We start from the raw sequence: 56,510 nt of genomic DNA on the forward strand, positions 1-56,510 counted from the left end.
CCCGCGCAGCGCGCGGGCGGCCGCGGCCACCAGCACCCGCGCGGTGCTGCCGGCCGTGACGACCCGGTCGCCGGCCAGTCCGGCGCCCCGGGCCGTCGGCCCGGCCGGTGCCGTCCGCACCGGCTCCATCCCGCCTCGTTCGCTCACCACGCGGCCCGGCTTCCCGCCCCTTCGGGGTCTAAACGGGGCATCGCGTCCCGACGGGGGCGATCCCCGCCCGCCCTACCGGTACGCCCCTACCGGTGCGCGCCGGTCGGTGACCGCCCAGCCCGGCCGGGGCGGGCCGGTGCGGGTTTCGCCGGGACCGGGCGGGGCACATCCGGACGATGAGCGCCGAGCCCGAACAGACCGCCGACGCGGCGGCCACCATCACCGCCTACCCGGACGGCCCGCTGCTGGTCCGGGGCGACTTCGCGCTGGTGACCCCCGACGGGCGGGCCATCGAGACCCGCCGGGGCGCGGTGGCGCTATGCCGCTGCGGGCGTTCGGGCCGCAAACCGTTCTGCGACGGCACCCACCGGGCCGTCGGTTTCCGCTCCCAGCCGTAACGAGGACGTGCCGGCGGCCCAGCTGTCCAGCAGATGGGCGGCGAAGAGCCGGTCGGTGGCCAGCGCGGCGGCGGCCCCGAACAGGACGTCGCCGGCGAGGGCCGGCTCGGTGCGGACCAGGCCGCCGCACAGGTCGTGCGCGGCGATCTGCTCGTGCACCGCGTCGGCCTCCACGTGCTCGTCGTAGAAGCGGATGGCCGCCTCGTCCAGACCCAACCGGCGCAGCCCGTTGCCGTACCGGCGGTTGGGCAGCGAGGAGGTCATCTCGTAGGCGGCCAGGTGACCCAGCAGCGCGCCGCGCAGCCGTCGGTGCAGGCCGAACAGCGAGATCAGGTTGTTGACGGCCAGCGTGACCGCCGGCACCCGGTCCAGGTGGGCGGCGTAGTCGGTGTCCAGGCCGAGCCGTCCCATGGTCACCCGGAACAGTTCGGCGTGCATCCGGTCGCACCGGCCGTTGCCGTACTCGTCCATCTGGATCTCGACCAGGGCGGCCTTGGCCGGGCCGCCGAGGCGGGGCAGCGCCCAGCTGTGCGGGTCGGCCTCGCGCAGGTGGTAGAGCGAACGGTGGGTGACGAACTCGCGGAACTGGGCCAGGCTGGCCCGCCGGTGCAGGGTCCGGGCCAGCGGCGGTGCGTCGTCGGCGGCGACCAGTGCGGCGAGCGCGGCGGGCACACCGGCCGGCAGCACCGTCGGCAGCGGGCCGGCCAGGCGGCGCACCGCCGCCTCGAACGGCCGCTCGACCGCGGCGCGCAGCGCCAGCAGGGACGGCTGCCACTCCCAGTCCTCGTCGACCCCGGCCCAGCCCCGGTAGTGCAGTTCATAGCAGAGGAAGAGGGTGAGCTGCCGGTCCTCGTCGGTCAGCGGGTCCGGGTGGCCGGGCCCGTCACCGACGTCGCCGGCCAGCGCCCCGGCGAGCCCGACCGGCAGGTCGTGCGGCGGCCGGCGCAGCGCCGCCACCAGCGCGCCGGAGACCGGCCCGCGTGGTGTCGGCAGCGACGCCGGACCGTAACGGCGGTCGGTGGGTACGGACATCGTGCCTCCCCCGGTGGCTGGTGGGGTCAGGGATGCCCGGGGGCCGGGAGGCTAAACGAGATCCTCCGCCTCGACGATCTGCCGCTCGGCCGCCATCATCCGGTCCCGGATGCGCCGGGTGGCGTCCCCGTCGGCGAAGAGACTCCGCAGGTCGGCCAGGGCCGGCTCCGGCGCCGTCGGGGCCACCGCCGGGTCCACCACCGCCTCCAGCACGCACGGCCGGTCGGCGGCGAGCGCCTCGTCCCAGGCGGCACCGACCAGCTCCGGCCGGTCCACCCGGACGCCGTGCAGGCCGAGCAGCCGGGCCCAGCCGGCGTACGGCACGTCGGCGCGCCGACCGGGCACGCCCGGCATCCAGCGGCCGTCGCCGAGCCCGGAGTGGTCCCGGTTGTTGAGCACCAGCACCACCAGCCGGGGATCGGCCCAGTCCTGCCAGCGGTGGGCCACGGTGATCAGCTCGGCGAGGCCGTTGAGCTGCATCGCGGCGTCGCCGAGCAGGGCGAGCACCGGGACGTCCGGGCGGGCGAGCTTCGCGGCGAGCGCGTACGGCAGGGCGCAGCCGAGCGAGCCGAGGGCACCGCAGAGCTGCGCGTCGACCCCGGGCGGCAGTTGCAGGTGGCGGGCGTACCAGGAGAGCACCGAACCGACGTCGACGGCGACCGACCCGGCGTGCGGCAGCCGGGCGGACAGTTCCCGCAGGACCAGTTGCGGGTTGACCGGTTCGGCCGGCGCGGCGGCGTGCGCGGCGGCCTCCGTACGCCACCTGTCGACGGCGCCCTCGACGGTGGCCCGCCACTGCCGGTCGGGGCGGTCGGCGACCTGGCCCAGCAGGGCGCGTAGCGTCTCGGTGGCGTCGCCGACCAGCGGCACCTCCACCGGGTACCGGGTGCCGATGCGTCGCCCGTCGATGTCGATCTGGATGGTGCGGGCCTGGCCGGGCATCGGGAAGTAGTCGGTCCACGGGTCGTTCGTGCCCACCAGCAGCAGGGTGTCCGCGCCGCCCATGAGCTGCGCGGCGGCCGTGGAGCCGACCTCACCGAGCACCCCGGTGTGGAACGGCAGCCGCTCGTCGAGCACCGGCTTGCCCAGCAGCGAGACGGCCACCCCGGCACCCAGCCGGTCGGCCAGCGCCACGATCTGCTCCGCCGCGCCCCGGCCGCCCTGCCCGACCAGGATCGCCACCCGCTGGCCGACGGTGAGCAGCGCCGCGGCGGCGTCCAGGTCCGCCTGGTGCGGCAGTACCCGGGCCAGCGGCTCGCCCGGCGTCGCGGTGAGCACCCCGGCCGTGTGCGGTTGCAGCTGCGGCACGGTGGCCTCCTGCAACGCCCGGGGCAGCACCACGCAGGTCGGGCTGCGGGTCGCCGCGGCGGTCCGGAACGCCTGGTCGAGCAGGGCCGGCACCTGCTCCGGGGTACGTCCGTAGCGGACGAACTGGTGGCACACGTCGCCGAAGAGCCGGGTCAGCCCGATCTCCTCGTGCACCTCGCCGAGCGGACCGGTGACGTCCTCGCCGACGATCGCCACCACCGGTTTGCTGTCCAGCTTCGCGTCGTACAGGCCGTTGAGCAGGTGCACCGCGCTGGGGCCCTGGGTGGCCAGGCAGACCCCGAGGCCGCCGGTGAACTTGGCGTGCCCGGTCGCCATGAAGGCGGCGCTCTCCTCGTGCCGGGCGGGGACGAACTCCGGGTCCCCGCCCGCGGCGTCCAGCGCCCCGACCACGGGGGCGATCGCCTCCCCCGGGCAGCCGAAGGCGCGGGGCACCCGCCAGGCCCGCAGCCGGTCCACCACCAGGTGCGCGACGGTGCGGTCAGCCATGGTCACGTCCCGGGGTGGCCGGGTCGACGTAGCGCAGCACCGCGCCGACGCCGTCGGCCAGCCCGGGGGCCTCGTCCGGGCCGAGGACGGTCAGGTCGGCGTCGGTGCCGACCAGCGCCCGGACCAGGGCCGCGTCGGCCCGGACCCGTTGCGGGTCGGCCACGGCGGCGAGCTGGTCGGGTGCGGTGGCGATGTCGGTGGCCCGGGGTCCGATCCACAGCTCGCCGACGGCCGACGGGTCGTCGACCAGCAGCATGGTGTCGACCTGGTTGCGTTGCAGGGCGGCCACCACGGCGTCCAGCCCGGCGCCCACGTCCTCCTGGGTGCCGAACCGGTCCAGCGTGGCGGTGACGTGCTGGTCGGCGACCTCGGCGATGGTCTGCACGGTGACGTCGTCCATCGCCGCCGGGTCGGCGCCGCCGGCCCGGGAGCCGGCGTCGGTGCGGACCACCACGTCCTGCCAGCGGGCCGGTAGCTGGGCGGCGATCATCCCGGTGGCCCGGACGTCCCCGGCGACCACGACCACGTCCGCGCCGACCCGGTCGGCCAGTTCGGCGGTGGCCGCGGCGGCGTCCCCGGCGTTGTGGTGCCAGGCCTCCATCGCGGCCCGCTGGTAGCGGGACTGGGACCAGCCGCCGGGTTGCACCCGGCGCAGCGGGTAGCTCTGCCGGCCGGTGACGTGGGCCCGTCGGGGCACCCCGCCGGCGCTGACCGCGACCGCGTCCGCGCCGGTCCGGTCGGCGAGCACCCGGACCCAGGCGACCTGTTCCCCGCGCTGGGCGAGCAACGGCATGACGTGCGGCAGCGGGGCGTACGCGGCCAGGTCGCGCAGGGGTGGCGCGGCGAGGTACTCGGAGAGCGCCACCCGGCCCCGGTTGGCGAACGCGGCGAGGCCGTAGTCGCCCGGCAGCGGGTCGTGGCCGCGGACCACCCGGTCCAGCGCCGCGATGGTCGGCTCGTCCGCGCCGCCGGCGGCGAGTTGCCCGGCCAGGGCCCGCCAGCGCAGGTCCAGCGCCGGGCGCGCGTCCTGGGTGTCCCGGGAGGCGTCCAGGTAGACCGAGCACCACGGCCCGGGACGGTCGTAGAGCTGGTGCAGGAAGGACAGCTGCATGCTCGACCCCTTTCCGGCTCGGCCGCCCGCTTACCCGCGCCGCCCGGGATGTCACCTCGACCGGGCCGGGTGACGTGACCCCGGTTCATTCATGTCATTCGACCCGCAAGACGGATACCATCAGTGAACGGAACCGGACTCTCGGTGGTGAACATGGACAGCGATCTCCGTAATCGGGTGATCCGCCCGACGCAGCGGATATTCACCGGGCGGGTGGTCCGGTTCATGGACGGCTACACCCGCGAGGTCAGGATCGGCCAGCCGGTGCTGGTGGCGGTGCTGACCGCGGCGAGCGTGGCGGGGCTGCTGGTGATACTGGTGCGCACGGCGCTCTCGCAGGCCGGCGGCGGCAGCCGCCGCAAGTGGAAGGACCTGAAGAAGGGGCCGGAGTTCCTGGTCACCCCGGTCCGGCTGCGCGATGACAAGGGCCAGCTCTACGAGGTGGAGCTGCACGGGCACCTGGCGCAGAGCGCGGTGCACCCGTCCGACTGGGTGCAGCTCACGCTGAGCCCGCAGGACGTCGACCTGCCGCCGCGCATCGAGCGGATCGTCAACCTGACCACCGGGCAGTTGCTCACCCCGCGTACCGCAACGGTGTGGAGCCACCTCGGCCCGCCGCTGCTGATCCAGGCGGTGCTGGGTGCGGTGCTGGTGCTGCTGGTCGCCGCCGCCGTGGTCCTCACCTGACACCACCCGACCGGCCCGACGCTCCGGGGCCCGACGCTCCGGGGCCGGGGCGGCGGTCGGTCGTGGGTCGCCCGGGGTGGTCAGCCGACCGGGGTCAGCGGGCGCTGCGGCGCGGTGGTCCTCAGCAGACCGCGGCGGGCGGCCCAGCGTTCGAAGAGCAGGGTGGCGAACGGCGGGACCGCGCAGACCAGCGCCACGAGGGTGACCCCGGGCGACCACCGGTGCAGCCGGGCCACGGCGAGCACCAGCAGGCCGTACGCGACGAAGAGCGCGCCGTGGATCGGCCCGAAGACCTGCACGCCGATCTCGTTGCCCGGCGGGCCGTACTTGACCGCCATGCCGACCAGCAGGGCCAGCCAGGAGCAGGCCTCGGCGATCGCCGCCGCTACGAACAGCCGGGTCGTCTTCTCGCGCATCGCGCCATGCTATCCAGCCGCCCCGGCCGCACGACCCGCGACGGGCGGTGGGCGACGGGGATCACCCGGGTCGCCGGTGGGTACGTAAGGGGTCCTTCGGGTCTTCCCGGTTCGCCCGGGACGTGCGAGGTTTGTCGGGACCAACGGTGACAGGGCGGTGACCATGGGCGAGGAAGTCGGAGCGCGCACGTTCAGTCGGGAGGACCGGGCCCGCTACCGGGAGAAGGTCCGCCGGTGTCTGGACGTCTTCGCCGAGATGCTGCGGGAGTCCCGGTTCGACGTGGAGCGGCCGATGACCGGCCTGGAGATCGAGCTGAACCTGGTCGACGACGACTCCCGGCCGACGATGCGCAACGCCGACGTGCTCGCCGCCGTCGCCGATCCCAGTTTCCAGACCGAGCTGGGCCAGTTCAACGTGGAGATCAACGTCGCGCCCCGGCGGCTCGTCGGCACCGGCACGGCCGAGTTCGAGTCCCACGTGCGGGCCAGCCTGAACGCCGCGGAGGAGAAGGCCCGCACGGTCGACGCCCACATGGTGATGATCGGCATCCTGCCCACCCTGGAGCCGGGGCACCTGACCGCGGGGGCGCTGTCGTCGAATCCGCGCTACGCGCTGCTCAACGAGCAGATCTTCGCCGCCCGGGGCGAGGACCTGCGGATCGCGATCAGCGGGGTGGAGCGGCTGGCGACCACGGCCGACACCATCACCCCGGAGGCGGCCTGCACCAGCACCCAGTTCCACCTCCAGGTCAGCCCGGCCGACTTCGCCGGCTACTGGAACGCCGCCCAGGCCGTCGCCGGGGTCCAGGTGGCGCTGGGCGCGAACTCGCCGCTGTTCTTCGGCCGGGAGCTGTGGCGCGAGACCCGGGTGCCGCTGTTCCAGCAGGCCACCGACACCCGCTCCGAGGAGATCAAGGCCCAGGGGGTACGCCCGCGGGTCTGGTTCGGGGAGCGTTGGATCACCAGCGTGTTCGACCTGTTCGAGGAGAACGTGCGCTACTTCCCGGCGCTGCTGCCGGTGTGCGACCCGGAGGACCCGGCCGAGACGCTGGCCGCCGGTGGCGTGCCGAGGCTGGCCGAGCTGCGGTTGCACAACGGCACCATCTACCGCTGGAACCGCCCGGTGTACGACGTGTGGAAGGGCCGCCCGCACCTGCGGGTGGAGAACCGGGTGCTGCCGGCCGGGCCGACGGTGGTGGACACCATCGCCAACGGCGCGTTCTATTTCGGGCTGGTCCGGGCGCTTGCCGAGTCGGACCGGCCACTGTGGTCGCAGATGTCGTTCAGCGCGGCGGAGGAGAACTTCACCAGCGGCGCCCGGCACGGCATCGACGCGCAGGTGTACTGGCCGGGGCTGGGCTACCTGCCGGCGACGGAGCTGGTGCTGCGCCGGTTGCTGCCGTTGGCCCACCAGGGGTTGGACCGGTGGGGTGTGGACCCGGCCGAACGTGACCGGCTGCTGGGCATCATCGAGCAACGCTGCCTGACCGGGCGCAACGGCGCGAGCTGGCAGGTGGCGACGTTGCACCGGCTGGAGTCGGCCGACCACCTCGACCGGCCGGAGGCGTTGCGCGAGGTGGTCCGCCAGTACGTCGAGCTGATGCACAGCAACCTGCCGGTCCACGAGTGGCCGGTGACCGATTGACTTTCGATAGGTTGCGAGCGATAGTCGATACATGACGACGGCGCGCTGGGCGGTCACCGCCCTCAGAGTCTTTCTCGTGGTCCTGTTCGCGGTGCTGGTGCTGTTCCAGACCATGTCGCTGCCCGGCCAGTTCGCCCACCTGGCCCGGGAGTCGCCCGAGCAGGCGTACCTGCGCTGGCCGGCCACCGCCGTGACGGTGTTCTGGGTGCTCTGCGTCCAGGTGGTGATCGTCGCCACCTGGCGGCTGCTCACCCTGGTCCGCGACGACCGGATCTTCAGCGAACCCGCGCTGGTCTGGGTGGACGCCATCGTCTGGGCGATCGCCGCCGGCTGGCTGACGCTGGTGGGCGTGTTCGGCTATGTCGGGTTCCACGCCGACGACCCCGGCCTGCCGATGCTGCTGTTCCTGCTGTCCGTCGGGGCCACCGTGCTCGGGCTGCTGATGGTGGTGATGCGGGCGCTGCTGCGCCAGGCCACCGCGCTGCGCTCCGACATGGAAGCGGTGATCTGATGCCCATCGTCGTACGCATCGACGTCGAGCTGGCCAAGCGCAAGATGAGCGTCGGTGAGTTCGCCGAGCGGGTCGGCCTGACCCCGGCGAACGTGGCCGTGCTGAAGAACGGCCGGGCCAAGGCGGTGCGGTTCAGCACCCTGGAGGCGATCTGCCGGGTGCTCGACTGCCAGCCGGGCGACCTGCTCGAATTCGTCGACGACGGGGAGCCGACGCCGTGAGGTACCTGCTCGCCTCCGCCGCCGTCGTGCTCCTGGTCGCCGGGCTGGCCGGCGTCGTGCTCGGCGAGTCCGACGACTCCCCCGGGCTCCAACTGCTGGGCGGCCTGCTGGTCATCGGCGGGGTCGCCATCGGCGTACGGGTCTTGCGGGTGCCGCGGTAGCGCCCGGGTTCAGGACGCCGGCCAGTGGCGCAGCAGGGCGTCGAGGGCGTCGAGGACCCGGGGCCAGGTCTGCGCGGTGTCGGGGGCGCTGTGGTCGAAGCTGCCGCCCAGTTCGAGGTTGACGTAGCCGTTGAAGACGCTGCCGAGCAGCCGGACCGCGTGGGTCTGGTCGGGTTCGGGCAGGTCGTAGCCGCGCAGGATGGCCCGGGTCAGCTCGGCGTGCCGCCTGCCGGCGCTGGCGGCGGCCGTGGCCGGGTCGAGCCTGACCTGGGCGGCGGCCCACCGGCCCGGGTGCTCGCGGGCGTAGTCGCGGTAGACGCCGCCGAGGGCGGCCAGCGCGTCCCGGCCGGCCCGGCCGGCGAGCGCGTCGGCGGCCCGGACGGCCAGCTCGTCGAGGGCGAGCAGGGCGATCCGGGTGCGCAGGTCCCCGGAGTTGCGCACGTGCGCGTAGAGGCTCGCGACCTGAACGTCGAAGCGCCGGGCGAGCGCGGAGAGGGTCACCCGGTCGAACCCGACCTCGTCGGCCAGCTCCGCGCCGGCCCGGGTGAGACGCTCGGTGGTCAAGCCCGCACGTGCCATAACTCATTATGCGTTTGCCTAAAGGTTTTAGGCAAATTACCGTTGCCGTCATGGAGCCACTGACCGAGCAGGAGATCCGTTCCGCCTTCGTCAACTGCACCAAGGGCGAGAGCAAGCGGCTGTACGTCCCCCGCGACCTGGCCGACCGCCCCTGGCCCGAGCTGGACTACCTCGGCTGGCGCGACCCCCGCGCCCCCGACCGCGCCTACCTGGTCACCGAGGTGGAAGGCCGGCGGACCGCCCTGGTGCTGCGCTGCCCCACCCCGACCACCCGGCAGCCGCCGCGCGGCCTGTGCGCCATCTGCCTGACCTCCCCCGCCGGCGGCGTCAGCCTGATGGTCGCACCGAGGGCCGGCAAGGCGGGACAGCAGGGCAACTCGGTGGGCACTTACCTCTGCACCGACCTCGCCTGCCCGCTCTACGTCCGCGGACGCAAGGACCCCGGCCCCGGCACCCGGATGCAGGAGTCGCTCACCACGGCGGAGAAGGTCCAGCGGCTGACGGCGAACGTCGCCGCGTTCGTCGCCCGGGTCACCGGCTGACCGTGCCCGGCCGGACGACGCGGCCGGTGGCGGGACCACGCGACACCCGCCCGACGCGCACCGGGCCGCGCGCCGGTGCTCACCCCGGGGGTGACACCGCCTCGTCGAGCACCACCCCGGCATGACCCGCCACCTCGCCGAGGACCTCACGCACACCGCGCCGGCGGTCGAGCCGCGCCCCGGCGAAGCTGACCGGCCCGTGGAACGACGCCCGCCCGTCGCCGCCGCCGAGCCGGAAGGCCGCCCCGGCGAAGACACTCCCCGCGAACCCGGTGTCGCCGTGGAACTGGACGCCGGTGAAATCGGCGTGGCCGATGTGACAACCGCCGAGGTCGAGGTCGACCAGGGTGGCCCCGCAGAGCATCAGGTCCGTCCCCGACCAGTGCGGCGGCCCGCCCGGGGCGTCCGTCGACGGACGCAGCCGCGCCGCCAGCAGCCGCTGCGCGGTGCGCCGCAGCTCCAGCTCGGCGGCCTGCCCGTCGGTGCGGGCGTCGGCCAGGTCGAACGGCAGCGGCATCCGCAGGTAGCCGCAGACCGTGTCCACCACCCGCTGCCGCAGCTCCGGCCGGGCGTCGCCGAGGTCGACGAGGACCGCCAGCCCGGCCCGGCGCACGTCCGGGTCGGCGTCGGCGAGCTGGCCCGCGTACGGCCGGACGGAGTCGTCGGGCACCAGCTGCGCCCCGTCCGGCCCGGCCGGTGCCGGCGTCCAGCCCAGCGGCCAGCACACCGGCCCGTCGTCGGCCGTGTCGGCCCAGGTCGCGCCAGCGAGATCCACGGTGGGCTGGTCGAGGTGGACCGGACCGGCGAACCGCGCCTGCCGGAACGACGCGGCGGAGGCGAACCGCGCCTTGAAGAACCAGGCCGGACCGGCGAACCGGGCCTGCCGGAACGACACCGGCCCGACGAACCGGGCACCGTCGCCACCCTCGCTCCACTCCTGGTAGTCGCCCATCAGCACGGCGACCGGCCAGTGCGGGTCGTCCTCGTTCGGCTCGTCCCAGGGGGCGGGGGAGGTCTCCTCGATGGTCTCCCAGGCCGGGTCGTCCTCCCACAGCTCGTCCTCGCCTCGACCGAACCAGGCGAACGCGGCGAACCGGACCCCGGTGAAGTCGGCGTCGGCGCGGAACCGGGCCCGACCGAACGCGGCATGGTCGAGGAACCCGGCCCGGCTGAACCGGGCCGGACCGTGCCAGACGGTACGGGCGAAGTCGGCGACACCGGTGAACCGGGCGTCGGCGAACGAGGTGGCCCCGAGGAACCTGGCGTCGGCGAACCGGGCCGCACCCAGCACCGCGCCTGCGAGGTCGAGGTCCACCAGGGTGGCCGCCCGCAGGTCGAGGTCGACGGCGGGCGGTGGCTCCGGGTCGGCGTCCGGGTCCACCGACCGGGCCGGGGCCTGCGCCGCCGGGCGCAGCAGCGCGGCCAGCACCCGGCCCGCCTCCCGCCGGGCGTCGGCGTCCCACCCGTCGGCCCCCACCGGTGCCCGCAGCCCGTCGGCGAGCGCCGCGACCGCCCGGGACCGCAGCCCGGGACGCCCGGCCACCAGCTCACCGAGGCCGCGCAGGGCGGCGGTCCGGCCCGCGCCCGTCTCCTGCGTCACCGCGCGGACGGCGGCCTGAAACGCCACCGGGTCCGACTCCCCGACCGTCACCCGACCTCCCACCCGTACCACCCCGCCGGGCACGCCCCGGCGTCGCGCAGGATAGCCGGGCCGACCGACACCGCACTGGGCGGGCGGCGCGGTCGGCCCTCGGGTGCGCGCGGTCAGCCGCCCCGGGCGAACAGCGCCAGGCGTACCCGGTTCGGGCTGTCCGTCTTGGTCATCAGGCTGGTGATGTGGGTCTTGACCGTGGTCACGCCGATGTGCAACCGGTCGGCGATCTCGGTGTTCGACAGCCCCTCGGCCACCAGGGCGAGCACGTCCTGTTCCCGGGCGGTCAGCCCGGCCACCGGCCGGGGCGGCTCGGCGCGGGCGTGCACCGCCCGCCGGACCAGCCGTTGCAGCACCTCCTCGCTGAACGGGCTGCCCCCGGCGGCGGCCCGCCGCACCCCGTCGACCAGGTCGCCGGGCGGGGCGTCCTTGAGCAGGAAACCGCAGGCCCCGGCCGTGAGCGCGGGGTAGAGGTGGTCGTCGTCGCCGAACGTGGTCAGCACCAGCACCCGCGTCGCCGGCCGGTCGGCGAGGATGCGGCCGGTCGCGGTGATCCCGTCGACGCCGGGCATCCGCAGGTCCATCACCACCACGTCGGGGACGAGCTGGGCGGCCAGGGTGACGGCGTCGCGGCCGTTGTCGGCCTCCCCGACCACCTCGATGTCCGGCTGCGCGTCGCAGAGCATGCGCAGGCCCGCGCGGATGAGATGCTGGTCGTCGACCAGCAGCACCCGGATCACGACCGCCGCGCCCGGTACGGGCCACCCGAACCGGGCGGCGGGGTCGGCGTACCGTCCGGGGGTGGGCCGGCGGCCGGGTACGGGCCGGCGGCGGCGGACACCACGGCGGGCAGCACCGTGCGGACCCGCCACCCGGTGCCGAAGGGGCCGGCGTCCAGCCGCCCGCCGAGCACCTCGACCCGTTCCCGCATGCCGGTGAGGCCGTGTCCCCCACCGGGCGGCACCGCCGTCGGCGTCCAGCCGCGCCCGTCGTCGGCCACCTCCCAGTGCACGGCGTCGTCGACCACCGCCACGGTCAGCCGCGCCCGCGCGGACGGTCCGGCGTGTTTCACCACGTTGGTCAGCGCCTCCTGGGTCAACCGCAGCACCGCCAGCCCGCGTACCGCGTCGAGGGTGCCCACCGCCGGGGCGACGTCCGCCTCGACCGTGACCCCGGCCTGCCGGGCCCGGTCGACCGCCGCCCCGAGCGCGGCCGGCAGCGCCGACGGCTCGATCGCGGTCAACGTCGCGTCGCCGTGCGCCACGTCGGGATCGCGCAGCACCGCGACCAGGCCGCGCAGGTCCGCCAGCGCCGCCGTCCCGGTGGCGTGCACGTCGTCGAAGACGGCGCCCACCCGGGGGTCGAGGTCGGTGAGGACGTGCCGGGCGACCCCGACGCGCAGCACCATCGAGGCCACGTGGTGAGCCACCACGTCGTGCAGCTCGCGGGCGATGGCGCTGCGTTCGTCGGCGCGCGCCGCGCGCTGCTCCGACTCGCGGTGCAGGTGCTCGGCCCGGGCCCGTTCCTCGGCCTGCCGGCCGAGTTCCCGGTTGGTCCGCACCACGGTGCCGATCAGCAGCGGCAGCCCGACGTCCACCAGCAGCCCGAACACCGTGCCGACGACGCCCCGGCCGGTGTGCCCGGACGGGTCGAACGCCGCGACCACGGTCAACCCCGCGGCCGCCCACCAGCCGGTGCGGGGACGCCGGGAGCGCATGGTCACCTCGAGCAGCAGCCAACTCGCCCCGACCTGGTTGATCGTGGTGTCGTCGAGCACGACGATCGCCGCCGCCAGCAGCGCGGTCTGCGCCGTCAGGTTGAGCAGGGGCCGGCGGTGAGCCAGCAGCGCGACGGCGAAGGCGGCCACCGCGAGCGCCCACTGCCGGCCCGTCGGCGGCTGACCGGTCTTGGTGCCGAAGAGGAGGTAGCACAGGCCGCTGGCGTCGAGCAGGACCATCCGCACCAGCGTGTCCCGCGTGTCGAACAGCCGTCCCAGCCAGCCCACGCCGATCAGCCTACGGACCGCGGGGCCGGCGCAGGACCCGCCGGGTGGGTGGAGGTCACGCGGCCAGCGCCAGTTCCGGGCGACGCCGCCGGGACGCCACCACCGCCGTCACGGCGAGCACGGTCGCGGCCACCAGGGCGGCAAGCGCGGCGAGCGTGGTCAGGTCCGGCCGCAGCAGCGGCTGCCCGCGCAGCGCCTGCCAGGTCAACAGCAGCGTGAGTACGCCGTACCCGGTGCCCGCGACGGCCAGCAGCCGGACCAGGTCCCGCTCGTCGAGCCAGCCGCCCAGGTAGCGGCGCAGCAGGAAGGCCAGGACCGGCAGCGCCTGCAGGGCGTGCAGCCCGACGAAGTGCCCGATCCGCAGGTCGCCCCCGGTGGTGCTCCAGCCGAGGATCGGCAGCCCCGGGCCGCCGTCGGGCACCCCGACGCTGTGCGCCCCGGTGATCCCCTCGGCGTCGGCCGGCGTCTGGCCGGGCTGGGTCATCGGCACCGCCACCAGCATGCCCAGGGCGGACAGGCCGAGCCCGAACCCCATCGCCCACCGGGTGGCCCGGTCCCCGGCCCGTCGCACCAGCAGGGTGACGGCGACGACGACGTGTGCGACGAACAGCAGCATGACGGCCGCGCCCATCACCTGCCAGAGCGCGGCGTTGAGCGGGCTGGTCTCGTTGTAGTGGCTGGTCGTGCCGCGCAGCACCTGCCCGACGATCACCACCATCTCGATCAGGGACGTCGCCACCACCACGCTTGCCGCCCACTCCCCGATCCGGCTGCGGCGGGGCAACTGGGCCAGCATCCAGGTGAGGGTGGCCGCGTAGAGCGCGAAGGACACCGAGAACTTGAACGGCTTGAGCCAGATCGGCACGCCGGTGAGCACCCTCGGGTCGGCGGCCACGCCGACGGCCGCCACCACGGCGAGCACCGCCATCGCGGCGGTGAGCAGAACGAGGGGGCGGTGCCGTCCGGCCGCCCGGGACATCAGGTCAGTCATGCCTGTAGACGTTCGTCGGCCGGCGGCCCCGACCGCGTCCGACCGGGAGCCCCGGTCGCGGCCCCCGGTCGGAGATCGCCTCCTCCCCTGGGTGGAGGTGGGCCGTCGCCCGATTGACGGCATCGAGAACGGTCAGTACCGTGGGGAAGAAAGCGCTTACCTGCTCGAACTGACTGGTCAGCGCGTCGGGAACGGCCCCGGTCGTCAACGGCCCCGGTCGTCCCGCCGGCAACACCTCGCGTCTGGCGATCCGGGCTGATCCGGCGCGAGCGATTCCTCCCGTGACGGGCCGCCAGGGCGGGCCCGCCCGCCCCGCCCCCGCCGGGCACCGGTGTCGCCGACCCCGCGCGCGGGCTCCCTCACCACATCCACAGGAGAGAACCATGATCCTTCGCCAGCGCCGTACGGCGTGGTGGATCTCCGCGGTCGCCGCGACGGCGCTCACCACCGCCGGCGCGGTGGTCACCGCGAACGCGGCCCAGGCCGCCGCCGGCTGCCGGGTCGACTACACGGTGGCCAGCCAGTGGTCCGGCGGCTTCACCGCGAACGTCACGCTCACCAACCTCGGTGACCCGATCAGCTCCTGGGCGGCCACCTGGTCGTTCACCGCCGGGCAGCGCGTCGACCAGGGCTGGAACGCCACGTTCAGCCAGAGCGGCAGCACCGTCAACGCGGCGAACGCCGACTACAACGGCGCCGTCGGCACCAACGGCACGGTCACGTTCGGCTTCAACGGCACCTGGACCGGCAGCAACCCGACCCCGACGGGCTTCGCGGTCAACGGGGTGGCCTGCGGCGGCACCACCCCCACCACCGCTCCCCCGACCACGGCACCGCCCACCACTCCGCCCCCGACCACCGCACCACCGACCACCCCGCCACCCACCACGCCCCCGCCGACCACCCCGCCACCCACGACCCCGCCGCCGAGCGGCAGCACCCTGTACGTGGCGACCAACGGCAGCGCCGGTGCGGCCGGCACCCAGGCGAACCCGACCACCCTCGCCTCTGCCGTCACCCGCATCCCCGCCGGCGGGACGATCTACGTGCGGGCCGGGACCTACCAGCTCGCCCAGACCGTCAGCATCGAGCCGGGCAACAACGGCACCGCGAGCGCCCGCAAGAAGCTGTTCGCCTACCCGGGCGAGAAACCGGTGCTGAACTTCTCGGCGATGAGCGAGGACCCGGCCAACCGGGGGCTCGCCCTCAACGGGTCGTACTGGCACGTCCAGGGCCTGATCGTGGAGCGGGCCGGCGACAACGGAATCTTCGTCGGCGGCAGCAACAACATCATCGAGCGGACGGTGACCCGGTTCAACCGGGACAGCGGGCTCCAGCTCTCCCGGATCGCCTCCAGCACCCCCCGCGACCAGTGGCCGTCGAACAACCTGGTGCTCAGCGCCGAGTCGCACGACAACGCCGACTCCGACGGTGAGGACGCCGACGGCTTCGCCGCGAAACTCACCGTCGGCACCGGCAACGTCTTCCGGTACGCGGTGTCCCACAACAACATCGACGACGGCTGGGACCTCTACACCAAGACCGACACCGGCCCGATCGGCCCGGTGACCATCGAGGACTCCCTGGCCTACAACAACGGGACGCTCAGCAACGGCACCCAGAACGGCAACGGCGACCGCAACGGCTACAAGCTCGGCGGCGAGGACATCGGGGTCAACCACATCGTGCGGCGCAACATCGCCTTCCGCAACGGCAAGCACGGCTTCACCTACAACCGCAACCTCGGCTCGATGACCGTCTCGAACAACCTCGGCATCGACAACACCGAGCGCAACTTCTCGTTCGACGGCGGCACCTCGGTGTTCCGGAACAACACCTCGTGCCGCAGCGGCAGCGGCTCGAACGACAAGATCGTCGGCAACAGCGACAGCTCCAACCAGTTCTGGACCGGCAGCAACGGCTCGCGCTGCGCGTCGTACACCGGGGCCATCGGGTGGTCCTTCGCCAGCGACGGGCGGCTCGTGGTGACCCTCGGCGGCCGGCAGGTCACCCTGTAACCGCCGGTATCCGTCGGGTGGCCCGGCCGGTCGGACCGGCCGGGCCACCACCCCGGGCAGCCCCGGTCGACGCGACAGGCTCGGGCGGCGGCCCACCGGCTACGGGAGGCGCGGGCCGGGGCCGGGCACCCGGAGGGCGGCCCGGTCACCGGGTGAGGCCGACCAGCGTGGCCAGTCGCGCGACACCGGCCACGGTGGGCCGGCCCCGGGCGATCTCGGCGATCACCGCACGCGCCGCCGGTCGGCACCGCACCTCGGCCGGCGCGATGCCGTCCGCGTCGACCAGCACCCGACCGGCCCCGAACAGGTCACCGACCTGGAGGTACGCCCGCGCGGCGTCGACCAGGTAGGCGGCCCGGTACTCGGCCGGCAGCAGCCGCCACCCCTCCCGACGGATCACCTGCTCGTGCCGGTAGACAGCCTCCCCACCGTCGCCCACCTCGACAGCCGCCACCACCCGGGCCAGCTCGACCACGACCGGCCCGAAGCAGATCCGGTGGGGATCGTCACCACCCCCGACCCGGGTGGCGATCTCCGCAGTCAGGTCGATCAGCTCGTCGGCCCGATGGGTGTCGCCGTGCTCGGCGGCGGCAAGGGCGGCCTGGAGCAGCAGCGTCCCGCAGAGCGCCTGCCGCGCCACCGTGGCGTCGCGTACCGGCCTCGGGGCGACGCGACGCGCGGCGGCCACGGTCGCCGCGAGCGCCAACTGACCACGGCTCAGGGCGCGCAGCGCCTGCCCCACCGCCACGGCCGCCGTCCCCGCCAGTACCGGATCATCGCCCGCCACGGCCATCGCCCGGTCGGCGGCCAGCCAGCCGAGGTCTGCCTCGCCGAGCTTCACCAGCACCGCCGAGGCGACCCGGTACGTCTGCACCAACAGCTCCGCCGCACCCTCGGGTGCTGTCGCGTACCGGCTCCGCACGGCGTCGAGCAACCCCGGCAGCGTCCGCACCACCTGCGCGTAATGCGCGTGCTGGTAGGTCAGCCAGGCGTGCTCGACGTGCCGTCGCAGTTCCGCCGATGACACCACCCCGGCAGCGACGTGGTAGCGGGCGAGGGCGGCCCGCAACCCGTCCACCCCGTCCCCTTCACCGACCCGCGCCGACGACGGCAGCCGGGTCCCGAGCAGTACCGCGGGGTCGACCCGCAACACCTCGGCGATCTCCTGGATCACCGAGTACCGGTCCAGCGCCCGGACCCCGCGTTCGACCTTGTCCACCCAGCTCTTCGACTTGCCGAGCCGGTCCGCGAGCATCTGTTGGGTCATCCTCCGCCGCACCCGCCAGCGCGCCACCCGCCGCCCGACCGGCAGGTCGTCAGCGCCCACGCCGCCACCGCCGATCCGGCACGGCGCGCGTCGTGTCCTCGACGGGTATCCGCTCCGCCTCGGCCAGCGCGAGAATGCGACGCTTGGCGGCCTCGTGCTCGGCGGCCTCGGCCTGCTCTCCCCGACTCGCGATCCGCTCATTCCCCTGCTCACGCATATCCGCCTCCGTCGACACTCCGGGGGCCTTCGCCGGCTCCCCTGATGGGCTCAGCGAAGTCGACCGCTGGTCGACCGACCAGATGACGAGCTGTGTGCGCGATTGCGCCGCCCCTACCCCGGGTTGCGCGGGCTTGCGTGGGTCCCTGTCACGCCAGTTCTCCCTCTACGCTCGTCGCTGGTAGTAGCCAGTCGACTCCCGGGGGTAGATGAATGGCGCGGTCGGTAACGAACAAGGCTCTTGATGCCCTGCTGTTCGCCGCTGGCTACGGCAATGCGCATGCCGCATTCGCCCGCCAGGTCAACCATGCGGGCCGGGCTCAGGGCATCTGGCGTTACGACGCGGCCAGCGTCTACTGGTGGCTTCGTGGACGTCGGCCAGCTGAGCACGTGCAGATCGCGATGGCGGAGACGATCGCCCGGAAGCTCAGCCGTCCCGTGGAGATTTCGGAACTCGGATTCGTCGGCACCGATCTCGCGGATGCCGCCTATCCCTCGACTGCCGGCGGTGCCATCGATGCTGCCGGACGGCTCTGGACGCTCCTCGCCCATCGGGTCAACTCACCGATCGGAGGGGTGTTCCACAGCGGAGCGGCGCTACAGGCCGCGTTCGCTTGGCGGTACGACCTTCCCGACCCACAGGTGACCCGCGATGGGCGACCGTCGTTGACGGCGGCCGACATTCAACCGCTGCACCTCCTCGCCGGACACTTCGCCGACCTCGATCGACGCCACGGCGGCGGCTCCCCGCACACCCGCGCACTCATGGCCGATCTCCTCGCCCGGCAGGTAATTCCCATGTTGCATGGCGCCTATGCAGATGCTGTCGGGCGTGATCTCATGCGCGCCACCGCGGCGCTCTGCGGCCAGCTCGCCTTCATGTCCTACGACGCAGGTGAACACGGCATCGCCCAGCATCACGTCACCATCGCGCTACGACTCGCCAAGGCCGCAGATGACCGCCTCTACGGTGCACATCTCCTGGCAAACCTCGCCACTCAGGCGACTTATCTCGGGAGTACCCGGGACGCCGCCCGACTCGCGGAGGCAGCCGTCGAGGGGGCAGGCCGCGCCCCCGCTGCGGTCCGAGCCCGGCTCTACACCACGGCAGCCAGCGCATACGGCCGTTCCGGGGAGAGACGCGCCTGTCGAGCAGCGCTCGCCAAGGCAGAGCGGGCTGTCGATCGGATGCGGAAGGACGAAAGCCCACAATGGGTGAGCTACTTCAGCCCGGCCCACCTCGCGGGTGCCACCCTGAAGTGCCTCAGCGACCTACGCCTGCACCGGCAAGCACTACGGCACGCGTCCGACGCGGTCACCCTCGCCAGCCCGAATGCCCGGACGCGCGCATTACACAGCGCCCTGATCGCGCTGACCCATGCTCAGGCCGGAGACATCGAAGCAGCCTGTACCTGGGGCCGGGAGGCTGCACGACACGCGTCGCAGGTTAGCTCTGCCCGGGTGACGCAGCGCGTCCAGGAACTCACCGCCGTGTTGAACCCCCACCGAGCGATGGCCGACGTCCACGACCTCCTCAGCACGCTCGCACCCGTACCGTCATCGCGCCCGCACCCGGGGCCGTTGAAGTAACGCAAGCTCGCATCGACACCTCCGGCTAACGTCACACACGTGACGTGGACGGAGCCCAGCACCTGGTATGCGAACCTGCCCGCCTTCCATGCCGCCACGGCCGCCTTCATCACCGACGCGGTGGGCGATGTGCTCCTCGTCAAGCCCACCTACCGCGATCACTGGGCCTTCCCGGGCGGGTACGTGGAACAGGACGAGTACCCGCACCAGGCATGTGCCCGCGAAGCCCGGGAAGAACTCGGCATCGCCGTGGCGGTGGGTGAGCTACTTGTCGTGGACTGGGCACCCCCGGCCGGGCAACGGCCGCGTGCCCTCGTCCACTTCACCTTCGACTGTGGGACCGTCACCCGACACGACGGTTTCACCCTGCCGAGGCAGGAGATCGAAGACGCTGGTTTCTTCGCACCTGACGAAGCCCAACAACGCCTTCCCGGCAACGTCGCCCCACGGGTGGGTGCCGCGATTCGCGCACGAACCCGTCGTACCCCGATCTACCTCGCCGACGGCGGAACCGCTGCACGGCAATGCCGGCAGGATTGATCTACCCGAGACCTTCCCGACCTTTTCCTGCCTGCTGTGGGCCGGCGTGAGCGGCCGGGTCTGGAGCCTCATCGTGGCTTCCGCCGCGCTCAGAGCGCCACGATCGCCGCCGTCTCCGCCGGCAGCTCGACCCGGTCGCGCATCACCGTGACGCCCTCCCCGGTGGTGAGCAGCACCCGGCGGGCCACCCCGGGCAGGGTGACCCGCTGCGGCCGGCCGGCAAGGTTCGCCACCACCAGGCACTCGCCCCGGCGAACCACCAGGAACTGGTCGCCGTGGCGTACCTGCATGCGGTGCAGCCGGGGGTCGGACAGGTCGGCCCGGTTCTTGCGCAGCGCGATCAGCCGCCGGTAGAACTCGTACATCTCGCGGTGTTCGGGTTTGTCCAGCTCGGCCCAGTCGAGCCGGGAGCGGAGGAAGGTCTGCGGGTCCTGCGGGTCGGGCACGTCACCCGGCGGCCAGCCGTGCGCGGCGAACTCCCGCCGCCGGCCGGTGGCCACCGCCGCCGCCAGCTCCGGCTCCGGGTGACTGGTGAAGAACTGCCACGGGGTGCTGGCCGCCCACTCCTCCCCCATGAACAGCATCGGGGTGAAGGGCGCGGTCAGCAGCAGCATCGCCCCGACCCGCAGCAGCGCGGGCGACAGCCCGGCGGAGATCCGGTCGCCGGTGGCCCGGTTGCCGACCTGGTCGTGGTTCTGCAGGTACGCAACGAACCGGTGCCCGGGGACGGTGTGCCGGTCCACCGGGCGGCCGTGGGTGCGGTTGCGGAAGCTGGACCAGGTGCCGGCGTGGAAGAACGCCCCGGTCAGCACGTCGGTCAGGCACTCCAGCGAGCCGAAGTCGCCGTAGTAGCCCTGCCGTTCCCCGGTGAGCAGGGTGTGCAGGGCGTGGTGGGCGTCGTCGTTCCACTGCGCGTGCAGGCCGTAGCCGCCGGCCTCCCGGGCGGTGATCAGCCGGGGGTCGTTGAGGTCGGACTCGGCGATCAGCGACAGCGGGCGGCCCAGGTGGGTGGCGAGCGAATCCACCTCGACCGCCAGCTGCTCCAGCAGGTGGGTGGCCCGGGTGTCGGGCATCGCGTGCACGGCGTCGAGCCGCAGGCCGTCGACGTGGTAGTCGCGCAGCCACATCAGCACCGAGTCGATGATGTAGCGGCGCACCCCGTCGGAGTGCGGGCCGTCCAGGTTGACCGTGCGGCCCCACGGGTTGCTCTGCTCGCTCAGGTACGGCGCGAAGTTCGGCGCGTAGGCCCCGGAGGGCCCGAAATGGTTGTAGACGACGTCGAGGATCACCCCCAGACCCTTGGCGTGGGCGGCGTCGACAAGCCGTTTCAGCCCGTCCGGCCCGCCGTAGGGTTCGTGCGGGGCGAACCAGCAGACCCCGTCGTAGCCCCAGTTGTGCTCGCCGTTGAAGGCGTTGACCGGGAGCAACTCGATCAGGTCGACGCCGAGGTCGACCAGGTGGTCGAGGCGGTCGATCGCCGCGTCGAAGGTGCCCTGCGGGGTGAACGTGCCGATGTGCAGCTCGTAGAGGATGCTGCCGGACAGTTGCCGGCCGGTCCAGCCCTGGTCGGTCCAATCGAAGGCGGCGTGGTCGTAGCGCCGGCTAGGCCCGTGCACCCCGGCCGGCTGCCACGCCGAACGCGGGTCGGGCAGCGGGGTGTCCTCGTCATCGAGCAGGAACGCGTAGTCGGTGCCGGGGCCGGCGTCGGGCACCTCGACCCGCCACCACCCGTCCGGCCCGGCCCGCATGTCATGGTCGGCGACGCCGGGCAGACGCAGCCGGAGCCGGGCGACGTCGGGCGCCCAGACGGTGAACTCGGTCATGCGGCAGCCTCCGCGGGGTCGGTGGGAGCCAGCAGGGCGGTGGGCGCGAGCACGGCGGTGGGCGCGAGCAGGGCCACCGGATAGGTGTCCAGCAGATCATGAAGGAGCAGCTCAGACCCACTGTAGACCTGGCCGGTGAACACGTCGGTAACACTGTTGCCGGGCATCGACAGGCGGGTGTCGCGCCAGCCGCCGTCGCGGGCCAGCCCCACCGGCAGCCGGGTGGCCACCGCGACCGCCCCACCCCGGTCGAAGGCGACCACGTGCGCGGCGGCCGGCCCGTGCGCGGCGACCGGCCGGTAACCGTCGAACAGCTCCGGGTGGTCGCGGCGCAGCCGCAGCGTGCGGGAGACCACCAGCAGCTTGGCCGCGCCGTCGGCGGCCACCGCCGGCTGCCAGCCGGCATCGAGCCGGGCCAGCAGCTCCCGGCGTACGGCGAAGTCGACCGGGCGGCGGTTGTCCGGGTCGACCAGGGAGTTCTCCCACAGCTCGGTGCCCTGGTAGGTGTCGGGCACCCCGGGCATGGCGAGCTGCACCAGCTTCTGCCCGAGCGCGTTGGACCAGCCGGCCGGGGTGACCGCGTCGACGAACCCGGTGATCTCCGCGTGCAGTTGCGGGTCGTCGTACATCCGGTCGACCAGGTCGTGCAGGTCGCGTTCGAAGGTCGGGTCGGGGTCGGCCCAGCTCGTCGACACCGACGCCTCCCGGGCCGCCTTCTCCACGTACGCGTGCAGCCGCTCCCGGTCGATCGGCCAGGCGCCCACTGCGGTCTGCCACACCAGGTGGGCGAACGCCGGATCGGCCAGCGGCACGCGGGCCGTCCAGTCGCCGACCTGCTCCGCCCAGCGGGCCGGCAGCTCGGCGAGCACGGCGAGCCGGGCCCGGACGTCCTCACCGCGCTTGGTGTCGTGGGTCGACAGCGTGGTCATGCCCGTCGGCCAGCGGACCTGCCTGGCGGCGGCGAACCGGTGGAACTCCGCCGGGGGCACCCCGAAGTGGGCGGGTGAGCCGCCGACCTCGTTCAGCGCCACGAACCGGCTCCACCGGTAGTAGGCGGTGTCCTCCACCCCCTTGGCCATCACCGCGCCGGTGAGCTGCGGGAACCGGGCGGCCAGCTCGTGCCCGGGACGCCGCAGCAGGGCGGTCACCGCGTCGAGGGTGGCGGTGAGGTCGGGTCGGCGGCGGCCCGCCTCGGCACGGGCGGCGGCCAGGTGCCGGGCCCCGTGCGGCGGGTAGCCGCGGTAGACCGGGAAGCAGGCGGCCAGCTCCGCCAGGGCTGCCCGGGTGGCGTCGGGGTCGAGGTCGGGGGCGAGGGCGGCGAGCCGGCCCAGTTCGGCGGCGAGCAGCCGGGTGGCGGCCGCCAGCTTGGTGGCGTGGGTGAGATCCTGCCAGGACGTGTGGTGACCGGTGAGCCGGGCGTCGAGGGCGGTGAAGTCGCCCTCGGCCCGCCCGTCGACGAACAGCCCGCAGACCGCGGCCAGCGCGTCGTAGCCGGTGGTGCCGTCGACCGGCCAGTCGGGCAGCTCCTCGCCGTACTCCAGGATCTTCTCCACCACCAGCCAGGCGTGCGGGGCGGCGGCGCGCAACCGGGCCAGGTAGCCGGCCGGGTCGCGCAGGCCGTCGGGGTGGTCGACGCGGATGCCGTCGACCTCACCGGCGGCCACCCAGCGCAGCACCTCGGCGTGGGTGGCGTCGAAGACCGCCGGGTCCTCCACCCGCAGCCCGGCCAGGTCGGACACGGCGAAGAACCGGCGGTACGTCAGCTCGGTGTCGCCGCGCCGCCAAGAGACCAGCTCGTAGTGCTGCCGGTCGTGCACCTCGCGGGGGCTGCCGTCGCCGGTGCCGTCGGCGACCGGGAACCGGTGCTCGTGGTAGCGCAGCTCCCCGTCGACCAGCTTGAGGTCGTCGACGGCGTCGGGGCTGTCGGCGAGCACCGGCAGCAGCAGCCGGCCCCGCTCCCAGTCGATGTCGAACCAGTCGGCGTACGCCGACGCCCGGCCCCGGCGCAGCACGTCCCACCAGGCCGGGTTCGCCGCCGGCTGGGCGACCCCGGCATGGTTGGGCACGATGTCGACGACCAGGCCGAGCCCGGCCGCCCGCGACGCCCGGACCAGCCGCTGCCGGCCGGCCTCCCCGCCCAGCTCCGGGTTGGTGGCGCGGTGGTCGACCACGTCGTAGCCGTGCGCGGAGCCGGGGGTGGCGGTGAGCAGGGGCGCGGTGTAGAGGTGGGTGACGCCCAGGTCGGCGAGCCAGTCGGCCAGCGCGGCGGTGGTGTCGAGGTCGAACCCGGGTCGGACCTGGACGCGGTAGGTCGACCCGACCGTCGCCGTCGAGTCGGGTCGGGGCTGTGCGGGCATGTCAGACCGTCCTCTCCAGGACCACCAGGGAGCGGTCCGGCACGCAGACCGTGCCGCCCGCCTCGACCACCGTCGGCTTCTCCGGTTCCGGTTCCGCGGTGCTGATCACCAGCTCCCAGCGCTGGCCGAACTCCGCGCCGGGCAGGGTGAAGTCCAGCGGCGCGTCGTGGGCGTTGAAGCAGAGCACGAACGAGGAGTCGCGGTGCCGCTGACCGTACTGGCCGCGTTCGGGGATGCCGTCGCCGTTGACGAACAGGGCCACCGAACGGCCGAAGTCGTTGCCCCAGTCCTCGCCGGTCATCTCCCGGCCGTCGGGGGTGTACCAGGCCAGGTCCGGCAGCCCCGCCTCGGCGTTGCGCCCGCCGACGGGCAGGCCGGTGAAGAACCGGCGGCGGCGGAACACCTGGTGCCGGTTGCGGAAGTCGGTGAGCCGCCTGACGAAGTCGAGCAGTTCGTCGTCGGCGTGCTCCCAGTCCACCCAGGCCAGCTCGCTGTCCTGGCAGTAGGCGTTGTTGTTGCCGCGTTGGGTGCGGCCCAGCTCGTCGCCGTGGCCGATCATCGGCACGCCCTGGGAGAGCATCAGGGTGGCCAGGAAGTTGCGCCGCTGCCGGGCCCGTAGCGCGGTGACGCCCGGGTCGTCGGTCTCCCCCTCGACGCCGCAGTTCCACGACCGGTTGTGGCCCTCGCCGTCCCGGTTCTCCTCGCCGTTGGCCTCGTTGTGCTTGTCGTTGTACGACACCAGGTCGTTGAGGGTGAACCCGTCGTGGCAGGTGACGAAGTTGATGCTGTGGAAGGGGCGGCGGCCGTCGTCCTGGTAGAGGTCGGCCGAGCCGGAGATGCGGGACGCGAACTCGGCCAGGGTGGCCGGCTCGCCGCGCCAGAAGTCGCGCACCGTGTCGCGGTACTTGCCGTTCCACTCCGTCCACAGGGGCGGGAAGTTGCCGACCTGGTAGCCGCCGGGGCCGACGTCCCACGGCTCGGCGATCAGCTTCACCTGGCTGACCACCGGGTCCTGCTGCACCACCTCGAAGAAGGTGGACAGCCGGTCGACCTCGTAGAACTCGCGGGCCAGGGTGGCGGCGAGGTCGAAGCGGAACCCGTCGACGTGCATCTCGGTCACCCAGTACCGCAGCGAATCCATGATCAGTTGGAGGGAGTGCGGGCTGCGCACGTTGAGGCTGTTGCCGGTGCCGGTGTAGTCGACGAAGTAGCGGCGGTCCTCTTCGGACAGCCGGTAGTAGCTGGGGGCGTCGACGCCCTTGAAGCTCAGCGTGGGGCCCAGGTGGTTGCCCTCGGCGGTGTGGTTGTAGACCACGTCGAGGATGACCTCGATGCCGGCGGCGTGCAGCGCCTTGACCATGCCCCGGAACTCCTGCACCTGCTGGCCGAGGCGGCCCAGCGCCGAGTAGCCGTGGTGCGGGGCGAAGAAGCCGATGCTGTTGTAGCCCCAGTAGTTGCGCAGGCCCAGGTCGGCCAGCCGGTGGTCATGCACGAACTCGTGCACCGGCATCAGCTCGATCGCGGTCACCCCGAGCTGCCGGAAGTAGTCGATCATCACCGGGGAGGCGATCGCCGCGTAGGTGCCGCGCAGCTCCTCCGGGATGCCGGGGTGGCGCATGGTCAGCCCGCGCACGTGCGCCTCGTAGATCACCGAGTGGTGGTACGGGGTGCGCGGCGGCCGGTCGTTGCCCCAGTCGAAGTACGGGTTCACCACCACCGACTTGGGCATGAACGGGGCCGAGTCGGTCTGCGACATCCGGTCCGGGTCGCCGCCCAGCTCGTAGTCGTAGACCGCCGCGTCCCAGGTGACCTCCCCGTCGACCGCCTTGGCGTACGGGTCGAGCAGCAGCTTGTGCGGGTTGCACCGGACCCCGTTGGCCGGGTCGTACGGGCCGTGGACCCGGTAGCCGTACCGCTGGCCCGGCTCGATCCCGGGGATGTACGCGTGCCAGACGTACGCGTCGACCTCACGCAGCTCCACCCGACGCTCGGCGCCGGTGTCCCACTCGTCGAAGAGGCACAACTCGATCTTCTCGGCGACCTCCGAGAAGATCGCGAAGTTGGTGCCCATCCCGTCATAGGTGGCGCCCAAGGGGTAACGCTCACCCGGCCAGACCTGCATGTCGCTCCTTAGGCCCATGATCATGAGCACACCGGCCGGGTCGGAGACCGCCGGTGCGCACGCCACTGATGCCCCGCGGCCGGTCCGGCCAACCCACCCGTTCGGACGACGCCCGACATCCGCCCGTCCGAGGGGTCACGCACCGTCGGGTGTCGTCCGTCACGATAGGCCCTTTCGAGATGCGCCGGGCCGCGTGATGCCCTTTGCTTGACGCGGACGCGCCCGCGTGGGTGGGTCCGCCCTCGGCCCCGGCCATCCCACCACCATCCCTTCCGCCGTCATCGTTGCCGGCGCGACCCTGTGTGCACGGACGGAGATCGATGTGACCACCCTGCGGGTCGACGACCAGTTCGCGACCGCTGTGGACCGGACCTGCCGGCCCACCCCCACCTCCCGGCCCCAGGTCCCCCAGCAGGGCGGCGGCTCCGGCGTGCCCCCGCGCACCCGGCGCATCCTGATGCTGTCCTGGGAGTACCCGCCGGTGCTGGTGGGCGGGCTCGGCCGGCACGTGCACGCCCTGTCGGTGGCGCTGGCCGCCGCCGGGCACGAGGTCACCGTGGTCACCCGGCACACCGACGGCGCCCCGCTGGAGGAGTACGCCGACGGCGTGCGGATCGTCCGGGCGGCCGAGGACCCGGTGACCTTCCCGCTGGCCACCGACTCGTTGCTGGCCTGGACGATGGCGTTCAACCACACCCTGACCCGGGCCGCGCTGCGGGCCGCCGAGTCCGGCGCGTACGACGTGATCCACGCCCACGACTGGCTGGTCGCGCACACCGCCATGACGCTGCGCGCGCACCTGGACGTGCCGCTGGTCAGCACCATCCACGCCACCGAGGCCGGCCGGCACCAGGGCTGGCTGCCGGGCGAGATGAACCGCACCATCCACGGGGTGGAGCAGTGGCTGGCCGCCGAGTCCGGCCGGGTGATCGTCTGCTCCGGGTACATGCGCGACGAGGTCAACGCGCTGTTCGACGTGCCGATCGGCCGGGTCGACGTGGTGCCCAACGGGGTCGAGCCGCACCGGTGGAAGGTGCCGGCCTCGGCGGTCACCTCGGCCCGCGCCCGGTTCGCCGGGGACGGCCCGCTGGTCACCTTCGCCGGCCGGCTGGTCTACGAGAAGGGCGTCCAGCACCTGCTCGCCGGCCTGCCCCGGCTGCGTGAGCGGCACCCCGGCCTGCGCGCGGTGATCGTCGGTGACGGGCCGTACAAGGCCCAACTGGAGGCCGAGGTGCACCGGCTCGGGCTGGGCGGCACGGTCGCCATGCCGGGCTTCCTCGGCGGCACCGACCTGCCGGCCGTGATGGCCGCCTCGGACTGCTTCGCGGTGCCCAGCATCTACGAGCCGTTCGGGATGGTCGCCCTGGAGGGGGCGGCGGCCGGCGCGCCGCTCGCGGTCGCCGAGACCGGCGGGCTGGCCGAGATCGTCGAGCCGGGGGTGACCGGGGTGACCTTCGCCCCGGAGGACCCGGCCGACCTCACCGAGGCCGTGCACGCGCTGCTGTCGGACCGGGAGCGTGCCCGGGTGCTCGCCCGCCGGGCCCGCGCCATGGTCCACGAGCAGTACGGCTGGTCGGCGATCGCCCAGCGCACCGCGACGGCGTACGCCTCGGCGATCGCCGGGGACGCCGCGTTCACCGCGCAGCGTGCCGAGCAGCGGATGGCCACCGGCCGGGTCACCGCCCCGATCCCGGCGGGCAACCTGCTCGTCGCCGCCGGCCTGCGCTGACACCGCAGCGTCCACGACGAAGGCCGCCGACCCCGCTGCGGGGTCGGCGGCCTTCGTCGTGACCGGGGTCAGCGCTGCGCGATCGCGGTGAACTCCCGCTCGGGCGCACCGGTGTAGATCTGCCGGGGCCGGCCGATCTTCGTCTCCGGGTCGCTGATCATCTCGCGCCACTGGGCGATCCAGCCGGGCAGCCGGCCGAGCGCGAACAGCACCGTGAACATCTTCGTCGGGAAGCCCATGGCCTTGTAGATCAGGCCGGTGTAGAAGTCCACGTTCGGGTAGAGCCGGCGGGACACGAAGAAGTCGTCGGCGAGCGCGATCTCCTCCAGCTGCATGGCCAGGTCCAGCAGCGGGTCCGGCTTGGCCATCCGGTTGAGCACGTCCTGGGCGGCCTTCTTGACGATGGCGGCCCGCGGGTCGTAGTTCTTGTAGACCCGGTGGCCGAAGCCCATCAGCTTCACGCCGTCCTGCTTGTCCTTGACCTTGCGGACGAAGGACGCGACGTCGCCGCCGTCGGCCTCGATCTTCTCCAGCATCTCCAGCACCGCCTGGTTCGCCCCGCCGTGCAGCGGGCCGAACAGGGCGTTCACCCCGGCCGAGACCGAGGCGAAGAGGTTGGCGTTGCTGGAGCCGACCAGCCGGACGGTGGAGGTGGAGCAGTTCTGCTCGTGGTCGGCGTGCAGGACGAACAGCATGTCCAGCACCCGGGCCACCACCGGGTCGACCTCGTACGGCTCGGCCGGTACGCCGAAGGTCATCCGCAGGAAGTTGTCCACGTAGCCCAGCGAGTTGTCCGGGTACAGCAGCGGCTGACCGATGGACTTCTTGTAGGCGTACGAGGCGATGGTGGGGACCTTCGCCATCAGCCGGACCGTGGACATCTCCACGTGTTCGGAGTCGAACGGGTCCAGGCTGTCCTGGTAGAAGGTGGAGATGGCGCTGACCGCCGAGGACAGCACGGCCATCGGGTGGGCGTCCCGGGGGAAGCCGTCGAAGAACCGGCGCATCTCCTCGTGCAGCAGGGAGTGCCGCCGGATCCGCTCGCTGAACTCGCCCAACTGCTGCTGGGTCGGCAGCTCGCCGTAGATGAGCAGGTACGAGACCTCCAGGAAGGAGGACTTCTCGGCCAGCTGGTCGATCGGGTAGCCGCGGTACCTCAGGATGCCCGCGTCACCGTCGATGTAGGTGATCGCGGAAGAACAGGACGCGGTGTTCACGAAACCGGGGTCGTATGTTGTCATCCCGGTTTCCTTGAGCAACTTACTGACCCCGATGCCCGCAGGGCCCTCGACCGCGCCCTGCACCGGCATCGAAAGCTGCCCACCGGGGTGGTCGAGCTTCACTTCCGTCATGTGGTTCCTCGCTTCGCCGGCGAATCTTCGTTGAATTGCCTTCGCTTTTACCGTAATCGCGGTCGCGGGGATACCGCCCGCCGTGGTTCTGCGGTGAGGTATGCGTCACCCGTTTCCCGACCCGGCGGCGCGGAAACCCGCCCCGGCGCGGGCGGGTCACCCGCGACCGGACACCCGGAACGACACGGCGGAAAGCGGCGAAAGCCGACGAAAGCTCAGGAAAGGTTCAACCGGCGCAGCGTGTCGCCGGCACCCACCCGGTAGATGTCCAACCGGTTCGCGCCGGCCCGGAACAGATGGTCGTCGGGGAGGAACGCGGCGAACCGGCGGCCCCCCTTGTCCTGGGGCACCACCGGGACGACCGCACCGATCCGGCCGTTGACCGCGACCGCGAGCAGCGTGCCGTCCGGCACCTCCCGGGGCACGGTGCCCCACACCAGGGCCGGCAGCTCCCCCGCCGCCGGATCGACGTGGTCGAACGCGCCCAGGTGCGCCACCGAGGCGGTGCCACCCGACGGCGTCTCCCCCACCGTCGTGCCGACCAGCGGGTGGGGGGCGGGCGGCACGGGGCGGGCGGGCACCCCGCCGGGAAGGACCACCCGCTCACCGGGCCGGTCGTAGAAGAACTTCTCGGTCCGCTCCCGGGGCGGCTGCTGCGCCGAACGCCCGTCGAGCGGCCACGGGACCCGCACGTGCACCTCGTCGGCGATGGTGGGCAGCAGGTCCACGTGCTCCCAGTTGCGGTCGTCGACCCGACCGGCGCGCTGGCCGGGCTCCTTGACGAACATCGGCACCCAGGCCACCTCGCCGGGGGCGTGCTCGATGGCACCCATCCCCCGTCCCTGCCAGTCCCGGGTGAAACTCACCCCGTGGTCGGCGGTGAGCACGACCAGCGACCTGTCGTACAGGCCGCTGGCGCGCAGCGTCCGCAGCGTCTCGCCGACCAGCCGGTCGGTGTACCCCAGCTGGGCCAGGTGCCGGGACCGGGCCAGGTCCGTCCAGCCCGCGCCGTCGTTGGGCAGGTCGTCAGGCGCGTCGTAACGCGCCCCGGACGGCAGGTACGCCCACGGCGCGTGCGGCATCAGCAGGTGCAGGAAGTGCAGGGTCGGCCGGTCGGACGGGCGCAGCCCGGCCAGGAAACTGGTGAACCGGGCCGGCTGGTTGTCGTTCAGGCTGTCCCAGCGGAACTTCGGGTCGGCGGGGACCGGCTCGGCGGCGTCCAGGCCCACCTCGGCGGCGGTCTGCTCCCGGTAGGACTCCTCCGGGTCGATGCGGCTGTCCACCGGGGCGGCGATCCGGCCCAGCAGCGCGCCGCTCTCCCGCACCAGCACGCCGAGCCCCTGCTCGGGGGCGACCGGCTGGTCACAGCGGCTGGGTGGGCAGAGCCGGGTGATGCTCTCCTGCGCGCGGATGTCGTACAGGCCGCCGAGGGCGGTGAAGAGGTTGTCCGGGTACTGCGAGTAGTGCGGGGCCGACGGGGTCGACGGGTACCGCCCGGTCAGCATCGCCGGCAGCGCGTACGGCGTCCACCCGCTGACCCCGGTGGCGTTGCGGTACCAGGTCGACCCGCCGGCCAGCTCGGCGAAGTTCGGGTAGCGGGTCGCGTCGATCCGCCCGTCCGGGCCGAGCAGCGACACCAGCGGCAACTCGTCGAGGACGATCATGACGACCGGCGGGTGGGAGCCCGGCCCGGCCACCCCGTCGACGCCCGCGTGCGCGCGGGGCAGCACCACCGCCGAGGCCGGCGAGGCGAACAGGAACAACCCGACGAAGACGAGCGGCCCGAGGGCCGCCACCCGCAACACCCGGCCGAGCACCGACCAGCGCCGGTACGCCACCGCCCCACCGGCCCCGACCAGCACCGCCAGCACCAGCAGCGGTACGCCCCGCAGCGGCGTCGCGTGCCGGCCCACCTGCACCGCCAGCGCGGCGAGCAGCAGCCCGACGACCGCCGTGTGGGCAACCGCCCGGACCCGGACGCCGGCCAACCGGGTCGCCGCCCCGAGCAGCACCACCGCCGCTGCGGGCGCCAGCGCGACCACCGCCACCAGCGCGAGGACGTCCCCGCTGGTGGCCCGGTGGAACAGGAAGAAGTCGGGGCTGCGCCCGAGCACGTCGAGCAGGGGCTGGGTGACCACCAGGCCGACCAGGGCCACCACCTCGAATGCCCGGCGCAACTCCACCCGCCACCCGGCCGGGGCGGGCGCGCCGTCCGGCACCTGCGGCGCGGCGGGTGCCGGCCGCCGGACCGACGTACCGGTGAGGGCCGGCTCAGCCACCCACCACCGCCTGGTAGAGCGTCCGGGTGCCGCAGGGCAGTTCCTGCCGGCGTTCGATGCGACAGTGGGCGGCGAGCAGCCGGGCGAACTCGTCGCGGTGGTAGTCGGGGAAGAGACCTGCGGGTTTGTTCGCCAACAGCCGCCGCGCCATCGGGTCCTGCGGGTGGACGAACTCCACCACCAGTCGTCCGCCGGGCCGGACGTAGCCGACCAGTTGCCCGACCACCTCGGCCAGCGGCACGTTACGGCCGATCGCCAGATGGTGCACCACGGCGAGGGCGAGCACCACGTCGGCGTGGGCCCGGTCGGCGAACCCGGCCCGTTCGACGCCCCGCCAGCCGCCGCCGGGCGACGGGTCGGCGAGGTCCATCACCAGCGGCAGGATGCGCCGGTCGCCCTCGGCCCGCAGCGCCCGGTAGAGGGCGTCCACCACGGCCGGGTCCTGCTCGACGGCGACCACCCGGGCGGCGTGCCGGGCGGCGATCCGCGCATACCGGCCGTCGTTGGCGCCGAGGTCGAGCACCAGCCCGGCGGCCACGCCCGCCACCGCCGCCTCGACGAAGCTCTCCTTGGCCGCCCGGTCCGCCGTGGTATAGCCGCAGGTGCGCTGGTAGTCGACCCAGTGGCCGCCGTCGACCCGGCGGTCCAGCCGGCGCACCAACCGCGCCAACCGGCGCACGGTGGCCAGCGCCAGGTCCCGGGAGTAGCCGGCGTCGCGCAGTTGGGCGGCGACGGCGCTGCTGCTGGCCCCGGCGTGCCGGGCCTGCATCGCGCCGTGCAGGTGCACATGCGTCGGCACCCCGGGCAGCAGCCGACGGACGCCCCGGAACAGCGGGCGCAACTGGTCGGCCTCGATGCCGTCGACCCGGGCCCGCAGCCAGGGCTGGAAGTCCACGCCGAGGTGGGCCTGGAGCAGGAGCGGGTAGAGCAGGGTCTGGCAGAACTGCCGGTAGCCGGCCCACGGTTCGCCCTCGGTCAGCGGCGCGAACGACCCGACGTCGATGAAGACCGGGGTGGCACCGCGCCACTGCAGGTTGTAGGCCGACCCGTCCTTGGTGGTGAACCCCGCATCGAGGGCCCGGTGCAGGATCTCCAGGTGCAGCAGGGCGGCGTCCCGCAACATGCCGAACGACCACTCGTAGGGGTGCGAGACGAACGGGATGCGCTCGTGCCGCAGCACCGTCGTCCACCCGGTGTGCGGCAGCGTCGCCGGGTCGACCGGGGCGGTGCCGCAGACCTTGCCCTCGGCGAGCAGCGCCGCGAAGAACTCGCTGCCGGCGAGCGCCTGCCAGTCGGCGGCGCTCTGCGGGCCGAGGCCACGCAGCACCTGGTCGCCCAGGTGGAAGACCCGGTTGGCGGGGTCGCGGAAGGAACCGGGTTCCGGCCGGATGCGCAGGTCGGTGGCGGTCATCGGTACGCCCACCGGTCAGTTGCCGGCGGGCTGGCGCGGCTGCCGGTCGGCCCGGGGGTCCTCGGCAGGTGCCGTGGCGGGCCGGTCGGTCGCGGTGGCAGGTCGGTCGGGCGCGGTGGTCCCGGCCGGGCCGCCGGGCCGCTCGGACGGGGAAGCCTCGGCGGGCTCGCGCCGGAACCGGGCCGTCACCCGCCGCCAGTAGAGCTTCGCGGCGACCGCTGCGCCCGCCGCTCCGCCGACCACCGCCTGCACGATCAGGCTGCCGGACCCTGCGTCCAGGTAGGCCAGGTGCATCATCGGCCCGTTCCCTTCCCTCGCCGTCATGGACCGCCCACAGGTACGCCCGATGGGGCTTTTGCACCTGAAAGACGGATTGCTCCCCTGACACCGTACGTCGTCCGGTCCGGCCACGAGGGGCACATGGTTTCCTCGGCCCGGTCCGTTCCGTTCAAGACCCCGGGGCGACGCCCGTCCTACCCTGGCCACATGACGCCCCGCTTCGATCTCATCGGCACCGCGGTCAACGACATGGCCCGTACCCTGGACTTCTACCGCCGGCTCGGGCTGGACATCCCCGCCCGGGCCGACCACGAGGACCACGTCGAGGTCACCCTGCCCGGTGGGCTGCGGCTGGCCTGGGACACCGTGACGATGCTGCGCGGCTTCCACCCCGAGTGGACGCCGCCCAGCGGCAGCCCGCGCGCCAGCCTCGCCTTCCTGTGCGCCGACCCGGCCGAGGTGGACCGGTACTGGACCGCGCTCACCGAGGCGGGTTTCCACGGCGAGGTCGCCCCGTGGGACGCGTTCTGGGGCCAGCGGTACGCCATCCTGCACGACCCGGACGGCAACGGCGTGGACCTCTTCGCCCCCATCGACGCCGCGTCCGCCGCCGGCACGCCCGACACCGCGTCCCCCGAACCGAGCTGACCCGCCGGCCACCCCTTCCCGGGCAGAGACCTGGCCGACCCACCCGGGCGTGGCGTCGGCTCTCCGCCCCCTGGAGGCGGACCCGTCCGGTGGTGCCCGCCGCCGCCTGGCGGCACGGGGGCCGTTCGGCGGGTGTGCCGTGCAGTGACCGCGCCACGCGGCGGACGGGTGACGGCTGACCAGGCCCGGGAGGGGCGGCGTCAGGATCAGGAGCCGGTGGTGGGTGCGGGCCCTTCCGAGCTGATGACGCCAGCGATTCACCGCGACAGAGGACCGGGCCGGTCCGGGGCCGCCCCGGCGAGGGGCACCGGGGAGCGGATGACGGCCGCCCCCGGGCCAGGTGGGTGATGCGTTGACGTCATCAGCTCGAAAGGGCCCGCACCGCACGACCACGCCGCCCTCGCCACGCCCAGCGTGACCGGCGACGGGTGGGGTGTACCGAGGTGGCCGGGGTCGGACCGATCGTCACGTCGTCGCACGGCGGGCGGCGGACCTCAGGACCACCGCGCACCTCAAAACCACCGCGCACCTCGGGACCACCGCGAACCTCGGAACCACAGGGGAACCCGACCGCTGCGGGGTGGCGCGGGTGGTCAGTTGGCGAGCAGGGTGGTCGGTGGGACGCCGGCCAGGTCCCGGACGTCGCGGGTGAGGTGGGCCTGGTCGGCGTAGCCGGTACGGGCGGCCACCTCGGCCAGTCCGACACCCCGGCGGGCCAGCGCCAGGGCGCGGTGCAGCCGCAGGATGCGGGCGAGGGTCTTGGGGCCGTACCCGAAGAGGGTCCGGCTGCGCCGGTGCAGGACGCGCGGGCCGAGGCCGACCTCGGCGGCGGTCGCGGTGACCGTGGCCCCGGCGGCGAGCAGTGCGGCCACCCGGGGGCCGAGCGGTTCGACGCCACCTCCCCGGGCGAGCCGGTCCGCGGCGACCGCGGCCAGGGCGGCGGCGGTGGGCGACGCGCCGAGCTGCTCGGCGAGCCGGACGGCGTCACGGCCCCAGAGGGCGTCGAGGGGCACCCGGCTGTCCCGTAGCTCGTCGGCGGGGACGCCGAAGACCGCCGGGCCAACCCCGGGCGGCAACCGGACGCCACGCCACCGTTCCCCGGGTGCCGACACGCTGAGCTGCGCGGTGCGGTCCGGGCCGGCGACCAGCAGCCCCGACCGGCTGGACCAGAGCAGGTCGAGACAGCCGTCGGGCAGCACCCGGGTCGGCGGGGCGTCCGGGCGGCTCTCGCTCGCCCAGAGCACCGCGCCGTCGATCACCCCGGCGGGCCGTTCCCGGTACACGGTCCCAGCCTGCCACGCCGCCGGCCGGCCCACGCGACGCGACACCGCGGCGGCCCGGGAACCGGACGACGACGGACACCGCAACAGGCGCGACATCCGTGCGTCATCGGCCGGGCAACCAATCCATAACTTCCACGGGTTCACGTTCTCGCAGCTCTTGTGCAGGGCGAACGTTTGTGCAACTGTCATCACCTCGATTGAGCAATCGTTTGCGCAAAGGGGGTGTGGCCGGTGCGGATCGCGGTTCTGGCAACCGGTGGGACGATCGCGTCGCGGTGGGACCCCGACGAGGGCCTGGCCGTGACCGACTCCGTCACGGACCTGCTGAAGAACGTCCCCGGCACGACCGACGCGGAGATCCACGGCTTCGACCTGTCCTGCCGGCCGAGCTTCACGCTCTCCCTGGACGACATGCTGGCCACCGTCCGGGCGGTGCGGGCCAAACTCGCCGACGGGTTCGCCGGCGTGGTCGTCACCCACGGCACCGACACGCTGGAGGAGGCCGCCTACCTGACCGGGCAGTTCACCGGGCCCGACGCCCGGGTCGTGCTGACCGGGGCGCAGCGCGGCGCCGACGAGCCCGACTCCGACGCCGGGCGCAACCTCGCCGACGCGATCCGGGTGGTCACCGCACCCCGGCCGCTCGGCGCGGCGACGGTCATGGGCGGCGTCGCGTACGCCGCGGTGGAGAGCCGCAAGGTGCACACCTCGGCGGTCTCCGCGTTCTCCGGCGGCACGGCCGGCGTGCTGGCCCTCGTCGACCCGGACGGCGTGCTGCGGGTCTCCACCGCCGCCCGGGGCGGCCACTACGCGCACCTGCCGATCCCCGCCCGGCTGCCCCGGGTGGACCTGGTCAAGCTCGTCGCGGGCGCGGACGGCACCCACCTGCGCGCGTCGCTGCACGCCGGTGCCGCCGGCATCGTGGTCGAGGCGTTCGGCGCCGGCAACGCCCCACCCGCGGTCGCCGAGGCCATCGCGGAGGCCGGCCGACGCGGCGTACCCGTGGTCATCACCAGCCGGACCGGGGCGGGCCGGGTCCGCCCGGTCTACGCCGGCGGCGGGGCGACCCTCGCCCGCGCCGGCGCGCTCTTCGCCGGTGACCTCACCGGCACCCAGGCCCGGGTCGCGTTGGCCCTCGCCCTGGCCGTCGAAGAACCCGGCGCCGTGCCGGAAGCCCTGCGCACCATGGTGGAAGGACGTCGCGCGTGAAGACCGAAGCAGTGACCATGAACGGGTACGGCGGCACCGAGACGCTCACCCTCACCGAGGTCGACCTGCCCGAACCCGGCCCCGACGAGGTCCTGCTGCGGGTGCTCGCGGTCGCCGTCAACCACCTCGACGCCGACCTGCGCAGCGGGGTGTCCCGGATGCCGCTGCGGCTGCCGCACGTGCTCGGCCGCGAGGTCGTCGGCGTGGTGGAACGGCTCGGCTCCCGGGTCACCGGCCGGGCCCCGGGCGACCGCGTGCTGGTGCTGCCCAACACGCCCTGCGAGAGCTGCCCCCGCTGCCTGACCGGGCGGGCCAACCTCTGCCCGAACGCCGACATGCCCGGCATCACCAGGTGGGGCGGGTACGCCCGGCACGCGGTGGCCCCGGCGCGCGGCCTGCTGGACATCGGCGACCTCGACCCGGTGGTCGCCGCCGCCACCCCGATCTCCTTCGGCACCGCCTGGCGCACCCTGTACTCCATCGGCCGGCTCGCCCCCGGCGAGTGGGTGCTCGCCCCGGGTGCCGCCGGTGGGCTCGGGCACGCGGTGGTGCAGCTCGCCAAGCTCGGCGGCGCCCGGGTGGTCGGCCTGATCGGCGACCCGGCGAAGGCCGACTTCGTCTCCTCGCTCGGCGCGGACGCGGTGCTGAGCACCCGCGACCCGGACTGGGCCGCCGAGGCCCGGAAGGTCACCGGGGGCGCGGGTTTCGACGTGATCGTCGAACACATCGGCGGCGACGTCTTCGAGGCCGCGCTGGGCGCCCTCGCCCCCACCGGCCGGCTGATCGTCGGCGGCGGCCACGCCGGGGAGCATCCGCACCTCGACCTCATCGAGACCTTCCGCAACGAGTACGAGCTGCGCGGCTCACGCAGCCAGCGTCCCGACGAGATCGCCCGGGTGCTGGGCCTGGTCGCGGCGGGACAGCTCACCCCCCGGGTCGACGCGGTCCTGTCGTTGGCCGACGCCGGCCGGGCCCACCAGGCGCTCGCCGACCGGCGGGTGCTCGGCAAGCAGGTGATCACGCCGTGACCGGGCACCGGCGGTCCGACGCCCGCGACGACGTGCTGGCCACGCTCGTCGCCGGTGCCGTCGAGGCCGCCGACACGCTGCTGGCCACCGGCACCGGACAGGTGCTGGTGCGGCAGGTGGCGGCCCGGCTGACCGCCAACGCCGTCGCGGCCCGCGGGCACCTGCCCGCCGGGCTGGACACCGCCGGCGACCCGGACGGCCCGTGCAGCCTGCTGGCCGCGCCGGGCGGGACAAACCAGCCGGCACGGGCCGCCGCGGTGACGGCCGCGGCGATCACCGTCAGCCAGTGCGACGAGGGTCTGCGCGAATCCCGGGGGCACCCGGGGCTGCACGCGTACGCCGCCGCCCTGGCCGCCGCCGAGGTCGACGACCGCAACCTGCGGGTGTTCCTGCGGGCGCTGGCGGTCGGCTGGGAGGTGGGCGCCCGACTCGGGCTGCTGCTGGGCGCGCCCCGCCCCGGGGTGCACCCGCACGGTGGGTGGGGCGTCGGCGCGGCGGCGGCCGCCGCCGGGACCGTCGCCGGGCAGGACGCCGCCGGACTGGCCGCGACGGTGAACCTGGCGCTGACCGTGGCGCTGGCCGGGCCGGAGGCCGACACCCGGCGGGGGCACGCCGCCCACTACCTGCTGCCCGCCCTCGGCACCGCCAACGGGCTGACCGTCGCCCGGCTCGCCGACGCCGGGTTCCCGGCCACCGGCCCGGCGCTGCCCCACCTCGGCCGGACCGTCCACCAGGGCGACACCGACCGGCCGGTGGACGCCGCGCTGCTGCCCCGGCCGCTGCTGCCCGACGTCTACTTCAAGCCGGTCGGGGTGTGCGCGCACACCCTGACCGCCTGGACGGTGGCCCGCGCGATGGCCCGGGACCTGCCCGCCGACGAGGTGGCGGCGGTGACCGTGCACACCTACGCGGGGGCGGCCCTGCTCGCCGGGCGTCGTCCAGCCAACCGGCTGGCCCGCCAGTTCAGCATCCCGTGGGTGGTGGCCTGCGCGTTGCTCGGCACCGACCCGGGCGCCCCGGACGGGCCGGCGGACGACCGGCGGGCCCGCGCTGCCCGGCTCGCCGAGCGGGTGACCGTACGCCACGACCCCGGGCTGGACCAGGGGTATCCGGCGGGCCGGCCGGCGGTGGTGGAGGTGACGACCCACGGCGGAGCCCGGCTGACCGGGCGGGCCCGGTTCCACCACGGCGACCGGGAGGACCCGATGACGGCCGACGACCTGGCCGCCGTCGACGCCGCGCTGCTGCGTACCCCGGGGGTGCCGGCGGGGGCGGCCGGGCTGCTGCACGGGCTGGCCCGCGCGCCCGGGGCGACCCGACTGCGAGACCTCACCGCGCTGGTGCGCGGCGGGGCACCGAATCCGAACGGCGGTCCCCCGCCGGTTCCCGCTGGGCCCGGCCCATCAGGCAGGAAGGACACGACGACATGGTGATCAGAGTCGAACCCGGCACCGAGCGGGACTTCATCGGCTACGGCGGGGACCTGCCCCGCGTCGAGTGGCCCGGTGGCGCCCGGGTGGCGGTGAGCCTGTGCCTCAACTACGAGGAGGGCGCCGAACACAGCCTCCTCGACGGCGACAGCGTCAACGAGTGGGTCGGCGAGATCTCGTACACGCCGACCAGCGCCGAGCACCGGGACCTGTCCCAGGAGTCGGTCTACGAGTACGGCAGCCGGGCCGGGGCGTGGCGGCTGCTGCGGCTGTTCGACCGGACGCAGACCCCGGTGACCGTGTACGGCTGCGCCGAGGCGCTGGCCCGTAACCGGCCGCTGACCAGGGCATTCGTCGACGCCGGGCACGAGATCTGCTCGCACGGCCTGCGCTGGCGGGAGCCGTCGGGGATGACCGAGGACGAGGAACGCGCCGAGATCCGGCAGGCGGTGGCGACGATCACCGAGCTGTGCGGGGAACGCCCGGTCGGCTGGTACTCCCGGTACGCCCCGTCGGACCGGACCCGGCGGCTGCTGGTCGAGGAGGGCGGCTTCCGGTACGACTCCAACGCCTACAACGACGACCTGCCGTACTGGGTGCAGGTGGCGGGGCAGCGGCACCTCGTGGTGCCGTACACGCACACCTACAACGACGGCCGGTTCGCCTTCAGCCCCGGCTACGGCAACCCGACCGACTTCTTCGAGAACTGCCGGCGGGGCATCGAGTACCTGTGGGAGGAGGGCGAGACCTCCCCCAAGATGATCTCGATCGGGCTGCACGCCCGGCTGATCGGCCAGGCCGGGCGGGCCTCCGCGCTGCGTGACCTCATCGCCTGGGCGCAGGACCTGCCAGGCGTCTGGTTCGCCCGGCGGCGCGACATCGCCGACTGGTGGCACCACAACTACTCCGACCTGCCGGCCCACGGAGGACAGTGACCATGCGCATCGAGATCGACAACGTGGCCAAGGGGTATCCCCGGGCCGACGGGAGCCGGCTGTCGGTGGTCGGCAGCCTCAGCACCACGATCGAGGCGCAGGAGTTCATCTGCGTGATCGGTCCGAGCGGATGCGGCAAGTCGACGCTGCTCGGCCTGCTCGGCGGGCTGCGCCGGCCGGACGACGGGGAGATCCGGTTCGTCGGGGAGCGCACCGCCGCCGGCCCGCTCACCTCGATCGTCTGGCAGGACTACGCGCTGATCCCGTGGCGCTCCATCGCCGACAACGTGGCGTTCGGCCTGGAACTGCGCGGGGTGCCCGCCGCCCGGCGGCGGGAGGTGGCCCGGGAGCACCTGACGATGATGGGCATCGAGGCGTTCGCCGACAACAAGCCGCACGAGCTGTCCGGCGGGATGCGCCAGCGGGCCGGGATCGCCCGCGCGCTGGCCAGCGACCCCGAGGTCCTGCTGATGGACGAGCCGTTCGCGGCGGTGGACGCCCAGACCCGCACCCTGTTGCAGGACGAGCTGCTCCAGGTCTGGTCGAGGCACCGCAAGACGGTCCTGTTCATCACGCACAGCATCGAGGAGGCGCTGCTGCTGGCGGACCGGATCATCGTGCTCGGCCCCCGGCCGACCCGGGTGGTCGAGGAGATCCGGGTGCCGTTCCCCCGGCCGCGTACCCGCGACGTCGAGTTGGACCCGCGGTTCACCGAGTTGAAGCGCCACCTGTGGGCGCAGTTGCGGGACGCCACCCTGGCGGCCGAGTGGGCGGAAGCGAAGGGGGACCGATGAGCGAGCAGAGCGCGCCGACCCGGGAGCGGGCGACCGACGAACCCGTGGTCCGCTACGCGGTGGACCCCCGCGCGGAACGCCCACCGGGTCGCGGGTTCAAGCTGCTCAGCAGCGGGCTGGGCAGCATGGTGCCGGTGGTCGTGGTGCTGGCGCTGTGGCAGGTCGGCAGCATGGCCGGGCTGATCGACAAGACCTTCTTCCCGGCCCCGTCGGAGTGCGTGCAGGCCCTCGTCGACCTGTTCTCCTCCGGGGAGCTGCTGCCGAACATCGGGATCACCGCCCAGCGCATCCTGCTCGGTTTCCTGCTCGGGGTGATCCCGGCGACGCTGCTGGGCATCGCGATGGGACGGTCGCGGTGGGTGCGGGTGCTGATCGACCCGCTGATCGCCATCACGTACCCGATCCCGGTGGTGGCGATCCTGCCGCTGCTGCTGGTCATCTTCGGCACCGGCGGGCGGCCGATCGTGGTGCTCGCCGGCATCATCTCGTTCTTCCCGGCGGTGGTGAACGCGATGTCCGGGGTGCTCCAGGTCGACGAGCGGCTGATCCTGATGGCCCGCAACCTGGGTGCCGGCCGGCAGCAGATCCTGTGGAAGATCGTCCTGCCGGGCGCGTTGCCGTCCATCTTCGCCGGCATCCGGCTCGCCGCGGGGCTCGCCCTGCTGGGCACGATCGCCGGTGAGTTCCTCGCCGCCAGTGACGGCGTCGGGTCGATGACCTGGCGGTACTGGCAGATCTATCAGATCGACAACATGTACGCCACGCTCGCGGTGATCGCGGCGATGGGCTTTTTCCTCACCACGGTGACGCTGCGCGTGCAGCGGCGCTTCTTCAGCTGGACGGAGGGCCAATCATGACAATCAAGCGGATCACGACGATCAAGCACAGGGGTGTCATCGCCGCGCTGTTGGGGGCGAGCCTGCTGCTCGGCACCGCGGCCTGCGGTGACGACGCGGAGTCGACGGGCTCCGGCGGCACCGACAAGGTGACTGTCAACTCGCTGGAGATCCTCTCGCTGGCCCCGATGATGGTGGCCGACGCGAAGGGCTTCTTCGGCAAGCACCAGGTCGAGGTGGAGTTCAGCAACGCCGACATCTACTCCCGGCTCGCGGTGCAGGGTCAGGGCAAGCTGGACGTGAACATCCCGGGCACCGGTGGCGCGTTGTTCAACGCGGTCAACCAGGGGCTGCGGGTGCGGGCGGTGGCCGACCGGCAGCAGTACCGGTGCGCGTCGGACAACCTCCTGCTGGCCCGGACCCAGGCCTTCGACGGCGGCCTGAAGAGCGTGGCCGACCTGAAGGGCAAGAAGGTCGCCATCCTGGCCAAGGGTTCGACCACCGAGTACTGGCTGGACCGGGCGCTGGGTGAGGTCGGGCTCAAGCAGTCCGACCTGGGGCAGATCGTCACGCTGAGCTACCCGGACACCGCCAACGCGCTCAAGAGCGGTGCGGTGGACGCCGGCTTCCTGGTGCAGCCGCTGGCGTACCAGCTCATCACCGACGGGCAGGCCAAGCGGGTGCTGGCGATGAACGAGGTCGCGCCCAACCAGGAGCAGGGCCTGATCACCATGTCGCAGGACTTCATCAGCAAGCGGCCCGAGGTCGCGGCCCGGTGGATGGCCGGCTGGCTGGAGGGTGTGCGCTACTACCAGGACCCGGCCAACAAGGACGACGTCATCAAGATCGTGGCCGAGCGGACCAAGGTGCCGGCGGAGACGATCACCAAGCTGTACGGCACCGACCAGTGGCCGTACATGGACCCGAACGGTCGGGTGGACACCGCCACGGTGGTCGCCGAGGACGGCAAGTGGCTGCTCGACAACAAGATCATCGAGAAGCTGCCGGAGGTCGGTGAGTGGCACGACGGTTCCGTCGTCGACGCCGCCCTGAAGATCGTCGGCGAGGTGCCGGTCAACCGCGACTGCGGCAGCGTCCAGAAGCTGGAGTCCTGATGTTTCCCCGTCCGAGCCGGCTGGCCGAGGTGCTGCGCGACGGTGGCGTCGCCCTCGGCAGCCTGACCCTGCTCCAGGAACCGGCGATCGGCGAGATCCTCGGCGTCCTCGGCTACGACTTCCTGGTCGTCGACACCGAGCACGCCGCGGCCGACGAGCAGAGCGTGCTGGCGATGGTCCGGGCGGCCGGCTCGGCGGGGACCACCCCGCTGGTCCGGCTGCGCCGGATCGAGGAGAAGGACCTGCTCTGGTCCCTGGACAGCGGTGCCGGCGGGGTGGTGCTGCCGCTGGTGGAGACCGGCGAGCAGGCCGTCGAGGCGGCCCGGCTGACCCACTACCCGCCGGTCGGTGACCGGACGCTGTGCTCGGCGGCGCGGGCCGCCGGGCACGGCACCGCCCGGGGCGACTTCGACCGCTACCTGACCTGGGCCGGGCGGAACACCACCGTGGTCGCCCTGGTCGAGACCCCCACCGGGCTGGCCAACCTGGACGACATCCTCGCCGCCGACCTCGACGTGCTGATGCTCGGCCGGGCCGACCTGTCGGTCAAGCTGGGCCTGGGCTACCAGCCCACCCATCCGGAGGTGGAGAAGCACGCGGTCGACTTCGTCGAGCGGGTGGTCGCCGCCGGCCGGGTCGCCGGCATGCTTGCCTACTCCGCCGAGGAGGCCCGCCGCTGGATCGACCGGGGCGTCCGCTTCGTCGTCTACTCCCAGCCGGAGATGCTGCTCTCCGACGCCTACCGGCGGGCCCGCGACGAGATCCTCGGCGGTACGTCGTGAGCCTGCTGGTGACCGGCGGGGCCAGCGGCATCGGCGCGGCGGTGGTCGCCACCGCCCGCGCCCGGGGCGAGACGGTGCACGTGCTGGACGTCTCCACCGGCGTGGACGCCGCCGACCCGGTCGCGGTGGGCGAGTTCGTCGACGCGATCGGCACCCCGCGCCGGGTCGCCCACCTGGCCGGGGTGGTCAGCGCCGGTGGCATCGAACAGACCAGCCTCACCGAGTGGGAACGCACCCTGCGCAACAACCTCACCGCCGCGTTCGTCGTCTCCCAGGCCGTGGTGCCCCGGATGGCGGCGGCCGGCGGCGGGTCGCTGGTGCTGATGAGCAGCCTCAACGCCCGCGACGGCGGCACCCGGCTGTCGGGCACGGCGTACGCGGCGGCGAAGGCGGGGGTGCTGGGCCTGATGCGGCACCTGGCCGTCGACTTCGGACCGCGGGCGGTACGGGTCAACGCCGTCGCGCCCGGCCCGGTGGCGACCCCGATGCACGACCGGCTCACCGCCGAACAGAAGGCGGCGCTGCGGTCCCGGATGCCACTGGGCCGGGTCTCCTCGGCGCAGGAGATCGCCGACATCGTGCTGTTCCTGCTCTCCGATTCCTGCGCCACGGTCACCGGCATGACCTTCGATGTGAACGGGGGCAGTCATCTCAGCTAGGTTGCCGGGTACGGGTACCGGTCCGGCACGGGAGGCACAGTGAACAAGCGGGTGACCCTGCGCGACGTCGCCAGCCACACCGGTGTGCACGTCTCCACGGTGTCCCGGGTGCTGCGCGGCGACGACGTGCGGGTCGCCCCGGCGACCGCGGCCCGGATCGTGGCCGCCGCCCGGGAGCTGGGTTTCCACCGGGACCGTTGGGCGGCCAGCCTGCGCAGCGGCAAGACCGGGGTGATCGGCGTGCTGGTCCCCCGGATCACCGACATCGTGCTGGCCACCGTCTTCGAGGGCATCGACGCCGCCGCTGCCGCCGCCGGCTACCAGGCGGTGGTCAGCAGCAGCTGGGACGACGACGAGGCGCGGGCGCTGCGCATCCAGCGGTTGATCGGGGAACGGGTGGACGGGCTGATCATCGGTGACGCCCGCCGCAACGATCCGATGCTGGCCCGGCTGGCCGCCGACGGGGTTCCGTTCGTGCTGGTCAGTCGGGCCTCGCGGGGTTTCCCGTCGGTGACCGGCCGGGACCGCCTCGGTGGTCGGCTCGCCGCCGAGCACCTGATCGACGTGGGCTGCCGGCGGCTGGCGGTGATCGCCGGTCCCGGGCACGCCAGCACCGCCGCCGACCGGGTCGCGGGCTTCCTCGCCGCGGCGAAGGCCCGGGGCGTGCCGGTCGACCCGCGGTGGGTCGCGCCGTCCACCTTCGACGTCGCCGGCGGGGCCTCGGCGATGGCCGGCCTGCTGGACACCGGTCGGCCCGACGGGGTCTTCGCGGTCAACGACTTCGCCGCGATCGGGGCGATGGGCACCCTGCGCGACCACGGCCTGCGGGTCGGTCGGGAGGTGGCGGTGGTCGGGTACAACGACATCGACGTGGACGCCCAACTCCTGGTGCCGCTCACCTCCATCCGTACCCCCCTGCGGGACATGGGCTCGCAGGCCCTGCACGCCCTGCTCACCCTGCTCGGCTCGGGCAGCACCACGTCGGTGCGGCTGGAACCGGAACTGGTCGTCCGGGCGACCACCGCCGACTTCTCCCCCGGGGCCACGGAGGCGGTGGCGCGTACCGTCGCGCTGCCGGAGGTGTCCCGGGTGGTCACGCCGGTGAACTGACGCCGGACCGTCCCGCCGGCGTCAGCCCGCGCCCGGCGGGCCCCGCGCCGCCCGGTGCCGGTGGCCGTCCGTGCGGGGCCCGCGGGCGACGACGCGCCACCGCCCGGCCGGTCAGCCCCGCCGGTGGTGCATCGCCAGGCGCAGCAGCAGGAACCGCAGCGCCGTCGCGGCCAGGTTCGCGACCACCAGCACGACCAGTTCGACCGGCCGGGACGGGGTGCCGACCGCGTGCAGGGCGGCGAGCGCGCCGCTGGTCAACGCCAGTCCGAGGGCGAAGGCGAGCAACCCCTGCAGGTGGTGCCGGCCGGCGGCCCGCCGCCCGGTGATGCCGAAGGTGAGCCGACGGTTCGCCGCGGTGTTGCCCACCGCCGTCACCAGCAGCGCCAGCAGGTTCGCCGGTTGCGCGCCGAGCATCCCCCGGGTCGCCACGAACAGCACCAGGTACGCCACCGTGCTGACCACGCCGACCAGGGCGAACCGGGCCAACTGTGCGGGCAGCCCGGCCGGCACCCGCGCCGGTGCGGGGGCCAGCGGCGCCCGGCCCCACTGCGCGCGCAGCGCGGCCAGCGGCAACGCCCCGGTGACCAGGGCCCGCCCCAGCCGGCCGATGCCGCGCAGGTCCGCCAGCGCGGTGGCCACGATGTCGACCCGGCTGTCCGGGTCGTCGACCCAGTCCACCGGCACCTCGTGGATGCGCAGCCCGGCGCGCTGGGCGAGCACCAGCAGTTCGGTGTCGAAGAACCAGCCGGTGTCCTGCACCAGCGGCAGCAGCTCCCGGGCCACGTCGGCGCGGATCGCCTTGAAGCCGCACTGCGCGTCGGAGAACCGGGCGGCGAGGGCGCCCCGTAGCAGCAGGTTGTAGGCCCGGGAGATCACCTCGCGCTTGGCGCCCCGCACCACCCGGGAGGTCCGGGCCAGCCGGGTGCCGATGGCGAGGTCCGAGTGGCCGGAGATGAGCGGGGCGACCAGGGGCAGCAACGCGGCCAGGTCGGTCGACAGGTCCACGTCCATGTACGCCAGCACCGGGGCGTCCGAGGCCGACCAGGCGGCCCGCAGCGCCCGGCCGCGTCCCTTGGCGCTCAGGTGCCGTACCTCGACGTGCGGGAGTTCGGCGGCGAGCGCCTCGGCCACGGCGAGGGTGCCGTCGACGCTGGCGTTGTCCGCCACGGTGATCCGGAACGGGTACGGGAAGTGCGCGCTGAGGTGCTGGTGCAGCCGACGTACGCAGGGACCGAGGTCGGCCTCCTCGTTGTAGACCGGCACCACCACGTCGAGTACGGCGGTCGGGGTGCCGGTCCGGGTCTGCACGGCGGGCCGGGGACTGCCGGTCGTGGTCATCCCTGTGCCTCCTGTCCGGCGCTGGTGAGGTCGTAGACGGTGACCCCGTCGACGGTCTGCGCGGTGAAGTTCCCGGCGACCCAGGTGGCGATCTCCTGGGAGGCGGAGCTGCCGCCGTTGGCCCGGAAGCCGCCCCCGCCGACGAAGTAGTGGATCTTCCCGGCGGCCACGTACTCCTGGAACCGGGCCAGGGTGGGCGACGGGTCGCTGCCGTTGAAGCCGCCGACGGCCATCACCGGCCGGCCGGTGGCGAGCTGGTAGCCGGAGGCGTTGTTGGAGCCGACGGCCGCCGCGACCCAGGTGTAGTCGTCGGCGTCGGCCGTCAGCAGCGCCTTCAGCGCGGCGCTCGGCTCCCGGGAGTCGAGCAGGCCGCCCATCCCGCCGCCGGTGCGCCCCTGGCCACCCCTGGTACGCCCACCGTCCTGGCCGGTGCCACCGTTCTGGCCGGTACCGCCGTCCTGACCGATACCGCCGTTCTGGCCGGTGCCGCCGGGGAAGCCGGGGAACTGGCCGGTGCCGCCGTTGGCGGTGCCGCCGGGGAAGCCGGGAGGCTGACCGTTCCGGCCGGTGCCGCCGTCCCGGTTGCCGCCCGGGAAGCCGCCACCACCGGGGAAACCGCCGCCACCGGGGAAACCGCCACCCCCGGGGAACTCCATGCCGTCGCCCATCCGGCCGCCGGGCCCACCACGACCCGGACCGAAGCCGCCCTGCACGTTCGGGCCGGCGCTCGGGATGGACCCGGTGTGCGGGGTGCCGGCGGTCTGCGCCGCGTACGCCGCCGGGCCGGCCAGCGCGGCCGACGCGCCGAGTGCCAGCACCACCGGCACCAGACGCCGGGGCAGCCGCCGGGTGAGCAGGATCAGCACCGCCACGGCGAGCCCGGCGACCAGCACGGCCGGCCGGAGCCAGGGCTGGAAGTCGGCGCTGCGGCCCAGCAGCCGCCACGACCACCAGGCGGTCACCGCCAGGGTGACGGCCAGGGTCCCGGTGGCGAACCACCCCCGCCACCGCAGCGACCGGCGACCACCGGTCACCGACGCGGGGGCGACCCCGGGGGCCGTCGCGGCGTCGACACCCGGGGCGGCGGCCGGCGCGGCGAGCACCGCGGAACCGGCGACCGGGGTGACGGGTCCGGCGGCGGCCCGGCGTTCCCGCCAGAGCAGGACGGTGCCGATGCCGACCAGTGCACCGACCGCCGGCGCCAGGGCCACCGTGTAGTAGGCGTGGAAGATGCCGGACATGAAGCTGAAGATCAGCCCGGTGACCAGCAGCCAGCCGCCCCACAGCAGCAGCCCGGCGCGACGGCGGTCGGTACGCGCCGCCCGGCCCGCCAGCACCAGGCCGGCGACGAGCAGGATCAGCGCGGCCGGCAGCAGCCAGGAGATCTGGCCGCCGACCTCGGTGTCGAACATCCGCAGCCAGCCGGTCTGTCCGGAGAACGGCCCACCGCCGCCGCCCATCCGGGCACCACCGCCGACGCTGCCCTCCTCGTCACCGGTGATCCGACCGAGACCGTTGTAGCCCAGGGTCAGCTCCAGGATGCTGTTGTTCTGCGAACCGCCGATGTACGGGCGGGCGCTGGCCGGGACCAGCTCCACGGTGGCCACCCACCAGCCGGCGGCGACGACCAGACCCAGGCCGGCCAGCAGCAGCTGACGGATCCGTCGCCAGAAGCCGGTCGGCGCGGCCAACAGGTAGACCCCGGCGAAGACCGGGACCACCAGGAACGCCTGGAGCATCTTGGTGAGGAAGCCGAAGCCGACCAGCACCCCGACCAGCACGATCCACCGGGTGCTGGCCGTCTCCACCGCCCGCACGGTGGCGTACGCGCCGAGGACGAGTAGCAGCACCAGCAGCGCGTCCGGGTTGTTGAACCGGAACATCAGGGTGGCGACCGGGGTGAGCGCCAGGACCGTCCCGGCGATCAGCCCGGCGGCCGGGCCGTACCAGCGGCGGACGGTGGCGTACAGGACGCCTACCGAGGCGACGCCGAGCAGCGCCTGCGGCACCAGGATCGCCCAGCTGTTCAGCCCGAAGATCCGTACCGACAGGGCCATCAGCCACAGCGCGGCAGGCGTCTTGTCGACGGTGATCGAGTTGGCCGCGTCGGAGGACCCGTAGAAGAACGCCTTCCAGCTCTCGGAGCCGGCCTGCACCGCCGCCGAGTAGAACGAGTTCGCCCAGCCGGACTCCCCCAGGCCCCACAGGTAGAGCAGGCCGGTGCCGAGCAGCAGCACGGCCAGCGCGGGTCTGACCCAGCGCGGGTCGCGGCGGGCCGGGTCGGCGTCGTCCGGGTGGGACGACGCCGAGCTGGCCGGCGGTGCGGTCGCGGCGGCGCGCGGACCCGACGGGGGTGCGGTCGCGGTGTCGTCCGGCGGATCGGCCGGCGTCGTCAGCAGGCTCTCGGTTCTGTCCATGCGGCAAGCCTCGAACAGCGGGTTGGGGCGGCCCCGTGACCGAGCTATGCGTGAGCTGTGGAATCCGGCGGCGCGGGCGCGACCGGTTGCGGCGGCGCGGGCGCGGCGAAGTCCGGGGGCGTGGGGGACGACGGCAGCCGGACGGTGAAGACCGTACGGCCCGGTCGGCTCTCCAGCGTGACGCCGCCGTGGTGGGCCTCCACCACGGCCGCCACGATGGCCAGGCCGAGGCCGGTGCTGCCGTGCTGCCGGGACCGGGAGCTGTCCCCTCGGGCGAACCGTTCGAAGACCTCGTCGCGCAGTTCCGGGGGCACCCCGGGGCCGTCGTCGGTGACGCTGAGTTCCACCGCGCCGGGCACCGGGGCGATGCGGGTGGTGACGGTGGTGCCGGGCGGGGTGTGCACCCGCGCGTTGGCGAGCAGGTTCGCCACCACCTGGTGCAGCCGGACGGCGTCGCCGGGCACCTCCACCGCCTCGTCGGGCAGGTCGAGCTGCCACCGGTGTTCGCCCCCGGCCACGTGCGCGTCGCTGACCGCGTCGACCACCAGCGCGGTCAGGTCGACCGGTCCGGTGGCGAGCGGCCGGCCGGAGTCCAGGCGGGCCAGCAGCAGCAGGTCGTCGACAAGGCTGGTCATCCGGGTGCTGGCGGACTCGACCCGGCGCAACGCGTGGGCCACGTCGGACGGCACCCGGTCCCGGCCCCGGCGGGCCACCTCGGCGTAGCCCCGGATCGCGGCCAGCGGGGTCCGCAGCTCGTGCGAGGCGTCGGCGACGAACTGGCGTACCCGGGTCTCGCTGGCCTGCCGGGCGGCGAGCGCGGCGGCCACGTGGCCCAGCATCCGGTTCAGCGCCGCACCGACCTGCCCCACCTCGGTACGCGGGTCGGTGTCGGCGGCGGGCACCCGTACCGACAGCGCCACCTCACCCCGGTCCAGCGGCAGTTCGGCGACCCGCCCGGCGGTGGCCGCCACCCGGTTCAGCGGGCGCAGCGTGGCCCGGACGATCAGCGCGCCCAGGCTGCCGGCGATGAGCAGGCCGGCGGTGGCGACGCCCGCCTGGGCGACGACCATCCACCAGACGGTCTCCTGCACGGGGCGCAGCGGGATGGCGAAGACCAGGGTGTCGCCGCCGGGAACCTGGCGGGCCACCGCCCGGTAGTCGCCGCGCTCGCCGAGGTCGACGGTGTGCGGCCTGCTGTCGGCGGGCAGCCCGGTCAGCGGGGCGACGTCGGCGGCGGCGAGCGCCTCGGTCGCGCCGGAGGCGCTGCGGATGCGGGCCGACGGCTGCTCCTGCGGGACGATCCGCATCCCGATCGAGCCGACCGGGTACGTCGGTGGCGGGTCGGGTTGCCCCTGCCGGCCGGTGGCCTGGTCGAGGGGGCGGGGCTGGCCCGGGGTCCGGTCCCAGGGCAGCCGGCTGTCGAAGCGGCGGTTGTCCCCGGCGAGCTGGGTGTCGACCTGGTTGATCAGGAAGTGCCGTAGCGCGACCGTGGTCAGCCCGCCGATGCCCACGCTGACCAGCGCCAGCAGCGCGACCACGGTGAGCACCAGCCGGCGGCGCAGGGACCAGCCCGCCAACCGGCGACGCCACGGGCCGCCGGCCAGCCGGCGGCGGAGCCGACCGGCCCGGTCACGGCGCGGGCTTGAGGACATAGCCGGCGCCGCGCAGGGTGTGGATCATCGGCGCGCGTCCCACGTCGATCTTCTTGCGCAGGTACGAGATGTACAGCTCGACCACGTTGGCCTGCCCGCCGAAGTCGTAGTTCCACACCCGGTCGAGGATCTGCGCCTTGCTGAGCACCCGGCGCGGGTTGCGCATCAGGTAGCGCAGCAGTTCGAACTCGGTGGCGGTCAGGGTGATCAGGTCGTCGCCCCGGCGTACCTCGTGGCTGTCCTCGTCGAGGGTGAGGTCGCCGACGGTGAGCACGGCCTCCTCCCGGGCGGTCACCGCGAAGCCGGTACGCCGCAGCAGGGCCCGCAGCCGGGCGATGACCTCCTCCAGGCTGAACGGCTTGGTGACGTAGTCGTCGCCGCCGACGGTGAGCCCGGCGATCCGCTCCTCGACCGCGTCGCGGGCGGTCAGGAAGAGCACCGGCACGGTCGGGGTCTGCTCGCGCAGCCGGCGCAGCACCTGGAAGCCGTCCAGGTCGGGAAGCATCACGTCGAGCACCACCGCGTCGGGCTGGAACTGGCGGGCCGCGCTCAACGCCGCCATTCCGTTGCCCGCGCTGCGCACCTGCCAGCCCTCGTAGCGCAGCGCCATCGACAGCAGGTCGGTCAGGGTGGGTTCGTCGTCGACCACCAGCACCCGGACGGGTTCGCCGTCGGGGCGGCGCAACTCGATCCGGTGTGGTGCGGTCTGCCCGTCGGTCACCATGCCCCCATCGTGGGACCGGTTACTGGCGCTGACCTATGCGCATCCTGTGTGCCCGCTGTGCGCGCGGCCCCGCTCGACCGTACCCGGCCGGGCGGCGTCGGGGGGCGGTTCCCCGGATCGCGCCCGGCCGCCGACGGCCCGGTGTGGCGGGCGGCTACTGGCTCATGCCGGTCGGGTAGGTGTGCACGAAGGACATCGTCCAGTGGCCGTCGCCGGCCGGCCGGTCCCGCTGGTAGAGGTGGTCGGGGCCGCCCCCGCCGGGGGCCGGCGGGGTGTCCGGGTGGCGCAGCACCCAGCGGGTGGGCGGCGCCCCCGCCGGGTCGGCCGGCAGGGCACGGACCAGGTCGTGGGCCGGCCCGCCGACGAAGCGTACGGTCACCTCGCCCATCGGGGCCTCCCTCCGGTGGCCGGCGGTCGCGCGGGCCACTGACGGCAAGCTACCGCACCCGGGGCCGGGTCGGGGTGGCTCGACCGGGTCCGCCCGGTGGGACCGGGTCCGGGGGCGGGGCGGGTACGGTTTGCCCAGCGCAGCGGCCGGGTACCGGCTCGACAGCGCCATCGCCACCCCGGCGACGCGGTCGGCATGGACGGGAGCGGGTCGATGAGGACGCTGGCCGGGCGGTACCAGCTCGAACAGCGCATCGGCATGGGTGGGATGTCGGAGGTCTGGCGGGCCCACGACATCGTCCTGGACCGGCCGGTCGCGGTGAAGCTGATGTCCCCCGCCCACCGGGGCGAGCAGACCTCGGTCGAGCGGATCAGGGCCGAGGCCCGGTCGGCCGCCCGGTTGGTGCACCCCAACGTCGCCAGCGTCCACGACTTCGGCACCTCGACGACGCTGCCCGGCCGGGAGATGCCGTACATCGTGATGGAGCTGGTGGAGGGCGAGACCCTCGCCGCGCACCTGCGGGCCGGGCCGTTGGACTGGCGGATCGCGGTCCGGGTCTGCGCCGAGGTGGCCGCCGCGCTCGCCGCGGCGCACGCCCACGGCATCGTGCACCGCGACGTCAAACCGGCAAACGTGATGCTCACCCCGTCCGGGGCGAAGGTGCTCGACTTCGGTATCGCCACCCCGGCCGGTGCGCCCGACCACAGCCCGGAGGGTGTGCTGGTGGGGACTCCGGCGTACCTGGCCCCGGAGCAGTTCGACAGGCAGCCGGCCACCCCCGCCGCCGACATGTACGCCGTCGGTGTGCTGCTCTACTACTGCCTCACCGGGAGACTGCCGTACGCGGCGGGGACCACCGCCACCCAGTTGGTCGGGTCCCGCCGGAAGATCACGCCGGAGCCGTTGCCGCCGGTCGCGGGCCTGCCGCCCGAGGTGGCCGACCTGTGCCGGCGCTGTCTCGCCGACGACCCGCGCGAGCGGCCCAGCAGTCTGGTGGCGGCGCTGGAGCTGGCGGAGGTGGTCGACGCCCGGGTCTACGTGCCGATGCTGGCCTCGGTGCCCCGGCCCCGTACCGCGCCGGTGTCGCCGTGGACCGAACGGGCGGCCGCCGAGGCGACCGAGGCGGTGGCGCTGCCCGACTGGTCCCGGACCGGACCGGTCTGATCCCGGCCGTCGGCGTGTCGCGGGCGTTTCACCCCTTCGTGGCCGGGAACCCGGCCGACGGATGAGGGGGGAACGCGATGCCGGATCCGAGTTCCTGGCTGCACGAGGCCAGCGCGACCGCCACGGGCGGGCACGTACGCACCGACGACGGTGAGCTGTCCACCGCGCTGGCGTCGCCGCTCGCGCCGCACTGCACCGGGTTGACCCCGGAGCAGTTGCTCGCCGCCGCCTTCGCCTCCTGCCTGCACCACGCGGCGGTCGAGGCGGCCGGGGAGATCACCGACGAGGCGCACACGGTGCAGGTGACCGCCGAGGCGAAGCTGGGGCGCGACGACGACGGCCGGTACCGGGCCGACGTGCACGCCAGCATCTCGTCGGCCGGGTTGAGCCGGGAACAGTTGGCCGAACTGGTCGCGTACGCCGACCGGCTGTGGCCGTTCTCCAGCGACGACAGCAGCCGGCACCGGCTGACCGTGAGCGCGGCCGAGAACGGCCGGCACTGAGCGTGGACGCCACGCGACGTCCGGGCGAGGTGACGCCACCGGGACGGCGGACGTCGCCTCCACCGTTCGTTCGGGTCCCGGCCGACGTCCCGAAACCGCCGGCGTCCGCCCGCTTCATCCTTGTCTGGGCGGCATAGCCGACAAAAGCAACATGGATGGTTCAGGGCTTTGACAGGGAGACGCGGAGAATATCCGGGCGGATTCCGGCCGATTGTGGCGTAGGCCACCCATACCATCGCCGGTCAGCAGCAGAAACCTCTCTAACCTCGTCGGGTGCACCCCGACGAGACCGCCGCGCAGCAGCCGCCCCGGAACCGCCAGGCCACCCCTTCGACCCGGGTGGCCTCGGACGAACGGAGGATCGGCCGGCACCGCGCGCCGGAACCACCCCGCCGGGGCATCGGTGCCGCGCTCGCCTCGACGCCCGCCCGGATCGTCCTCGCCGGTGGCGTGACCTGCTGCCTGGGACTTGTCGCGCTGGCCGGGACGCACCGGGTCGACCGGCAGCCCCGGCCGGCGCAGGAGGCGCTGGCCGACCGGTCCGCCGAGGAGCAGCGGGCCTCCCGGGCCCGGGAGCGGGCGGCCCTACCGGCCAGTCCCCTGCCGGCCAGTCCCCACCCGTCGGCCACCCGCGGCACCGCGCCGGAGCCGACGAAGCCGGCCCGACCCCGCCCGGTCGCCGGGCTCACCCGGGTGCAGATGGACAACGCCCGGGTGATCGTCGAGGTCGGCGTGGAGCTGGGGGTGCCGCGCCGGGGCCTGGTGGTCGCGGTGGCCACCGCCATGCAGGAGAGCGACCTGCACAACCTCGCCAGCGACGTGCTGCCCGAGTCGTACGACCACCCGCACCAGGGCAGCGGCTCGGACCACGACTCGGTGGGCCTGTTCCAGCAGCGCCCGAGCAGCGGTTGGGGCACGGTGGCCCAGCTGATGCGCCCCGCCTACGCGGCGCGGGCGTTCTACTCCGCGCTGGCCGAGGTCCCCGGCTGGCGGCAGCTCAGCATCACCGCCGCCGCACAGGCCGTGCAGATCTCCGCCTACCCCGGCGCGTACGCGCGGCACGAGGACCGGGCCTCCACCGTGGTCGACGCGCTGCTCTGAACCGGCCCCGCCTGGCGGTTCAGGCGACCCGGGTGCCCGGCTCGGGCAGGTCGACCGTCACCTCGTCGGTGCCGGTGGCGACCCGGGTGGCCGGGACACCCCCGGCGGCGGCGGTCGGGGTGTCGACCGGCACGGTCCCGACGGTCAGCCCGGTCAGAAGCTGGTCGACCCGGGCCGCCCGGTGCCGCCGTTCGTGCAGCGACGCCTCGAACTCGCGGCGGGCCTGCACCGCCTCGGCGTACACCCGCTCGCGCAACTGCCGGGCCTCCTCCCGGGCGGCGTCCAGCTCGGCGCGCGCCCGGGCCAGCAGCTCGCCTGCCGTACGCGGGGCCGCCGGCCGGGCCGCGCCCCGGTCGGCGTCGGCCCGCCGCCGGTCGACCATCGCCAGGAGCAGGGTGGTCTCCTGGCGGATCTGGTCCCAGTCCCGCCCCGCGCCGGCGATCACCTCCGCCCGCGCGGCGAGCCGGGTCAACCGGACTCCGAGCTCGTCCAGGCAGGAATCGACCTGTCGCCGGTCGTAGCCGGACTCAACGACGGAGAACCTCATACGTGTCGCCCCCCAGGAAGCTGGTACGTCTGTCCCAGCTCGATCCTCGCGGCAGCCGACGACCCCCGGGGCGGTTCGAGAAAAATGTTCAGCAATTGCGGGGCGGCTCCCGGGGCGGACCCGACACGTCGGGACACCCCGGGCGGTCAGGAACGCTTGGGCAGCACCACGACCCGACCGAAGAACTCGTCGATGCGGCGCACCACGTCGTTGAAGTCGTCCAGGTCGATCGGCTTGGTGACGTAGGCGTTGGCCTGGAGGCTGTAGCTGCCCACGATGTCGGTGTCCGCGTTGGAGGTGGTCAACACCACGATCGGGATGGTGCGCAGGTCGTCGTCCTGCTTGACCTCGCCGAGCACCTGCCGCCCGTCCATCCGGGGCATGTTCAGGTCGAGCAGGATCACGTCGGGTCGCCGGGCGTCGACGTGCCGGCCCTCCTGCCGCAGGAACTCCATCGCCTCCTGACCGTCACCGACCACGTCGATGACCTTGGCGATGCCGGAGTCCGCCAGCGCTTCCTCGATCATCAGCACGTCACCCGGGTCGTCGTCGACCACCAGGATGCGGACGGGGTTCGTGGCGCCTCGGTCCATGGGTCCAACCTGTCTGTGTCGGCGAGCGGGGGACGACGGTCTCGGTACCCCGTTGGCGGCCTGACCGAACGCGGTCACCCGCGGAGCGGGAACTGCGCGGTCACCCGCTGGCGGGGAAATTTAGCCCATCACCGGGCGGACGGCGACCGCGGGTCGGCGGTGTCGGGCTGATAGCGCAGCACGTCGGCCAGGCCGGTGATCTGGAGGACCCGGTCCACCCGGCCGGTCGCCCCGTACAGCCGCAGCCAGCCACCCCGCTCGGTGGCGAGGTTGTCCCCACGGACGAAGGCCGCGATGCCCGTGGAGTCGCAGAAGGTCAGCTCGGTGAGGTCGAGCAGCAGGTGCCGCTCGCCGCCCGCGGCGAGCCGGTCGATCTCGGTGTTGAGTGCCCCGGCCGAGCTGAGGTCCAGCTCACCGGTGAGCCGCAGACACACGCCGCCACCGTCCCGCTCGGCGTGCGTCACGGTGAAGGTCAACGTCGTCCCTCTCGCTCCCACCACAGGTAGACCCTTGCAGTGCAGCAAGTATACGCGGCGCCTCCCCGCGGGCCCGCAAGGCGCGTCAGTGCCGTACCCCGCCGGACGCGACGGTCGCCGCCGCGCCGAGCGCCAGGAACCGCCCCGCCCGGGGGAAGTCCCGCAGGACGCGCCGGTAGTGCCCCAGGGTCGCGGCGACCGACCCGGCCGGCACCCCCCGACTGGTCAGGATCGCCACCAGCCATGTCACGAAGTCGGTGAACAGCTCCCCGTCGTCGACGTAGACGGCGGCGGCCAGGAAGTCCACGATGTAGCCCAGGTCGCCCGTGGTGGCGTCCCACTGGGCCGGGGTGTACTCCCCCACCGACGGCACCCGGGCCCGCAGGTCCGCCACCGCCGAGTCGATCAGCTCGCCGCGCCGCTTCACCAGGCTGGCGTACTCGTCGTCGGCGAGGTGGGACAGGTCCGCCGGGGGCACCCGGCGCAGGGCCCGCTCGTCGGCGACCAGGCCGGCCGCGCCCGGGGCGTCCGGGGCCCAGGCGACCCCGAGCCGCCGGGCCCACCGGCCGTCCACGCCGAACCCACGCCCACCGACCACCACGGGTACGTCCGAACGCCGGCACGCCTCGACCATCCGGTGCGCCTGCGGCAACCGCATCGGCAGGGCGCAGGCCAACGCGACCGCGTGCGCGTCGTGCCGGTGCAGGTACGACACCAGGTGGGCTGCCGGCACACTGGCGCCCAGGAAGGTCACCTGCCAGCCGCGCAGCCGCAGCACCTCGGCGACCAGCCGGGGCGGCAGGGCGTGCCACTCACCGTCCATGCAGGCCACCACGATCCGTCCCCGGGTCGGACGTGGAGCGGCGTACCCGGCGACCGC

53 protein-coding genes (1 of these 53 running past the window's edge) are annotated in these 56,510 nt (G+C 73.9%); 25 read left to right on the top strand and 28 right to left on the bottom strand.

What is annotated here, in order from left to right:
- Positions 1 to 326: 326 nt before the first annotated feature.
- A complete protein-coding gene (locus B5D80_RS19000) occupies positions 327 to 548 on the top strand; it encodes a CDGSH iron-sulfur domain-containing protein (protein ID WP_088645237.1) in 222 nt (73 codons plus the stop codon).
- On the opposite strand, the gene B5D80_RS19005 is transcribed toward B5D80_RS19000, so the two are convergent.
- From B5D80_RS19005 to B5D80_RS19015, 3 genes are read right to left on the bottom strand one after another with little or no spacing between them, the layout of a single operon-like run.
- Positions 468 to 1,580, bottom strand: a complete 1,113-nt coding sequence (locus B5D80_RS19005) for an iron-containing redox enzyme family protein (RefSeq protein WP_088645238.1) — start codon at positions 1,578 to 1,580, stop codon at positions 468 to 470. The two genes, B5D80_RS19000 and B5D80_RS19005, sit on opposite strands and share 81 nt — an antisense overlap.
- A 51-nt stretch (positions 1,581 to 1,631) precedes the next feature.
- A complete protein-coding gene (locus tag B5D80_RS19010) occupies positions 1,632 to 3,395 on the bottom strand; it encodes a thiamine pyrophosphate-binding protein (protein WP_088645301.1) in 1,764 nt (587 codons plus the stop codon).
- Positions 3,388 to 4,506 (bottom strand): baeRF2 domain-containing protein, encoded by a 1,119-nt coding sequence (locus B5D80_RS19015; RefSeq protein WP_088645239.1) that lies wholly within the window; start codon positions 4,504 to 4,506, stop codon positions 3,388 to 3,390. The genes B5D80_RS19010 and B5D80_RS19015 overlap by 8 nt, the downstream gene beginning before the upstream one ends.
- A gap of 144 nt (positions 4,507 to 4,650) precedes the next feature.
- On the opposite strand from B5D80_RS19015, the gene B5D80_RS19020 reads away from it, so the two are divergent.
- Positions 4,651 to 5,193, top strand: a complete 543-nt coding sequence (locus B5D80_RS19020) for a hypothetical protein (RefSeq protein ID WP_211291576.1) — start codon at positions 4,651 to 4,653, stop codon at positions 5,191 to 5,193.
- Between the two features lie 80 nt (positions 5,194 to 5,273).
- On the opposite strand, the gene B5D80_RS19025 is transcribed toward B5D80_RS19020, so the two are convergent.
- Positions 5,274 to 5,609, bottom strand: a complete 336-nt coding sequence (locus tag B5D80_RS19025; protein ID WP_088645240.1) for a DUF3817 domain-containing protein — start codon at positions 5,607 to 5,609, stop codon at positions 5,274 to 5,276.
- 163 nt (positions 5,610 to 5,772) lie between these two features.
- On the opposite strand from B5D80_RS19025, the gene B5D80_RS19030 reads away from it, so the two are divergent.
- The 4 genes from B5D80_RS19030 to B5D80_RS33715 are packed head-to-tail and all read left to right on the top strand — an operon-like array spanning position 5,773 to position 8,147.
- Positions 5,773 to 7,254 (top strand): glutamate-cysteine ligase family protein, encoded by a 1,482-nt coding sequence (locus B5D80_RS19030; RefSeq protein WP_088645303.1) that lies wholly within the window; start codon positions 5,773 to 5,775, stop codon positions 7,252 to 7,254.
- 31 nt (positions 7,255 to 7,285) lie between these two features.
- Positions 7,286 to 7,765, top strand: a complete 480-nt coding sequence (locus B5D80_RS19035; RefSeq protein WP_088645241.1) for a DUF2975 domain-containing protein — start codon at positions 7,286 to 7,288, stop codon at positions 7,763 to 7,765.
- Positions 7,765 to 7,986 carry a helix-turn-helix domain-containing protein gene (locus B5D80_RS19040; protein WP_088645242.1) on the top strand — a complete coding sequence of 74 codons (222 nt, stop codon included), beginning with the start codon at positions 7,765 to 7,767 and terminating at the stop codon, positions 7,984 to 7,986. Before B5D80_RS19035 ends, B5D80_RS19040 begins: the two co-directional genes overlap by 1 nt.
- On the top strand, positions 7,983 to 8,147 hold the full coding sequence (locus B5D80_RS33715) for a hypothetical protein (RefSeq protein WP_169733078.1): 165 nt from the start codon (positions 7,983 to 7,985) through the stop codon (positions 8,145 to 8,147). The genes B5D80_RS19040 and B5D80_RS33715 overlap by 4 nt, the downstream gene beginning before the upstream one ends.
- Before the next feature lie 9 nt (positions 8,148 to 8,156).
- Here B5D80_RS33715 and B5D80_RS19045 read toward each other — a convergent pair whose 3' ends face one another.
- Positions 8,157 to 8,711: a TetR/AcrR family transcriptional regulator gene (locus B5D80_RS19045; protein ID WP_245854757.1), complete on the bottom strand. Its 555-nt coding sequence runs from the start codon at positions 8,709 to 8,711 to the stop codon at positions 8,157 to 8,159.
- A 65-nt stretch (positions 8,712 to 8,776) separates the two neighbouring features.
- On the opposite strand from B5D80_RS19045, the gene B5D80_RS19050 reads away from it, so the two are divergent.
- On the top strand, positions 8,777 to 9,268 hold the full coding sequence (locus B5D80_RS19050) for an FBP domain-containing protein (RefSeq protein ID WP_088645244.1): 492 nt from the start codon (positions 8,777 to 8,779) through the stop codon (positions 9,266 to 9,268).
- Between the two features lie 79 nt (positions 9,269 to 9,347).
- Here the strand turns inward: B5D80_RS19050 and B5D80_RS34830 are convergent, their stop codons facing one another.
- From B5D80_RS34830 to B5D80_RS19070, 4 genes are all read right to left on the bottom strand, one after another.
- Positions 9,348 to 10,919 carry a pentapeptide repeat-containing protein gene (locus B5D80_RS34830; RefSeq protein WP_088645245.1) on the bottom strand — a complete coding sequence of 524 codons (1,572 nt, stop codon included), beginning with the start codon at positions 10,917 to 10,919 and terminating at the stop codon, positions 9,348 to 9,350.
- Positions 10,920 to 11,032: 113 nt separating this feature from the next.
- Positions 11,033 to 11,659, bottom strand: coding sequence for a response regulator transcription factor (locus B5D80_RS19060; RefSeq protein WP_088645304.1), 627 nt, complete (start codon positions 11,657 to 11,659; stop codon positions 11,033 to 11,035).
- Entirely contained in the window at positions 11,656 to 12,924 is a 1,269-nt protein-coding gene (locus tag B5D80_RS19065; protein ID WP_088645246.1) for a sensor histidine kinase, read from the bottom strand. Before B5D80_RS19065 ends, B5D80_RS19060 begins: the two co-directional genes overlap by 4 nt.
- Positions 12,925 to 12,979: 55 nt before the next feature.
- A complete protein-coding gene (locus B5D80_RS19070; RefSeq protein ID WP_088645247.1) occupies positions 12,980 to 13,915 on the bottom strand; it encodes a hypothetical protein in 936 nt (311 codons plus the stop codon).
- A 383-nt stretch (positions 13,916 to 14,298) separates the two neighbouring features.
- Here B5D80_RS19070 and B5D80_RS19075 point away from each other — a divergent pair, with 383 nt between their 5' ends.
- Positions 14,299 to 15,933 carry a cellulose-binding domain-containing protein gene (locus tag B5D80_RS19075; protein ID WP_088645248.1) on the top strand — a complete coding sequence of 545 codons (1,635 nt, stop codon included), beginning with the start codon at positions 14,299 to 14,301 and terminating at the stop codon, positions 15,931 to 15,933.
- A 145-nt stretch (positions 15,934 to 16,078) separates the two neighbouring features.
- Here B5D80_RS19075 and B5D80_RS19080 read toward each other — a convergent pair whose 3' ends face one another.
- Together B5D80_RS19080 and B5D80_RS34440 are read right to left on the bottom strand one after the other, a co-directional pair.
- A complete protein-coding gene (locus tag B5D80_RS19080) occupies positions 16,079 to 17,260 on the bottom strand; it encodes a helix-turn-helix domain-containing protein (RefSeq protein WP_245854759.1) in 1,182 nt (393 codons plus the stop codon).
- Positions 17,250 to 17,417: a hypothetical protein gene (locus tag B5D80_RS34440; RefSeq protein WP_245854761.1), complete on the bottom strand. Its 168-nt coding sequence runs from the start codon at positions 17,415 to 17,417 to the stop codon at positions 17,250 to 17,252. Before B5D80_RS34440 ends, B5D80_RS19080 begins: the two co-directional genes overlap by 11 nt.
- Before the next feature lie 212 nt (positions 17,418 to 17,629).
- Here B5D80_RS34440 and B5D80_RS19085 point away from each other — a divergent pair, with 212 nt between their 5' ends.
- Positions 17,630 to 19,006 (top strand): NsdA family TPR-like regulatory protein, encoded by a 1,377-nt coding sequence (locus B5D80_RS19085; RefSeq protein ID WP_144081706.1) that lies wholly within the window; start codon positions 17,630 to 17,632, stop codon positions 19,004 to 19,006.
- Between the two features lie 39 nt (positions 19,007 to 19,045).
- Positions 19,046 to 19,546 (top strand): NUDIX domain-containing protein, encoded by a 501-nt coding sequence (locus B5D80_RS19090; RefSeq protein WP_088645251.1) that lies wholly within the window; start codon positions 19,046 to 19,048, stop codon positions 19,544 to 19,546.
- Between the two features lie 89 nt (positions 19,547 to 19,635).
- On the opposite strand, the gene treZ is transcribed toward B5D80_RS19090, so the two are convergent.
- The 3 genes from treZ to glgX are packed head-to-tail and all read right to left on the bottom strand — an operon-like array spanning position 19,636 to position 25,848.
- Entirely contained in the window at positions 19,636 to 21,369 is a 1,734-nt protein-coding gene (gene treZ / locus B5D80_RS19095; protein ID WP_088645252.1) for a malto-oligosyltrehalose trehalohydrolase, read from the bottom strand.
- Complete coding sequence (gene treY, locus B5D80_RS19100) at positions 21,366 to 23,726, bottom strand: malto-oligosyltrehalose synthase (RefSeq protein WP_088645253.1); 2,361 nt, start codon at positions 23,724 to 23,726, stop codon at positions 21,366 to 21,368. The genes treZ and treY overlap by 4 nt, the downstream gene beginning before the upstream one ends.
- A 1-nt stretch (position 23,727) precedes the next feature.
- Entirely contained in the window at positions 23,728 to 25,848 is a 2,121-nt protein-coding gene (glgX, locus tag B5D80_RS19105) for a glycogen debranching protein GlgX (protein WP_088645254.1), read from the bottom strand.
- 322 nt (positions 25,849 to 26,170) lie between these two features.
- Here glgX and B5D80_RS19110 point away from each other — a divergent pair, with 322 nt between their 5' ends.
- Complete coding sequence (locus tag B5D80_RS19110; RefSeq protein WP_088645255.1) at positions 26,171 to 27,577, top strand: glycosyltransferase family 4 protein; 1,407 nt, start codon at positions 26,171 to 26,173, stop codon at positions 27,575 to 27,577.
- Positions 27,578 to 27,645: 68 nt separating this feature from the next.
- Here the strand turns inward: B5D80_RS19110 and B5D80_RS19115 are convergent, their stop codons facing one another.
- The 4 genes from B5D80_RS19115 to B5D80_RS19130 form a co-directional block, all read right to left on the bottom strand.
- The gene (locus B5D80_RS19115) at positions 27,646 to 28,929 is read right to left on the bottom strand and encodes a citrate synthase (RefSeq protein WP_088645256.1); all 1,284 of its coding nucleotides are present in this window, start codon (positions 28,927 to 28,929) and stop codon (positions 27,646 to 27,648) included.
- A gap of 215 nt (positions 28,930 to 29,144) precedes the next feature.
- Positions 29,145 to 31,208: a sulfatase-like hydrolase/transferase gene (locus B5D80_RS19120; protein ID WP_169733079.1), complete on the bottom strand. Its 2,064-nt coding sequence runs from the start codon at positions 31,206 to 31,208 to the stop codon at positions 29,145 to 29,147.
- Positions 31,201 to 32,619, bottom strand: coding sequence for a methyltransferase (locus tag B5D80_RS19125; protein ID WP_088645306.1), 1,419 nt, complete (start codon positions 32,617 to 32,619; stop codon positions 31,201 to 31,203). Before B5D80_RS19125 ends, B5D80_RS19120 begins: the two co-directional genes overlap by 8 nt.
- 15 nt (positions 32,620 to 32,634) lie before the next feature.
- Positions 32,635 to 32,916 (bottom strand): hypothetical protein, encoded by a 282-nt coding sequence (locus tag B5D80_RS19130; RefSeq protein ID WP_088645257.1) that lies wholly within the window; start codon positions 32,914 to 32,916, stop codon positions 32,635 to 32,637.
- Positions 32,917 to 33,105: 189 nt separating this feature from the next.
- Here B5D80_RS19130 and B5D80_RS19135 point away from each other — a divergent pair, with 189 nt between their 5' ends.
- A complete protein-coding gene (locus B5D80_RS19135) occupies positions 33,106 to 33,546 on the top strand; it encodes a VOC family protein (protein WP_088645258.1) in 441 nt (146 codons plus the stop codon).
- 593 nt (positions 33,547 to 34,139) lie between these two features.
- Here the strand turns inward: B5D80_RS19135 and B5D80_RS19140 are convergent.
- A complete protein-coding gene (locus B5D80_RS19140) occupies positions 34,140 to 34,829 on the bottom strand; it encodes a helix-turn-helix domain-containing protein (RefSeq protein ID WP_169733080.1) in 690 nt (229 codons plus the stop codon).
- 231 nt (positions 34,830 to 35,060) lie between these two features.
- Here B5D80_RS19140 and B5D80_RS19145 point away from each other — a divergent pair, with 231 nt between their 5' ends.
- Genes B5D80_RS19145 through B5D80_RS19190 form a run of 10 tightly spaced genes read left to right on the top strand, consistent with a single transcriptional unit; the run spans position 35,061 to position 44,727 of the window.
- Positions 35,061 to 36,038 (top strand): asparaginase, encoded by a 978-nt coding sequence (locus B5D80_RS19145; protein WP_158224217.1) that lies wholly within the window; start codon positions 35,061 to 35,063, stop codon positions 36,036 to 36,038.
- Positions 36,035 to 37,066 carry a quinone oxidoreductase family protein gene (locus B5D80_RS19150; RefSeq protein ID WP_144081707.1) on the top strand — a complete coding sequence of 344 codons (1,032 nt, stop codon included), beginning with the start codon at positions 36,035 to 36,037 and terminating at the stop codon, positions 37,064 to 37,066. Before B5D80_RS19145 ends, B5D80_RS19150 begins: the two co-directional genes overlap by 4 nt.
- Positions 37,063 to 38,499 (top strand): MmgE/PrpD family protein, encoded by a 1,437-nt coding sequence (locus B5D80_RS19155; protein WP_088645262.1) that lies wholly within the window; start codon positions 37,063 to 37,065, stop codon positions 38,497 to 38,499. The genes B5D80_RS19150 and B5D80_RS19155 overlap by 4 nt, the downstream gene beginning before the upstream one ends.
- Complete coding sequence (locus B5D80_RS19160) at positions 38,493 to 39,431, top strand: polysaccharide deacetylase family protein (protein ID WP_088645263.1); 939 nt, start codon at positions 38,493 to 38,495, stop codon at positions 39,429 to 39,431. The genes B5D80_RS19155 and B5D80_RS19160 overlap by 7 nt, the downstream gene beginning before the upstream one ends.
- Before the next feature lie 2 nt (positions 39,432 to 39,433).
- Complete coding sequence (locus B5D80_RS19165) at positions 39,434 to 40,225, top strand: ABC transporter ATP-binding protein (RefSeq protein ID WP_228544614.1); 792 nt, start codon at positions 39,434 to 39,436, stop codon at positions 40,223 to 40,225.
- Positions 40,222 to 41,082 carry an ABC transporter permease gene (locus tag B5D80_RS19170; RefSeq protein WP_088645265.1) on the top strand — a complete coding sequence of 287 codons (861 nt, stop codon included), beginning with the start codon at positions 40,222 to 40,224 and terminating at the stop codon, positions 41,080 to 41,082. Before B5D80_RS19165 ends, B5D80_RS19170 begins: the two co-directional genes overlap by 4 nt.
- Complete coding sequence (locus B5D80_RS19175; RefSeq protein ID WP_088645266.1) at positions 41,079 to 42,176, top strand: ABC transporter substrate-binding protein; 1,098 nt, start codon at positions 41,079 to 41,081, stop codon at positions 42,174 to 42,176. Before B5D80_RS19170 ends, B5D80_RS19175 begins: the two co-directional genes overlap by 4 nt.
- On the top strand, positions 42,176 to 42,958 hold the full coding sequence (locus tag B5D80_RS19180) for an HpcH/HpaI aldolase family protein (RefSeq protein WP_088645267.1): 783 nt from the start codon (positions 42,176 to 42,178) through the stop codon (positions 42,956 to 42,958). The genes B5D80_RS19175 and B5D80_RS19180 overlap by 1 nt, the downstream gene beginning before the upstream one ends.
- Positions 42,955 to 43,617, top strand: a complete 663-nt coding sequence (locus B5D80_RS33415; RefSeq protein ID WP_158224218.1) for an SDR family NAD(P)-dependent oxidoreductase — start codon at positions 42,955 to 42,957, stop codon at positions 43,615 to 43,617. The genes B5D80_RS19180 and B5D80_RS33415 overlap by 4 nt, the downstream gene beginning before the upstream one ends.
- A 39-nt stretch (positions 43,618 to 43,656) precedes the next feature.
- A complete protein-coding gene (locus tag B5D80_RS19190; RefSeq protein WP_088645268.1) occupies positions 43,657 to 44,727 on the top strand; it encodes a LacI family DNA-binding transcriptional regulator in 1,071 nt (356 codons plus the stop codon).
- Between the two features lie 111 nt (positions 44,728 to 44,838).
- Here B5D80_RS19190 and B5D80_RS19195 read toward each other — a convergent pair whose 3' ends face one another.
- The 5 genes from B5D80_RS19195 to B5D80_RS19215 all read right to left on the bottom strand — a co-directional run bounded on the left by B5D80_RS19195 (position 44,839) and on the right by B5D80_RS19215 (position 51,246).
- Complete coding sequence (locus tag B5D80_RS19195; RefSeq protein WP_088645269.1) at positions 44,839 to 46,065, bottom strand: bifunctional glycosyltransferase family 2/GtrA family protein; 1,227 nt, start codon at positions 46,063 to 46,065, stop codon at positions 44,839 to 44,841.
- Positions 46,062 to 48,482: a glycosyltransferase family 39 protein gene (locus B5D80_RS19200; RefSeq protein WP_088645270.1), complete on the bottom strand. Its 2,421-nt coding sequence runs from the start codon at positions 48,480 to 48,482 to the stop codon at positions 46,062 to 46,064. Before B5D80_RS19200 ends, B5D80_RS19195 begins: the two co-directional genes overlap by 4 nt.
- A 44-nt stretch (positions 48,483 to 48,526) precedes the next feature.
- Entirely contained in the window at positions 48,527 to 50,059 is a 1,533-nt protein-coding gene (locus tag B5D80_RS19205; protein WP_245854770.1) for a sensor histidine kinase, read from the bottom strand.
- A gap of 52 nt (positions 50,060 to 50,111) precedes the next feature.
- Positions 50,112 to 50,858, bottom strand: a complete 747-nt coding sequence (locus tag B5D80_RS19210; protein ID WP_088645272.1) for a response regulator transcription factor — start codon at positions 50,856 to 50,858, stop codon at positions 50,112 to 50,114.
- A 154-nt stretch (positions 50,859 to 51,012) separates the two neighbouring features.
- The gene (locus B5D80_RS19215; RefSeq protein ID WP_088645308.1) at positions 51,013 to 51,246 is read right to left on the bottom strand and encodes a hypothetical protein; all 234 of its coding nucleotides are present in this window, start codon (positions 51,244 to 51,246) and stop codon (positions 51,013 to 51,015) included.
- Between the two features lie 213 nt (positions 51,247 to 51,459).
- Here B5D80_RS19215 and B5D80_RS19220 point away from each other — a divergent pair, with 213 nt between their 5' ends.
- The 3 genes from B5D80_RS19220 (at position 51,460) to B5D80_RS19230 (ending at position 54,014) form a co-directional block, all read left to right on the top strand.
- Entirely contained in the window at positions 51,460 to 52,410 is a 951-nt protein-coding gene (locus B5D80_RS19220; protein ID WP_088645273.1) for a serine/threonine-protein kinase, read from the top strand.
- Between the two features lie 77 nt (positions 52,411 to 52,487).
- Positions 52,488 to 52,913, top strand: coding sequence for an OsmC family protein (locus B5D80_RS19225; protein WP_088645274.1), 426 nt, complete (start codon positions 52,488 to 52,490; stop codon positions 52,911 to 52,913).
- A gap of 273 nt (positions 52,914 to 53,186) precedes the next feature.
- Positions 53,187 to 54,014: a hypothetical protein gene (locus B5D80_RS19230; protein WP_169733081.1), complete on the top strand. Its 828-nt coding sequence runs from the start codon at positions 53,187 to 53,189 to the stop codon at positions 54,012 to 54,014.
- 19 nt (positions 54,015 to 54,033) lie between these two features.
- Here B5D80_RS19230 and B5D80_RS19235 read toward each other — a convergent pair whose 3' ends face one another.
- The 4 genes from B5D80_RS19235 to B5D80_RS19250 form a co-directional block, all read right to left on the bottom strand.
- Positions 54,034 to 54,561, bottom strand: coding sequence for an ATPase (locus B5D80_RS19235; RefSeq protein WP_088645275.1), 528 nt, complete (start codon positions 54,559 to 54,561; stop codon positions 54,034 to 54,036).
- Positions 54,562 to 54,707: 146 nt separating this feature from the next.
- Entirely contained in the window at positions 54,708 to 55,154 is a 447-nt protein-coding gene (locus B5D80_RS19240; protein ID WP_088645276.1) for a response regulator, read from the bottom strand.
- A 128-nt stretch (positions 55,155 to 55,282) separates the two neighbouring features.
- Positions 55,283 to 55,630: an STAS domain-containing protein gene (locus tag B5D80_RS19245; RefSeq protein ID WP_088645277.1), complete on the bottom strand. Its 348-nt coding sequence runs from the start codon at positions 55,628 to 55,630 to the stop codon at positions 55,283 to 55,285.
- 85 nt (positions 55,631 to 55,715) lie between these two features.
- On the bottom strand, positions 55,716 to 56,510 hold the 3' portion of the coding sequence (locus B5D80_RS19250) for a cobalamin B12-binding domain-containing protein (protein ID WP_088645278.1). Its footprint extends 243 nt past the window's final position; the window shows 795 of its 1,038 coding nt (coding positions 244-1,038); its start codon lies beyond the right edge, outside the window; it ends in the stop codon at positions 55,716 to 55,718.

Origin of the sequence: Micromonospora wenchangensis, assembly GCF_002210435.1 — a bacterium.
Classification (GTDB): Bacteria; Actinomycetota; Actinomycetes; order Mycobacteriales; family Micromonosporaceae; genus Micromonospora; species Micromonospora wenchangensis.

Coding starts and splice junctions, on each gene's coding strand:
- B5D80_RS19000 (WP_088645237.1), top strand. CDS start 327: ATGAGCGCCGAGCCCGAACAGACCGCCGACGCGGCGGCCACCATCACC.
- B5D80_RS19005 (WP_088645238.1), bottom strand. CDS start 1,580: ATGTCCGTACCCACCGACCGCCGTTACGGTCCGGCGTCGCTGCCGACA.
- B5D80_RS19010 (WP_088645301.1), bottom strand. CDS start 3,395: ATGGCTGACCGCACCGTCGCGCACCTGGTGGTGGACCGGCTGCGGGCC.
- B5D80_RS19015 (WP_088645239.1), bottom strand. CDS start 4,506: ATGCAGCTGTCCTTCCTGCACCAGCTCTACGACCGTCCCGGGCCGTGG.
- B5D80_RS19025 (WP_088645240.1), bottom strand. CDS start 5,609: ATGCGCGAGAAGACGACCCGGCTGTTCGTAGCGGCGGCGATCGCCGAG.
- B5D80_RS19030 (WP_088645303.1), top strand. CDS start 5,773: ATGGGCGAGGAAGTCGGAGCGCGCACGTTCAGTCGGGAGGACCGGGCC.
- B5D80_RS19035 (WP_088645241.1), top strand. CDS start 7,286: ATGACGACGGCGCGCTGGGCGGTCACCGCCCTCAGAGTCTTTCTCGTG.
- B5D80_RS19040 (WP_088645242.1), top strand. CDS start 7,765: ATGCCCATCGTCGTACGCATCGACGTCGAGCTGGCCAAGCGCAAGATG.
- B5D80_RS19050 (WP_088645244.1), top strand. CDS start 8,777: ATGGAGCCACTGACCGAGCAGGAGATCCGTTCCGCCTTCGTCAACTGC.
- B5D80_RS19070 (WP_088645247.1), bottom strand. CDS start 13,915: ATGACTGACCTGATGTCCCGGGCGGCCGGACGGCACCGCCCCCTCGTT.
- B5D80_RS19075 (WP_088645248.1), top strand. CDS start 14,299: ATGATCCTTCGCCAGCGCCGTACGGCGTGGTGGATCTCCGCGGTCGCC.
- B5D80_RS34440 (WP_245854761.1), bottom strand. CDS start 17,417: ATGCGTGAGCAGGGGAATGAGCGGATCGCGAGTCGGGGAGAGCAGGCC.
- B5D80_RS19085 (WP_144081706.1), top strand. CDS start 17,630: ATGGCGCGGTCGGTAACGAACAAGGCTCTTGATGCCCTGCTGTTCGCC.
- treZ (WP_088645252.1), bottom strand. CDS start 21,369: ATGACCGAGTTCACCGTCTGGGCGCCCGACGTCGCCCGGCTCCGGCTG.
- treY (WP_088645253.1), bottom strand. CDS start 23,726: ATGCCCGCACAGCCCCGACCCGACTCGACGGCGACGGTCGGGTCGACC.
- glgX (WP_088645254.1), bottom strand. CDS start 25,848: ATGCAGGTCTGGCCGGGTGAGCGTTACCCCTTGGGCGCCACCTATGAC.
- B5D80_RS19115 (WP_088645256.1), bottom strand. CDS start 28,929: ATGACGGAAGTGAAGCTCGACCACCCCGGTGGGCAGCTTTCGATGCCG.
- B5D80_RS19125 (WP_088645306.1), bottom strand. CDS start 32,619: ATGACCGCCACCGACCTGCGCATCCGGCCGGAACCCGGTTCCTTCCGC.
- B5D80_RS19130 (WP_088645257.1), bottom strand. CDS start 32,916: ATGATGCACCTGGCCTACCTGGACGCAGGGTCCGGCAGCCTGATCGTG.
- B5D80_RS19135 (WP_088645258.1), top strand. CDS start 33,106: ATGACGCCCCGCTTCGATCTCATCGGCACCGCGGTCAACGACATGGCC.
- B5D80_RS19160 (WP_088645263.1), top strand. CDS start 38,493: ATGGTGATCAGAGTCGAACCCGGCACCGAGCGGGACTTCATCGGCTAC.
- B5D80_RS19165 (WP_228544614.1), top strand. CDS start 39,434: ATGCGCATCGAGATCGACAACGTGGCCAAGGGGTATCCCCGGGCCGAC.
- B5D80_RS19170 (WP_088645265.1), top strand. CDS start 40,222: ATGAGCGAGCAGAGCGCGCCGACCCGGGAGCGGGCGACCGACGAACCC.
- B5D80_RS19175 (WP_088645266.1), top strand. CDS start 41,079: ATGACAATCAAGCGGATCACGACGATCAAGCACAGGGGTGTCATCGCC.
- B5D80_RS19180 (WP_088645267.1), top strand. CDS start 42,176: ATGTTTCCCCGTCCGAGCCGGCTGGCCGAGGTGCTGCGCGACGGTGGC.
- B5D80_RS19195 (WP_088645269.1), bottom strand. CDS start 46,065: ATGACCACGACCGGCAGTCCCCGGCCCGCCGTGCAGACCCGGACCGGC.
- B5D80_RS19200 (WP_088645270.1), bottom strand. CDS start 48,482: ATGGACAGAACCGAGAGCCTGCTGACGACGCCGGCCGATCCGCCGGAC.
- B5D80_RS19210 (WP_088645272.1), bottom strand. CDS start 50,858: ATGGTGACCGACGGGCAGACCGCACCACACCGGATCGAGTTGCGCCGC.
- B5D80_RS19215 (WP_088645308.1), bottom strand. CDS start 51,246: ATGGGCGAGGTGACCGTACGCTTCGTCGGCGGGCCGGCCCACGACCTG.
- B5D80_RS19220 (WP_088645273.1), top strand. CDS start 51,460: ATGAGGACGCTGGCCGGGCGGTACCAGCTCGAACAGCGCATCGGCATG.
- B5D80_RS19225 (WP_088645274.1), top strand. CDS start 52,488: ATGCCGGATCCGAGTTCCTGGCTGCACGAGGCCAGCGCGACCGCCACG.
- B5D80_RS19235 (WP_088645275.1), bottom strand. CDS start 54,561: ATGAGGTTCTCCGTCGTTGAGTCCGGCTACGACCGGCGACAGGTCGAT.
- B5D80_RS19240 (WP_088645276.1), bottom strand. CDS start 55,154: ATGGACCGAGGCGCCACGAACCCCGTCCGCATCCTGGTGGTCGACGAC.